General features: G+C 58.6%; 58 protein-coding genes and 2 pseudogenes (2 of these 60 running past the window's edge). 32 read left to right on the top strand and 28 right to left on the bottom strand.

The features are described 5' to 3' along the window. The 3 genes from AB4M76_RS19555 to AB4M76_RS19545 all read left to right on the top strand — a co-directional run. A protein-coding gene (locus tag AB4M76_RS19555) for a hypothetical protein (RefSeq protein WP_076695219.1) crosses the window boundary here: on the top strand, window positions 1-939 show its 3' portion. It extends 129 nt beyond the left edge of the window; 939 of the gene's 1,068 nt are visible here — the last part of the coding sequence; its start codon lies off the left edge, out of view; its stop codon occupies window positions 937-939. 297 nt (window positions 940-1,236) lie between these two features. Then, on the top strand, window positions 1,237-2,016 hold the full coding sequence (locus tag AB4M76_RS19550) for an arsenic resistance protein (protein WP_231886354.1): 780 nt from the start codon (window positions 1,237-1,239) through the stop codon (window positions 2,014-2,016). A gap of 81 nt (window positions 2,017-2,097) precedes the next feature. Beyond that, window positions 2,098-2,229: a hypothetical protein gene (locus AB4M76_RS19545; protein ID WP_264753311.1), complete on the top strand. Its 132-nt coding sequence runs from the start codon at window positions 2,098-2,100 to the stop codon at window positions 2,227-2,229. A 69-nt stretch (window positions 2,230-2,298) separates the two neighbouring features. Here the strand turns inward: AB4M76_RS19545 and AB4M76_RS19540 are convergent, their stop codons facing one another. Then, window positions 2,299-2,700, bottom strand: coding sequence for a helix-turn-helix domain-containing protein (locus AB4M76_RS19540; protein WP_037953553.1), 402 nt, complete (start codon window positions 2,698-2,700; stop codon window positions 2,299-2,301). A gap of 96 nt (window positions 2,701-2,796) precedes the next feature. Here AB4M76_RS19540 and AB4M76_RS19535 point away from each other — a divergent pair, with 96 nt between their 5' ends. The 6 genes from AB4M76_RS19535 (at window position 2,797) to AB4M76_RS19510 (ending at window position 7,768) form a co-directional block, all read left to right on the top strand. Next, window positions 2,797-3,204: a mercuric transporter MerT family protein gene (locus AB4M76_RS19535; protein WP_009824452.1), complete on the top strand. Its 408-nt coding sequence runs from the start codon at window positions 2,797-2,799 to the stop codon at window positions 3,202-3,204. A gap of 12 nt (window positions 3,205-3,216) precedes the next feature. Next, window positions 3,217-3,522, top strand: a complete 306-nt coding sequence (locus tag AB4M76_RS19530; protein ID WP_048535538.1) for a heavy-metal-associated domain-containing protein — start codon at window positions 3,217-3,219, stop codon at window positions 3,520-3,522. 37 nt (window positions 3,523-3,559) lie between these two features. Next, the gene (gene merF / locus AB4M76_RS19525) at window positions 3,560-4,000 is read left to right on the top strand and encodes a mercury resistance system transport protein MerF (protein WP_081285561.1); all 441 of its coding nucleotides are present in this window, start codon (window positions 3,560-3,562) and stop codon (window positions 3,998-4,000) included. Continuing rightward, window positions 3,984-5,333 carry an NAD(P)/FAD-dependent oxidoreductase gene (locus AB4M76_RS19520; RefSeq protein WP_050672455.1) on the top strand — a complete coding sequence of 450 codons (1,350 nt, stop codon included), beginning with the start codon at window positions 3,984-3,986 and terminating at the stop codon, window positions 5,331-5,333. Before merF ends, AB4M76_RS19520 begins: the two co-directional genes overlap by 17 nt. Before the next feature lie 58 nt (window positions 5,334-5,391). Continuing rightward, a complete protein-coding gene (merA, locus tag AB4M76_RS19515; RefSeq protein WP_050672454.1) occupies window positions 5,392-6,843 on the top strand; it encodes a mercury(II) reductase in 1,452 nt (483 codons plus the stop codon). 322 nt (window positions 6,844-7,165) lie between these two features. Continuing rightward, a complete protein-coding gene (locus AB4M76_RS19510; protein ID WP_231886352.1) occupies window positions 7,166-7,768 on the top strand; it encodes a hypothetical protein in 603 nt (200 codons plus the stop codon). A 43-nt stretch (window positions 7,769-7,811) separates the two neighbouring features. Here the strand turns inward: AB4M76_RS19510 and AB4M76_RS19505 are convergent, their stop codons facing one another. The 4 genes from AB4M76_RS19505 to AB4M76_RS19490 form a co-directional block, all read right to left on the bottom strand. Then, window positions 7,812-9,056 carry a sialidase family protein gene (locus AB4M76_RS19505; protein ID WP_050672453.1) on the bottom strand — a complete coding sequence of 415 codons (1,245 nt, stop codon included), beginning with the start codon at window positions 9,054-9,056 and terminating at the stop codon, window positions 7,812-7,814. 169 nt (window positions 9,057-9,225) lie between these two features. Then, on the bottom strand, window positions 9,226-10,065 hold the full coding sequence (locus tag AB4M76_RS19500; protein WP_368443836.1) for a multicopper oxidase family protein: 840 nt from the start codon (window positions 10,063-10,065) through the stop codon (window positions 9,226-9,228). Window positions 10,066-10,091: 26 nt separating this feature from the next. Then, a complete protein-coding gene (locus AB4M76_RS19495) occupies window positions 10,092-10,376 on the bottom strand; it encodes a multicopper oxidase domain-containing protein (RefSeq protein WP_368443835.1) in 285 nt (94 codons plus the stop codon). Between the two features lie 255 nt (window positions 10,377-10,631). Then, the gene (locus AB4M76_RS19490) at window positions 10,632-11,297 is read right to left on the bottom strand and encodes a DUF3047 domain-containing protein (protein WP_043847224.1); all 666 of its coding nucleotides are present in this window, start codon (window positions 11,295-11,297) and stop codon (window positions 10,632-10,634) included. A 459-nt stretch (window positions 11,298-11,756) separates the two neighbouring features. Between AB4M76_RS19490 and lgt the strand changes: the two are divergent. Then, window positions 11,757-12,672: pseudogene (lgt, locus tag AB4M76_RS19485) on the top strand (prolipoprotein diacylglyceryl transferase). A gap of 69 nt (window positions 12,673-12,741) precedes the next feature. Here the strand turns inward: lgt and AB4M76_RS19480 are convergent. After that, complete coding sequence (locus tag AB4M76_RS19480) at window positions 12,742-13,125, bottom strand: hypothetical protein (RefSeq protein WP_009824461.1); 384 nt, start codon at window positions 13,123-13,125, stop codon at window positions 12,742-12,744. A gap of 213 nt (window positions 13,126-13,338) precedes the next feature. Here AB4M76_RS19480 and AB4M76_RS19475 point away from each other — a divergent pair, with 213 nt between their 5' ends. Beyond that, window positions 13,339-13,905 carry a Crp/Fnr family transcriptional regulator gene (locus AB4M76_RS19475; RefSeq protein ID WP_009824462.1) on the top strand — a complete coding sequence of 189 codons (567 nt, stop codon included), beginning with the start codon at window positions 13,339-13,341 and terminating at the stop codon, window positions 13,903-13,905. Window positions 13,906-14,022: 117 nt separating this feature from the next. On the opposite strand, the gene AB4M76_RS19470 is transcribed toward AB4M76_RS19475, so the two are convergent. The 8 genes from AB4M76_RS19470 to AB4M76_RS19435 form a co-directional block, all read right to left on the bottom strand. After that, entirely contained in the window at window positions 14,023-14,895 is an 873-nt protein-coding gene (locus AB4M76_RS19470) for a cation diffusion facilitator family transporter (protein WP_368443834.1), read from the bottom strand. Window positions 14,896-14,980: 85 nt separating this feature from the next. Then, window positions 14,981-17,326, bottom strand: a complete 2,346-nt coding sequence (locus tag AB4M76_RS19465; protein ID WP_043847221.1) for a heavy metal translocating P-type ATPase — start codon at window positions 17,324-17,326, stop codon at window positions 14,981-14,983. 121 nt (window positions 17,327-17,447) lie between these two features. Continuing rightward, a complete protein-coding gene (petA, locus tag AB4M76_RS19460) occupies window positions 17,448-18,005 on the bottom strand; it encodes a ubiquinol-cytochrome c reductase iron-sulfur subunit (RefSeq protein WP_009824465.1) in 558 nt (185 codons plus the stop codon). An 87-nt stretch (window positions 18,006-18,092) separates the two neighbouring features. Continuing rightward, entirely contained in the window at window positions 18,093-18,683 is a 591-nt protein-coding gene (locus AB4M76_RS19455; RefSeq protein ID WP_227512171.1) for a TVP38/TMEM64 family protein, read from the bottom strand. Between the two features lie 73 nt (window positions 18,684-18,756). Then, window positions 18,757-18,900, bottom strand: coding sequence for a hypothetical protein (locus AB4M76_RS19450; RefSeq protein ID WP_009824469.1), 144 nt, complete (start codon window positions 18,898-18,900; stop codon window positions 18,757-18,759). Window positions 18,901-18,970: 70 nt separating this feature from the next. Further along, complete coding sequence (locus AB4M76_RS19445) at window positions 18,971-20,422, bottom strand: multicopper oxidase family protein (protein WP_043847217.1); 1,452 nt, start codon at window positions 20,420-20,422, stop codon at window positions 18,971-18,973. A 1-nt stretch (window position 20,423) separates the two neighbouring features. After that, window positions 20,424-20,891 carry a rhodanese-like domain-containing protein gene (locus AB4M76_RS19440; RefSeq protein WP_043847215.1) on the bottom strand — a complete coding sequence of 156 codons (468 nt, stop codon included), beginning with the start codon at window positions 20,889-20,891 and terminating at the stop codon, window positions 20,424-20,426. Between the two features lie 39 nt (window positions 20,892-20,930). Continuing rightward, complete coding sequence (locus AB4M76_RS19435; RefSeq protein WP_043847211.1) at window positions 20,931-21,476, bottom strand: calcium-binding protein; 546 nt, start codon at window positions 21,474-21,476, stop codon at window positions 20,931-20,933. Window positions 21,477-21,672: 196 nt separating this feature from the next. On the opposite strand from AB4M76_RS19435, the gene AB4M76_RS19430 reads away from it, so the two are divergent. Genes AB4M76_RS19430 through ccmI form a run of 4 tightly spaced genes read left to right on the top strand, consistent with a single transcriptional unit; the run spans window position 21,673 to window position 25,863 of the window. Further along, the gene (locus AB4M76_RS19430; protein ID WP_043847210.1) at window positions 21,673-23,673 is read left to right on the top strand and encodes a heme lyase CcmF/NrfE family subunit; all 2,001 of its coding nucleotides are present in this window, start codon (window positions 21,673-21,675) and stop codon (window positions 23,671-23,673) included. 2 nt (window positions 23,674-23,675) lie between these two features. Beyond that, window positions 23,676-24,242: a DsbE family thiol:disulfide interchange protein gene (locus AB4M76_RS19425; protein WP_009824474.1), complete on the top strand. Its 567-nt coding sequence runs from the start codon at window positions 23,676-23,678 to the stop codon at window positions 24,240-24,242. Continuing rightward, the gene (locus tag AB4M76_RS19420; protein ID WP_009824475.1) at window positions 24,239-24,709 is read left to right on the top strand and encodes a cytochrome c-type biogenesis protein; all 471 of its coding nucleotides are present in this window, start codon (window positions 24,239-24,241) and stop codon (window positions 24,707-24,709) included. The genes AB4M76_RS19425 and AB4M76_RS19420 overlap by 4 nt, the downstream gene beginning before the upstream one ends. Next, a complete protein-coding gene (gene ccmI, locus AB4M76_RS19415; protein ID WP_043847209.1) occupies window positions 24,706-25,863 on the top strand; it encodes a c-type cytochrome biogenesis protein CcmI in 1,158 nt (385 codons plus the stop codon). The genes AB4M76_RS19420 and ccmI overlap by 4 nt, the downstream gene beginning before the upstream one ends. Window positions 25,864-26,143: 280 nt before the next feature. Here ccmI and AB4M76_RS19410 read toward each other — a convergent pair whose 3' ends face one another. The 3 genes from AB4M76_RS19410 to AB4M76_RS19400 all read right to left on the bottom strand — a co-directional run bounded on the left by AB4M76_RS19410 (window position 26,144) and on the right by AB4M76_RS19400 (window position 27,661). After that, a complete protein-coding gene (locus AB4M76_RS19410; RefSeq protein ID WP_037953520.1) occupies window positions 26,144-26,455 on the bottom strand; it encodes a DUF2933 domain-containing protein in 312 nt (103 codons plus the stop codon). 119 nt (window positions 26,456-26,574) lie between these two features. Then, a complete protein-coding gene (locus AB4M76_RS19405) occupies window positions 26,575-27,117 on the bottom strand; it encodes a hypothetical protein (RefSeq protein WP_050672448.1) in 543 nt (180 codons plus the stop codon). A 97-nt stretch (window positions 27,118-27,214) separates the two neighbouring features. Then, window positions 27,215-27,661, bottom strand: a complete 447-nt coding sequence (locus AB4M76_RS19400) for a DUF411 domain-containing protein (RefSeq protein ID WP_043847208.1) — start codon at window positions 27,659-27,661, stop codon at window positions 27,215-27,217. Between the two features lie 125 nt (window positions 27,662-27,786). Here AB4M76_RS19400 and AB4M76_RS19395 point away from each other — a divergent pair, with 125 nt between their 5' ends. From AB4M76_RS19395 to AB4M76_RS19350, 10 genes are all read left to right on the top strand, one after another. Next, the gene (locus AB4M76_RS19395) at window positions 27,787-28,506 is read left to right on the top strand and encodes a response regulator (RefSeq protein WP_368443833.1); all 720 of its coding nucleotides are present in this window, start codon (window positions 27,787-27,789) and stop codon (window positions 28,504-28,506) included. Further along, window positions 28,503-29,945, top strand: a complete 1,443-nt coding sequence (locus AB4M76_RS19390) for an ATP-binding protein (RefSeq protein WP_050672446.1) — start codon at window positions 28,503-28,505, stop codon at window positions 29,943-29,945. The genes AB4M76_RS19395 and AB4M76_RS19390 overlap by 4 nt, the downstream gene beginning before the upstream one ends. A 17-nt stretch (window positions 29,946-29,962) precedes the next feature. Beyond that, the gene (locus tag AB4M76_RS19385) at window positions 29,963-30,556 is read left to right on the top strand and encodes a L,D-transpeptidase (protein ID WP_005619183.1); all 594 of its coding nucleotides are present in this window, start codon (window positions 29,963-29,965) and stop codon (window positions 30,554-30,556) included. Window positions 30,557-30,684: 128 nt separating this feature from the next. After that, the gene (locus AB4M76_RS19380; protein ID WP_043847205.1) at window positions 30,685-31,257 is read left to right on the top strand and encodes a L,D-transpeptidase; all 573 of its coding nucleotides are present in this window, start codon (window positions 30,685-30,687) and stop codon (window positions 31,255-31,257) included. Then, window positions 31,257-31,715, top strand: a complete 459-nt coding sequence (locus AB4M76_RS19375) for a cytochrome c (protein WP_005619178.1) — start codon at window positions 31,257-31,259, stop codon at window positions 31,713-31,715. The genes AB4M76_RS19380 and AB4M76_RS19375 overlap by 1 nt, the downstream gene beginning before the upstream one ends. A 5-nt stretch (window positions 31,716-31,720) precedes the next feature. Next, entirely contained in the window at window positions 31,721-32,320 is a 600-nt protein-coding gene (locus tag AB4M76_RS19370) for a cytochrome c (RefSeq protein WP_368443832.1), read from the top strand. Window positions 32,321-32,324: 4 nt separating this feature from the next. Beyond that, the gene (locus AB4M76_RS19365) at window positions 32,325-33,215 is read left to right on the top strand and encodes a cytochrome c (RefSeq protein WP_009824485.1); all 891 of its coding nucleotides are present in this window, start codon (window positions 32,325-32,327) and stop codon (window positions 33,213-33,215) included. Between the two features lie 16 nt (window positions 33,216-33,231). Next, window positions 33,232-34,620, top strand: a complete 1,389-nt coding sequence (locus tag AB4M76_RS19360; RefSeq protein WP_050686572.1) for a multicopper oxidase family protein — start codon at window positions 33,232-33,234, stop codon at window positions 34,618-34,620. Then, entirely contained in the window at window positions 34,617-35,111 is a 495-nt protein-coding gene (locus AB4M76_RS19355; protein WP_005619169.1) for a cytochrome c, read from the top strand. The genes AB4M76_RS19360 and AB4M76_RS19355 overlap by 4 nt, the downstream gene beginning before the upstream one ends. Beyond that, on the top strand, window positions 35,111-35,830 hold the full coding sequence (locus AB4M76_RS19350; protein ID WP_009824487.1) for a DsbA family protein: 720 nt from the start codon (window positions 35,111-35,113) through the stop codon (window positions 35,828-35,830). Before AB4M76_RS19355 ends, AB4M76_RS19350 begins: the two co-directional genes overlap by 1 nt. 8 nt (window positions 35,831-35,838) lie before the next feature. On the opposite strand, the gene AB4M76_RS19345 is transcribed toward AB4M76_RS19350, so the two are convergent. Then, the gene (locus AB4M76_RS19345; RefSeq protein ID WP_037953528.1) at window positions 35,839-36,033 is read right to left on the bottom strand and encodes a heavy-metal-associated domain-containing protein; all 195 of its coding nucleotides are present in this window, start codon (window positions 36,031-36,033) and stop codon (window positions 35,839-35,841) included. A gap of 149 nt (window positions 36,034-36,182) precedes the next feature. Between AB4M76_RS19345 and AB4M76_RS19340 the strand changes: the two genes are divergently transcribed. From AB4M76_RS19340 to AB4M76_RS19325, 4 genes and pseudogenes are all read left to right on the top strand, one after another. Beyond that, complete coding sequence (locus AB4M76_RS19340; RefSeq protein WP_368443831.1) at window positions 36,183-38,693, top strand: heavy metal translocating P-type ATPase; 2,511 nt, start codon at window positions 36,183-36,185, stop codon at window positions 38,691-38,693. Between the two features lie 9 nt (window positions 38,694-38,702). Beyond that, a complete protein-coding gene (gene cueR, locus AB4M76_RS19335; protein ID WP_009824489.1) occupies window positions 38,703-39,092 on the top strand; it encodes a Cu(I)-responsive transcriptional regulator in 390 nt (129 codons plus the stop codon). A gap of 120 nt (window positions 39,093-39,212) precedes the next feature. Continuing rightward, complete coding sequence (locus AB4M76_RS19330) at window positions 39,213-40,163, top strand: DUF305 domain-containing protein (protein WP_009824490.1); 951 nt, start codon at window positions 39,213-39,215, stop codon at window positions 40,161-40,163. Between the two features lie 20 nt (window positions 40,164-40,183). Then, window positions 40,184-40,952, top strand: a pseudogene (locus AB4M76_RS19325) (MauE/DoxX family redox-associated membrane protein). Window positions 40,953-40,954: 2 nt separating this feature from the next. Here AB4M76_RS19325 and AB4M76_RS19320 read toward each other — a convergent pair. Then, complete coding sequence (locus AB4M76_RS19320) at window positions 40,955-43,048, bottom strand: protein-disulfide reductase DsbD (RefSeq protein WP_043847195.1); 2,094 nt, start codon at window positions 43,046-43,048, stop codon at window positions 40,955-40,957. 350 nt (window positions 43,049-43,398) lie between these two features. On the opposite strand from AB4M76_RS19320, the gene AB4M76_RS19315 reads away from it, so the two are divergent. After that, entirely contained in the window at window positions 43,399-44,100 is a 702-nt protein-coding gene (locus AB4M76_RS19315; protein ID WP_067264434.1) for an IS6 family transposase, read from the top strand. Between the two features lie 669 nt (window positions 44,101-44,769). On the opposite strand, the gene AB4M76_RS19310 is transcribed toward AB4M76_RS19315, so the two are convergent. From AB4M76_RS19310 to AB4M76_RS19270, 9 genes are all read right to left on the bottom strand, one after another. Continuing rightward, window positions 44,770-46,182 (bottom strand): NADH-quinone oxidoreductase subunit N, encoded by a 1,413-nt coding sequence (locus AB4M76_RS19310; RefSeq protein WP_067265814.1) that lies wholly within the window; start codon window positions 46,180-46,182, stop codon window positions 44,770-44,772. A 3-nt stretch (window positions 46,183-46,185) separates the two neighbouring features. After that, window positions 46,186-47,673 (bottom strand): NuoM family protein, encoded by a 1,488-nt coding sequence (locus AB4M76_RS19305; protein WP_067265815.1) that lies wholly within the window; start codon window positions 47,671-47,673, stop codon window positions 46,186-46,188. Window position 47,674: 1 nt separating this feature from the next. Continuing rightward, window positions 47,675-49,585 carry an NADH-quinone oxidoreductase subunit L gene (locus tag AB4M76_RS19300; RefSeq protein WP_067265817.1) on the bottom strand — a complete coding sequence of 637 codons (1,911 nt, stop codon included), beginning with the start codon at window positions 49,583-49,585 and terminating at the stop codon, window positions 47,675-47,677. Continuing rightward, on the bottom strand, window positions 49,582-49,887 hold the full coding sequence (gene nuoK, locus AB4M76_RS19295) for an NADH-quinone oxidoreductase subunit NuoK (protein WP_067265818.1): 306 nt from the start codon (window positions 49,885-49,887) through the stop codon (window positions 49,582-49,584). Before nuoK ends, AB4M76_RS19300 begins: the two co-directional genes overlap by 4 nt. 1 nt (window position 49,888) lies before the next feature. After that, window positions 49,889-50,719: an NADH-quinone oxidoreductase subunit J gene (locus tag AB4M76_RS19290; RefSeq protein ID WP_136720718.1), complete on the bottom strand. Its 831-nt coding sequence runs from the start codon at window positions 50,717-50,719 to the stop codon at window positions 49,889-49,891. Beyond that, window positions 50,716-51,630 carry an NADH-quinone oxidoreductase subunit H gene (locus AB4M76_RS19285; RefSeq protein WP_067264328.1) on the bottom strand — a complete coding sequence of 305 codons (915 nt, stop codon included), beginning with the start codon at window positions 51,628-51,630 and terminating at the stop codon, window positions 50,716-50,718. The genes AB4M76_RS19290 and AB4M76_RS19285 overlap by 4 nt, the downstream gene beginning before the upstream one ends. Continuing rightward, window positions 51,627-52,631 carry a hypothetical protein gene (locus AB4M76_RS19280; protein ID WP_368443830.1) on the bottom strand — a complete coding sequence of 335 codons (1,005 nt, stop codon included), beginning with the start codon at window positions 52,629-52,631 and terminating at the stop codon, window positions 51,627-51,629. The genes AB4M76_RS19285 and AB4M76_RS19280 overlap by 4 nt, the downstream gene beginning before the upstream one ends. A gap of 14 nt (window positions 52,632-52,645) precedes the next feature. Then, window positions 52,646-52,987 (bottom strand): NADH-quinone oxidoreductase subunit A, encoded by a 342-nt coding sequence (locus AB4M76_RS19275; RefSeq protein ID WP_067264333.1) that lies wholly within the window; start codon window positions 52,985-52,987, stop codon window positions 52,646-52,648. A gap of 161 nt (window positions 52,988-53,148) precedes the next feature. After that, window positions 53,149-53,655, bottom strand: a complete 507-nt coding sequence (locus AB4M76_RS19270; protein ID WP_082852049.1) for a DUF305 domain-containing protein — start codon at window positions 53,653-53,655, stop codon at window positions 53,149-53,151. Between the two features lie 200 nt (window positions 53,656-53,855). Here AB4M76_RS19270 and AB4M76_RS19265 point away from each other — a divergent pair, with 200 nt between their 5' ends. Together AB4M76_RS19265 and AB4M76_RS19260 are read left to right on the top strand one after the other, a co-directional pair. Then, the gene (locus AB4M76_RS19265) at window positions 53,856-54,557 is read left to right on the top strand and encodes an IS6 family transposase (RefSeq protein WP_368443829.1); all 702 of its coding nucleotides are present in this window, start codon (window positions 53,856-53,858) and stop codon (window positions 54,555-54,557) included. Between the two features lie 1,055 nt (window positions 54,558-55,612). Next, window positions 55,613-56,187: the 5' portion of a multicopper oxidase domain-containing protein gene (locus AB4M76_RS19260; RefSeq protein WP_009827245.1), read on the top strand. The gene runs 1,411 nt beyond the window's last position; 575 of the gene's 1,986 nt are visible here — the first part of the coding sequence; it begins with the start codon at window positions 55,613-55,615; its stop codon lies beyond the right edge, outside the window.

Genomic DNA, 56,187 nt, shown 5'->3' with positions numbered 1-56,187 from the left:
CTGCCGCCCGGACCTAGGGCCGAAGTGCGTGAGACCGCTGTTCTTGACGATTGGCGACGTGCCGAGGCGGGCCATGCTGCCCGCCTTGCCCGTGTGGCCGGCCGGATCGGGGCGCTAGACGACCGTCTGAAGCGTGGCCCGGAAGGCTGGCGGCACAGGCTTGCGTTGATCGAGGCGGCAGACCTCAGCTGGTTTGCAGGCGACCGAATTGGCCCGGATCGGCTGGCGCTCTGGATATCCATGCGCTTGTCCGGCGTGCAGGACGACACCGCAGCGCTTGCGCGTGTCGGATGGGCGGTGCGGCGTCTTACAGGCGGTCCCGGCCCAGACGTGGACCTGTCCGCCTTCCTCGATCGCCGTGACCCCGAGAACATGGTGGATGAAGCCGAGCCCTTCGCGGATCGCGCGGGCGGGTGGCTTGACCTGATGGCGCAAGCCGCCGACCTGCACCCGATCACGCGTGCCTGCATGGGGTTTCACCTCTGGAGCCTCGCGGGCCTCGGACAGCAGAGCAACCGAATGGAAGCGGCGGTCACGGCGTCGCGCATTGCCGCGCATGAGGGCGAGGGGGCAATATTCGCACCCCTGGCCATGGGTGGGGCGGGGGCGCTGCGCGCCGGCGGCCCCCCGGCTGAACGTTTGGCGCGCTGGCTCGAGAAAATGGAAACGGCCTGCCTGACCGCGATGCGGCACCTCGACGATATCGAGACATGGTCGGCGCTGGCGGAAGCCGAGATGACCCCACTCTCGGGCAAGACGCCGCCAGCCCTGCGCGGAGTGCTGACCGAATGGCCCCTGGTCTCTGCCCCTATGGCCGAGGCCCTGACCGGAGCCAGCCGCGCCGCTGTCCAGCGCAACCTCGCCTGGATGGAAGCGCGGGATCTGGTCCGCGAGCTAACAGGGCAAGGACGGTTCCGAATGTGGCGCGCCACAAACTGATTGTCGAAGCGATCTGTGCGCGCCGATGTTGCGTCTATCCGCAGCACGGCTGAAACGGTGAGGAGCACCGTTTTGCAGATGCTCGAGGTCAAAGAGTTCGGCTGATCGGCTGAGACAATTCGGCTATCGCCACGTCCCCAACTACCATGAAAGCATTGTCGACTGGGTCGTGACCGGTCTGCGGGTATAAACCGGACAGACCATACAACGCTCCAAGCGACGAACGAGCCGTTGTCGCAATGGCCTGTCCAGTGATGTCTTCTTGAAAATCGCCTTCGGAAAGAGCAGGGGCAGGACATGAAGCTGCAAAATCTCGAACGCCATCAAGCCTGGATCTACCTCGCTGCCATCCTTTCCGGTCTGGTCTTGGGCTCGCTCGCCCCCGGTATCTCGGGGGTGTTCGAGGCGCTGCTTTGGCCGGTGTTGGGGCTTATGCTTTTCACTACCTTCGCTCAGATGCCGCTAGCGCACCTGCCGCGCGCGACGCGCGACCGGCGTTTCATCGGCACCATGTTGATCGGCAATTTCGTCCTGGTGCCGCTGCTGGTCTGGGGGCTGATCGCGTTCCTGCCTGACGATCCTGCGCTTCGGCTCGGGGTGCTTGTCGTGCTGCTGGTGCCCTGCACCGACTGGTTCATCACATTCACCCATCTCGGTCGCGGCGATGCGGTGCGTGCCGCGTCCGCGACACCGATCCTCCTCGCGGTTCAGTTCGCCTGTCTGCCGCTCTTCCTTTGGCTTTTTCTCGGCGAGGCATTCTTTGAGCTTCTCGCCGCCGACCGCATTGCCGCCGTCTTTGCGGCGCTTGTCCTGCTGCCGCTCACAGCGGCTTTCCTGCTGGAGCGTTGGGCAGAGGCGCGCCCGGAGCGGGCCGCGATCGTAAATCGCCTCGCCTGGCTGCCGGTTCCGCTTCTGGCTGTCGTGGTGTTCCTGATCGCGGCCTCGCAAGTCGACGCGGTACGGGATGCGCTGCCGGTTTTGGCGCAGGTGGCGGGCGCCTACGTCGCCTACCTCGTCGCCGCAGCACTTCTCGGTGCGGCGACCGGGCGGGCGGCCGGATTGTCCACTAGCGGGTGACGAACGGTCATCTTCTCGCTCTGAACCCGCAACTCCTTCGTCGTACTTCCGCTGGTGCTGGTGCTTGGACCGGAGTGGAACGTGGCGGCCGTGGTCATCGTCTTCCAGTCGCTCGTCGAGCTCTTCGGCATGGTCGCCTATCTGTGGATCGTGCCGCGCTATCTGGTCCCCGAACATGCGGCGACCACGCAGGACTCCGCGGGGAACGAATGATCGCAAACAACGGCGCTGGCACCATTGTCCGCTTGGCTGACATGCATGGGCGTCCTCAACTATGGCCCTTCAGGTCACCTCCGTCAGCGCGTCGATCACAGGGCATTCAGGGACATCGTCACCGGTGCATTGCGCCACGGTGGAAGACAGCACGCGTTCGATGCGTTTGAGATCGTCGATCTTGGCGCGGACCGAGGCGAGATGCGAATTTGCCAGACCCTGCACCTCGCCGCAGGTCTGGGCACCGCCATCGACCAAGGCGAGCAGATCGCGGACTTCGTCGAGCGTGAACCCAAGCTCGCGCGCGCGCATGATGAAGCACAAGCGCGCGACATGCCGATCATCGTAGACGCGATAGTTTTTGCTGGAGCGCGGCGGCTCGGGCATAACGCCAATGTTCTCGTAGTAGCGAATGGTCTCGAGATTGCAGCCGGTCAGCCTGGCCAGATCTCCGCGCCTGAGGACCTTCACCGATCTGTGACGATTTTTCACGTTTGACCCTCTTGAGCCTGTACCTGCTACAGACCCTAGATTGAGATCATCACTGAGGCAAGGATGATTCGAACCATGACTGAAACCACATCCGCCGACCGGCAGACGGCAATGGACGAAACAGGGGCTGCCGACAAAAAGGCATGGACGACAACCTGGCTCGGCGCGCTTGGCGCGCTGGCGATGACCTCATGCTGCATCCTGCCGCTGGTGCTGGTCAGCTTCGGCGTTACCGGCGTTTTCATTGCGCAGCTGGGCGTTCTCTACCAGTACAAATGGATCACCTTCGCGCTGAGTGCCGCCTGCATCGGCTATGGATTCTACAAGGCCTACCGTCCGATCCCGACTGAGGCCTGCGCGGATGGCACCTGCGCGCGCCCCATGAACCGGAAACTCATGCGATCCATTCTTTGGATTGCCACCGCCATCGTCACCGTCGCGATGATCTTTCCCTATCTCACCCCATACCTTCTGTCCTACTGAAAGGCCGAACCCATGAAGTCACTCCATCTTGCCCTTGCGGTCGTTGGCACTCTCGCAGCTTCCCCCGCCAGCGCCGCCGAACAGCGCATCAATATCGGGGTAGGCGAACTGACATGCCCGACCTGCTCCTACACGGTGGCGGCGGCCATGCGGGGCGTTCCCTCGGTCGAGATCATCGACTTCATGGAAGGAGAGGAATTCGGCACCGGCACCTACATCGTCGCCTTTGATGACGAGGCCGCCGATCAGGACATGATCGTCGAAGCAATCCGCGCCACCGGCTATTCGGCGGACATCGTCGAGTCCGGCGATTTCTGATCGCATTCACCGACCCGCACTCGGAGCTGGAGACAGCATGACAGACATGAACAATAACAATGAACCCACGACCCTTTTGCGGCGCGGCCTCATCGGCAGCGTATTTGCGGCGATCTGTTGCTTCACGCCGTTCCTGGTGCTGATCGTCGCCGGGGTCGGACTTTCTGCCGTTGTTGGTTGGCTCGACTACGCGCTTTTCCCGATGCTCTTCGCCTCGCTGAGTGCGGTTGCATATGCCCTGTGGCAGCAAGCCGGCAGACCAGGGCACAGTCCGAAAGCCCTTCTCATCGGCTTGGCGGTTGTTCTTTCGGCTCTGCTGTTCTGGCTGGAGTTCCGCTTTGCTCTGCGGATCTCGGTTGCCGCCGCTTTGGCGGTGGCGGGATATGCGCTCTGGCTCAGAAAATCAGGCAGTTCAGCAGTGAGCCGGATCAAGAGAAACTGGCACAAGGAAAGGAACAGGTATGACCAAGACCTATGACCTCATCGTGATCGGCGGCGGCACCGCTGGAAATGGCGTCGCCCGGATGGCCGCGGATGCAGGCTGGAGCGTCGCCAGCATCGACAGCGAACCCCATGGCGGCACCTGCGCCCTGCGCGGCTGCGACCCCAAGAAAATGCTGGTCGCGGTCACCGAGGGTGTCGAATGGGCCGAAAACATGGAAGGCAAGGGGCTGGAGGCGCAACCTTCGGTCAACTGGCCCGACATGATCGCCTTCAAGCGCAGCTTCACCGAAGCTATGCCACCGCGCATCGAAGCCGGGTTGGAAAAAGCGGGGATCGACGTCTTGCATGGGCTGGCACGGTTCACCGGCCCCAATACGATCGAGTTGAACGGCGAGACCCTGACCGCGAAGCATTTTCATATCGCCACCGGCGCGCGGCCGATGACGCTGAACATCCCAGGCGAAGAGCATCTGACCACCAGCACCGAATTCCTGGAACTGCCTGAGCGACCGAACCGCATCGCCTTTGTCGGCGGCGGCTTCATCGCCATGGAATTCGCCCATATTGTCAAGCGGGCGGGCGCGCGCGAAGTGACAGTGCTGGAGATGATGGACCGCCCCTTGGGTCCTTTCGATCCCGACTTGGTCGCAATGCTGGTTGAGGCAACCGAAGAGCTCGGCGTCGATCTCCGCACCAAGGCGAAGGTGGCGAAGATCGAAAAGCAGGGCGACGAATTCACCGTCACGGTGGAAACTCCCGACGGCACCGAAACGATCACTTGCGATCTGGTGGTGCATGGCACGGGCCGGGTGCCCAATATCGATCGCCTTAACCTTGAGGCCGCCGGCGTCGAATACTCACGCCGTGGCATCAAGGTGAGCGACGCGATGCGCACCACCAATCCGGCGATCTTCGCCGCGGGCGACTGCGCTGCCAGTGGGCCCAAGCTGACCCCGGTGTCCGCCTTCGAAGGGCGTGTGGCAGGCAAGAACCTGCTGGCTGGAGAAGACGAGCGTACCGTGGATTATCCGCCGATCCCGTCGGTAGTCTTCACCCTCCCGATGGTGGCCACCGTGGGCTTGTCGGAAGCGGTGGCTAGGGAACAGGGGCTGAAGTTCGACACCCATTTCGAAAAGACAGGGGACTGGTATTCGTCGCTGCGCGTCGGCGCGAAACATACCGGATTCAAGGTTCTTGTCGAAGAGGGCAGCGGACAGATCCTCGGCGCGCATCTGATCGGGCCGGGCTCCGAGGAGCAGATCAATCTTTTCGCCATGGCCATGGGTGCCGGGCAGACCGCCAACCAGATCAAGGCCATGATTTTCGCCTATCCGAGCTATGCCTCCGACATCGGTTCGATGGTGTGATTCAAAATTATTGATCGGGGCCGTGTCGCGATACCGATCGCAAGCTAAGGAAGAACCAATGGACCAAACTGTAACGAAAGACGATTGCTGCACTGCCAGTGAAACCCGCGATGACAACTACGATCTCATTGTCGTTGGTGCCGGCTCGGCCGGGTTTTCTGCCTCGATCACGGCAGCCGATGCCGGAAAGCGCGTGGCGCTTATCGGGCACGGCACCACCGGCGGCACCTGTGTGAATGTCGGCTGCGTGCCGTCCAAGGCGATGATCCGCGCCGCAGAGGCGGTGCATGGCGGCGCGTCGGCCGCCCGGTTCCCGGGCGTCGAGCCCTGTGATCATGCGGTGGATTGGGGTGCCGTAGTGCAAGGCACCACCGATCTGGTCGAGGAGATGCGGCACAAGAAATATATAGACCTGCTGCCCGCCTATAAAAGCGTTACCTATATCGAGGATGGCCCGGCGCGATTGGTCGAGGGTGGCGTCGCTGTTGGAGGACGGGTGATATCCGCCCCGCGCGTCCTGATCGCCACCGGCTCGCGCCCCCACCTGCCAGCGATCGAGGGGATCGACACAGTGGAGCCCCTCGATTCCACCGATCTATTGACTTTGCCTGACCGGCCCGAAAGCATCTTGGTGCTGGGCGGCGGCTATATCGGCTGCGAGCTGGCGCAAATGGCTTCAAGGCTGGGGGTGAAGGTCACGCTAGTGACCCGCTCGCGCCTCCTGCCGGGCGCCGAACCGGAGGTGGCCCAGGCGCTGACGCAAGCGCTGAAGGCCGAAGACATCGCGGTCGAGACCGGTCTTGCTTACGTCTCGGTCGCGAAAGCTGCGGGCGGCGTCAATCTGATTGTCGAACGGGGTGGCAAGACCGAGGATCTGACCGCCGAACGGCTGGTTGTGACCACCGGCCGGATCGCCAATTCCGAGAACCTTGGATTGGAAGAGCTTGGCATCGAGACCGACGCACGCGGCTCTATCAAGGTCGGTCAGGACATGGCGACCACGCGTGCCGGCGTCTGGGCCGCGGGCGATGTCACTGACCGTGACCAGTTCGTCTACATGGCGGCCTATGGTGCCAAGGTGGCGATCAACAATGCCCTTGGATTGGAGCAGATGCGCTATGACAACGCGGCGATGCCGTGGGTCGTGTTTACCGACCCGCAAGTGGCCGGCGTCGGCCTTTCGGAGGTTGAGGCCAAGGCGGCGGGGCACAAGGTCAAAACCAGTGTGATCACGCTCGACAACGTGCCCCGCGCCGTCGCTGCACGCGATACCCGCGGCGTGATTAAGCTGGTGGCCGACGCGAAGACCGACCGCCTGCTGGGCGGTCAGATCGCAGCACCGGAGGGGTCGGACACGATTCAGACACTGGCAATGGCGCTGATATTCGGCATGACCGCACGGGCGCTCGGAGAGACGATCTTTCCTTATTTGACCACGGTCGAAGGGCTGAAACTCGCCGCACAAACCTTCGACAAGGATGTAGCCAAACTCAGCTGCTGCGCGGGGTGAAAAGACGAGAAATTCCGGCGACACCGACTCATAAGCAGCGCTCATTGTGAACCAGCGCGTACAAAGCCACAAAGTGCTTGTGGCGGTCAGCATTCTCTCGGCATGGAGGCTGACGGCGGTAACGGATAATCACATATTAGAGCCAGCAGTGCACATCCCACGTTCTGTCATTAGGTTGGTTATTGTGGCGGGGTTCATAAACAGACCGATCTCATCAAGATGGAAAGTGATCGGGAGTTGCCGAGAACGTCGCTGGGTCAACAATTGGTCATTACATTAGCCCTGTCTATTTGATCGCCCGCAATACAAAGAAAGAATCGCCATGAATACAGTTGATACTGATTCTCGCACAACAGGTTCACTACCCGCATTCAACGCCCGAACTTTAGGGTTAATGTTCGTCGCAGGTTTCTTTGCGACCGTCGCGTTCGATCTGTTGGGTCAGATCATCAGCCCGGGCTTGGGCTTTTCGCGGTTGTCACCGCACGGGCTAGCGAGGAGCTTACTCGGCAGCCTTGGTCTGCCGAACGGTGATTTCGCAGGATATTTCGTACATTTTTATCTTGTTGGCCTGATTGGCTATCCCGTCGGTTGGTTGTTCGTCTTTAGACCAATTTGGCACCGTATCGCGGGGCAGACGAACTGGTTTTTGCCCTCAGCGATTTATGGGTTCGGCCTGTGGGTGTTCGCCATCGGGGGCACTACTTCTGTCGCAGATCTTCCCTTCTTTCTGAATTTCACCGGCATTGCCTGGGTAGCGCTGGTGGGTCATATGCTCGGGACCGGGATCATGAAAAAGCGTGGCACGCTACAATTTCCGGGCCAGAGACCAGTCACTATGGATGAGAAATCACCGTCATTTGCCGGTAGCCCTATTGCAGGAAATGCAATTCTTGTTGACGGTGATCGTTGGACCCACTCCTGATGTGAGCCAAGCGAAAGAACCATCAGCTTTCGTCCGGAAACCTTCAATAGGAAGCGAAAACCGTGCGTATAGTCGAACTCGGTTCCGGATCATCCGAGTTGCTGGGCTGTGTCCACGACAGGTAAACCCCTTCATTCGTTCGCGCCGTGCGCGGGAAGTTGACCGAACCTGCGCCGTTGTTTCGCGCAATCAGTTGCAGGTCCTTACACTGCTGACCGGTTGTGATCTGGCAAGCAAGGATCACCTCGCTCTCATTTGCCCATTCGACCCACGTCACGAACGCAGTCTGAGGGTCCAGCATGAGAATATCGACCCGACCGGCGGGAATCCCGAGGCTGACTTTCGCCGGATCGCCAAAATTTCTGCCACCATCGGAAGAGAACGCAACCTTGACTTCCGGCTTGTCATTTGCAGCCGTGAACCAGGCCACGGCGGCTGTTTGACCGGCGGTCGCGATGGCGGGGCCATTGACCGGGCAGCCGGAGATTTCCCAGCCGTCATTGTGGACGTTTGTTGGTTCTGACCACATGCCGCCTTGGTGTCTTACGACAGATATATCCCTGATTTCCGCATCTGTTCTGTCGCGGTATGCGACAAGGACGGTGCCATCGTCCAGCGATGCGGCGGACGTCTGGCAGCATGAACAGGTCTGCGCATCGACAAGAACATCATCGGTTCGCGTACCTTCGGGCGTGATCCGGGTTGCGCGCAACTGCATTGCATCCGGGTAGTTGCTGGCTGCGCTGGTGAAAAGCGGCTTGTCATATGCGCGTCCGTCAAGCCAGACAGACATCAAGGAACCGTCTTCGAGCGGCTGGAGCGTGACAAAACCGTGTTGGCTAACCGACCGATCATCATGTGGCGTTATCGGTGCGCTCCATGTCAGGCCCTCATCCGGCGAAAGAGAGATCTTGACGTCATAGGCATAGTCGTTTTTGGAATTTTCCCACAGCCAGTGAGCCGCAAAGGTACCGTCATCAAGCGCAACAACGGACGGAAAATCGGCCCAGTTCACGAAGAGTTCGTCGGACACGGTAACAGTGCGGGCCGCGCTCCATTCTGCGTCTTCAAGGACCGACAATTTTACCGCAAACCCGGCAGGGTGTGGTTCGGTCCAACCCAGCAGGACCCGATCATCCTGCAGTGCGAACAGGGTGGGTTCCTGCGCATTGTTCCCGACCGGTGGGTCTAGGTCGGCGAACTCCAATGGCTCGGCAAGGACCATGCCCGCCGTCATGCCCATGAACAGATGGGCCACAATCACGCCAGAATGGATTTTTGATGGCATTGCGCACCTTTCCGATTATCAGACCAGCGTCATTCACAACCTGAGCATAGGCAAATTTTGGCGAGTGCCATGTAAACTTTTGTATGACGGGCCTGTGCTTGTTGTTAAGAGCGATATCCCGTTGTGGCACAGCTTCGCGTCAACGGTTGGCGCAACCACCGCTCCGACCTCAGCTGACTTGCATCCAGGTCGCCATGCCATCAGCCTGATGGCTCAGCATATGGCAGTGCAGCATCCACGCGCCGGGATTGTCGAGTACGCACACAATCGTCATCTTCTCGCCCGGCGCTACGAGGGTCGTGTCGCGAAGGTGGGTTCGCGCACCATTCTGATCGGTTTCCCAGAAATGGTGGCCATGCAGGTGGATACCGTGCGGAAAAGCAGTGTCGTTCACCATCCGCACCTGCACTGCTTCATCACGTCTTGCCGAAATCAGCGGTTTGTTCGGCAGACCGCTCACGTCGTTGAAGGCCCAGCCCCCGAACCCGCCGTGCGCGCCGTCCCCGGCACCGCCTTGCATGAAGAGATCTGCCGTTTGCGTGATCTCTCCGGGCGCGGGCACGAGGTTCGCGGGGAGGGGAGCTATCGGCGCAGACCGGATTTGTCGCTGACCGTTCAACATAATGCCCCCCAGTTCCTCGCCACCCGAAGGCACGGTTTCTCTTAGGATCACATCACCCGTCACATCTGCGATGATGTCGATGCGCTGCGCCGGTGCGAGTTTTAGATTGCCCAGCGAAACCAGCTCGGGCAGCGGCATCCCGTCATAGGCCACACAAAAGCCCGTCAGCCCGTCGATACGTATCTCGAAAATGCGATCCGGTGTCGGATTGATCAGACGCAACCGGATGTGATCCCCCAGCCGCGCCTGCTCAGACGACAGGAAGGTGGTCATCAAGTCCCCCAGCCTACCTGCTGTTATGAAATCAGCGCGGTCGAATTCCATGTCGAACTGGCCGGTGTCATCAAGCCGAATGTCGAAGAGGATGGCCGTGATGTCCTGATCCACGTCTGGCGGGGCAGGTTCTTCGACGATCAGGGGCCGAACAGTCCGCGGGCGACCTGTTCGTAGGAAAGGTAGTGGGAGTGATACCAGTAGGTTCCGGCATCGGGAACCGGAAACCGGTACTCGTAACCCTCATTCGGGATGATGACATCCTGTGTCAGCACGTTTACGCCGTCCATCGCGTTGGGCAACCGAATGCCATGCCAGTGTACGAGGGTCCCGTCCTCCAGCCCGTTTTCCACCCGCGCCCGCAGAATATCGTTCTGGCGCTGTCTGATTTCGGGGCCGGGACAGGTGCCATTGAATCCAAGCATTGCAATGTCCCGCGACCCGATCCGGGTGAAGGCCGGGCGTCAGGGTGACAGGCACCGAAGCCGCACTCAGGGGCAGGGGGAGCGTGGCTGCGCCAAGCGCAACCATCATCTGAAGACGCTTAAGCATGGGTTTCCGTGTATTCCGTTTCTGGGGCCTGCAACCCACATCCCCCACCGTTGCGGAAGGGCGTCCCGGCGAGATATATTGATACATTGCAGATCGGCGCCCAGGTTTGGCGGAATACCGGAGAGCACCTAACGTATCTGCAGGTCCTGAATGGCCGCAAGGATCTTTCCGTCGGTATCATCGCTGTCGGCTGTCACCGCAAGACCGACCAGAACCTTTGGCATGTCCCCGAACGCACGCACGAAATCGCGATCCAGGTTCACATTCTCGGTGAAGTTGCCGGTTTGCGCCGTTTGCAGAATTTTCGATTTGAGACCCGTCGAGTAGGGGCTGTTCAGCAATGCGCCTTTCGCATGATTGCCACCCCAGACATAAACCAGCGCCCGCGTATTGGGATCACGCAGCAATTTGCGCGCCGTTGTTCGGCCAAGCGTGCTTGCGGTCTGCGGATCGACGAATATGAAGTACAAAGCAAGATTGCGATCATCGCCGCCGCGCCGTGTGAGGTCGGTTCCCTTAACACCCTGCGTGACGGACCATTCCCACATTGCTGCCTTTGCGGTGCCAAGGGCTGCGCTGACCGGACGCCAGAGAACCGAAACCGTGCCATCGGAAATCACGTCCAGCCGCCGACCTTGCAGGCCGTACTCGTTCGAAAAGAGCCGCAAGAGGCCCTGTTCTTTCCAGCTTCCATCGAATGGAATTGTCTTTCCTTGCGCATAGAGGGGCGGGGCGTTTGCAGCTAATGCAACAAAAGCGATGAAAAGTGTCGCTGCGAGGGACCGTATAAACATCTGAACTCCTTTTGCGATGCCGCTGGTCCTGCTTTGATCCCGGTTATCACCATTATGTGCCGTCATGATCCGTTGAATTGTGCCGGGCGCGCGCAACTTCAATGAACATATCCGTGATCATAGATGTGGTTGCGCAATGGTCGTTGCAGGACGCGGGAGCGAATTCAGATCATGGAGCGCGACCTTGATCGGCTGATTTCCCGCGACGGACGGATCCAGTAGGCGGCGGAGCTTCCAACCGTTACAAACAAGTACAAAACTCATGGGATACAAGCGCCTGAACACATGGACGCGGGTGCCGATGTGCGTCATCTCTGGTTCAACGGAACCGACTCCCGCACGCAAGGATGGCACATTCACCACAGCGCTTTGGGCTGGGGACAACAGGGTTGAACGCGCCAACGTCCGTTGCGGGAAACAAAATGTGGCCTTGTGTGAAACAGGCAAAGGTAACAAAGAATGCTGACTTCGATTATCCAATTTCCTGACATCGGAACAGAGATTTTTGCCGTTGATATCGGATCGTTCCGCTTTGCCCTGCGTTGGTATGCGCTGGCCTATATTGTTGGCCTCCTTATCGGCTGGCGCATCTGTGTCGCATTGGTCCGCTCTTCGTCAGTCTGGGGGGCCGGGGCGCCGCCGCTGCAACCCAAGCAACTGGAAGACCTGCTGACATGGATCATTCTGGGCGTGATCGTGGGGGGCAGGCTGGGGTTCGTGCTTTTCTATCAACCTCAGTACTATTTTCAGAACCCCGTCGAAATCTTCATGGTCTGGCAGGGTGGTATGTCATTTCATGGCGGCTTTTTCGGCGTGGTCGTGGCCACCTTGCTTTTTTGCTATCGCAACGGCGCACCCGTTCTATCAACGGCGGATCTGCTCGCTGTTGCAACACCACCGGGTCTTTTCCTCGGTCGGCTGGCCAACTTCACCAATAACGAGCTTTGGGGCCGTCCGACCGATGTGCCCTGGGCGGTGGCATTCCCCGGCGAGGCGGCCCGTCGTGGGCCTGTGTGGCCGCCATCCGTCCCAGCTTTATGAGGCTCTTCTGGAGGGTATCCTGCTTGGCTCGGTCCTGATCTTTCTGGCCTGGAAACGCGGTTGGCTGCGCTTTCCCGGAAGCCTTACTGGCCTGTTCCTGGCGGGATACGGAAGCGCAAGGTTCCTTGTCGAGTTCTTCCGGCAGCCTGATATGCAGTTCGTCACGCAGGACAACCCGATTGGACATGCGGTTCATTGGGCGGGCTATGGGCTGACAATGGGCCAACTGCTGTCGTTGCCGATGATTATCCTTGGCGCGGCCCTGATCGTATGGTCCCGCAGGCGTGTGACGGTTAATTCTGCGGATCTGGTGTCGACATCAGATTCTTTGTGAATATCCGAGCGTAGTGTTGGCGAAGTGACCATTGCGGCCTGGGTCCGCATATGAGCCTTGGGCGCGTGCTCAATGATGCGGCTTGCGTCCTTTCGCAATCATCAGATGGTGCTCTTGATGATGTACACCGATTGTCATCAGACCAAAGAAACCAAGGCCCTGTATTTGTTCACCATCGCCACCCACGATCAGTGCGACACCATCCTCCATTTCTTCTGACGCAACACTCCAGCCTGTTTCACCGGCAAGGAACGGTGCATGGGCGGGAACCATTGTGTTGATGGCCGACAGGACACGCGGGCTGCCACGCACTTCGAACCGTGCCCCGTCGGGCCGCAGAATGCGGGTGACCTCTGCCTTTCGTGTCAAAAGGTCCATATCGACCAGATGGTCCCTCAGTTTGTCGATATTGACGGCGCCCCAATCGGTTTCGGGATCGGCCTGGAGCAGCACAACTATTTCGGCCAATGCGGCGAAGGCGGACTGGCCGGTTTCCTGGGGCGTCGGACGCGTGACCCATGGATGAATGCATTTGTTGCGGCGTAACGGGTGTCGCAAGCAAGACAGCGAAGAGAACGGGTATCAGTCGCATGGACCAGCCTTTCCTGAGTGTATTCGGATTCAGCCTAGTACCTGATCGGACCCTGAAATGATGATTTGGATCATATGATGCCTGAACCCTATAATCTCATACCGCCCTCCGCCTTGCGTCCGCTGACGAGGGCCGCAGGGGATACGGTCTTTCGTCAGGGCGCGCGGACCTGCGGCCTTTATGTTGTTAAGTGCGGGCGCGTTCATCTTGAGCGTGTCGGCCCGGATGGCGAACGATTTATCATCTACCGTGCCGAGCCCGGGATGAGCCTTGCCGAAGCATCGGTGTTTTCGGATAGATACCACTGCGATGCGGTCGTGGCGGAGGCTGGGGCGTTTGTACAGATCGACAAAGCGGCGGTCTTGTCTGCCTTTGCAGATCCGGATTTTGCACGCGCCTATGCGCGGCAAGCGGCACAGCAGATACAAGCGCAACGTCAGGCGCTTGAGATCGTAGGCATCCGCCGCGCAGAAGAACGGGTCTATGCCGGTATGGTGGCGGGCCTGCTTGAAAGCTCCGTTGTCGATTTTGCCAGCGCGCTGCACCTTTCGCACGAGGCCACCTATCGGGCCTTGCGAAAGCTTGTGAATGATGGCCGGATCGCAAATCCGACCCGGGGAACGTATCATTTGCGCCCCTGAATGGATCAGCCGGACCATGCCCGGTTCGAGATAACAAAAGGTGCGGTAGCAAAGCTTGGCGGGTATTTCGCTTGCCCGATAACAATGAGAATTGCTGCCCGCGACGATGACCTGTTTTCAAAGATCGCCGTTATGCCCTGTCTTACTGCTCGCCGCTGAAAGGTCGATTGCCTCAGCGCCGCTTTCGTCGAAGCACCGTGTTTCGATCTGCAGGGTTGCGAAAAAGAACCCGAAGTCCTTACGCAGCATGTCGTAGGCGGTTTGCAGGACCTCTTCTTGATCTGCTTGCTCTGTGACACGCAGATGCGCGGAGAAGACATGCTTGCCACTTGTCAGCGCCCAGGCATGAATATGGTGAACATCGGAAACCTCGTGCAGTTCTTCAAGGGTACGTTTGATTTCAGGCAGACTCACTTCGGGAGGCGTGCCTTCCATCAAAAGATGCGCCGCTTCTTTCAGCAATCCCCAGCTCGCCCATAGCAGGACAAACCCGAACGCCATGCCAAGCAGCGGGTCGATCAGCAGAAACCCGGTGAATTCGATTGCGAGGGCGGTCACGATGATCAACAGACTGCCAACAAAGGTCTGGATGATATGCCAGAACGCTCCCTTCGTGTTCAGATCTTCCTTGCTTTGCTTCCAGATCAGCGCAAGCGAAATGAACTCCGTAAAGAGCCCCCCGGCAGCCGCAATCAGCATCGGACCCGTTGGAAGATCAATTGGCGCAGACATGCGCATGGCAGCCATCGCGATGACAACAACCGCCATGGCCAGCAAGAAGCCGCCATTCACAAGGGCGACGATGATTTCGGCGCGCGCCCAGCCAAAGCCCCGCTCTTCATCCGCCGGACGCAACGCCATACGCGCCGCGACAATGGCGACCAGCACACCGCCCACGGCCGAAAAGGTATGGAACGCGTCGGAGATGACCGCGATTGACCCTGTCCATAGGCCAATCGCCAGTTCAATCACAAAATAGATGCCGGTCAACTAGGCTGATATCGCCAGCCCCTTGCCGCCGGACGGCATATGCCCCTGATGTCCGCCTGCCATCATCTATCTCCTTAGTTTGCGACTAAAGCCGTACCCGTCGCAGCCGCAGTGCATTGCTAATGACGGAGACCGAAGACAGGCTCATCGCGGCGGCGGCGATCATCGGCGACAGAAGAAGGCCGAAAAACGGGTAGAGAATACCAGCCGCGATGGGCACACCTGCGGTATTGTAGGCGAAGGCAAAAAACAGGTTCTGCTTGATGTTTCGCACCGTTGCCTTTGCCAATCGGCGCGCACGCACGATGCCGACAAGATCACCACCCAGAAGGGTGATGCCTGCGCTTTCCACGGCAACGTCGGCACCGGTGCCCATCGCAATGCCCACATCAGCCGCCGCCAGGGCAGGGGCATCGTTCACGCCGTCTCCTGCCATGGCGATCCGGGCCCCTTCTTGTCTGAGGGAGTCCACCAATGCCTTCTTGTCTTCGGGCAAGACGCCTGCGTGGACTTCATCAATACCCAGCTTTGCGGCGACGGCTTCGGCGGTTTTCTGATTGTCACCGGTTGCCATTATGACCCTGAGACCGAGGCGATGAAGGTCATCGATGGCGTCTGCCGTGGACTCCTTGATGGGATCGGCAACAGCGACAATGCCGGCAAAAGTGCCATCTATCGCCACAAGCATTGCTGTCTTTCCAGATTCACGAAGGTCGTCCGCAGCAAATTCCGCAATCGAAGCGTCAACGTTGATCTCTGCCATCATGGCGGGATTCCCAAGTGCCACGACCTGGCCATCGACCATGCCTTTCACGCCCTTGCCAGTCACGGCTTCGAATTCCGTTGCGTTCGGAAGCGTCAGCCCCCGTGCCAGCGCACCCTCGACTATTGCTTCGGCCAGCGGATGTTCGGAGCCCCGTTCGAGGGCCGCAGCCATTGTCAGCAGGTCATTTTCAGCCTTGTCCCCCGTGGGCACCACGTCTGTCAGCTTGGGGCGCCCTTCGGTGAGTGTTCCGGTCTTGTCAACGATGACGGTATCGACACGCGCCATGCGTTCCAGTGCTTCGGCGTCTTTGATCAGAACGCCAGCCTGTGCCCCGCGGCCCGCCGCCGTTGTGATCGAAATGGGCGTCGCAAGGCCCAAGGCACAGGGGCAAGCAATGATAAGAACGGATACGGCTGCAGTAACAGCGAAGGCGAGCGCGGGATCGGGCCCTAAGAACAGCCAGACAACGAAGGATATGATCGCAATGACGACAACCGTCGGAACAAAGACGGACGATACCCGGTCCGCCAGACCCTGAATCGGCGCGCGCGACCGCTTTGCACCTGCCACCATGTCCACGATCTGGGACAGGACCGTGTCCGCACCGACCTGTGTGGCCCGGATCGCCAATGTGCCGTTCTTGTTGATCGTGCCGCCTGTGACCCGGTCGCCTTGTGTTTTCTCGACCGGCAACGGCTCTCCGGTGATCATACTTTCGTCGATAGATGAATGCCCTTCGAGGACCTCGGCATCGACGGGTATGCTGTCGCCGGGGCGTACCCGCAACCTGTCACCCTCAACAATGTGTTCGAGAGGTGCGTCATATTCCGTCCCGTCCGGCAGGATCCGCCGCGCCGTTTTTGGTGCGAGATCGAGCAATGCACGGATGGCATCACCCGTCCGTTCGCGGGCGCGCAACTCGAGCACCTGACCGACAAAGATCAGCGCAACGATCACAACCGCAGCTTCGTAATATGTCCCGACGCTTTGGCCGTTTCGATACGCTTCGGGGAAAATGCCGGGCAGGAATGTTGCGGCAAGCGAATAGATATAGGCAGCCCCGACGCCAAGCGCGATCAGGGTCCACATGTTCGGCGATATATTCCTGATCGATTCCCACCCCCTTTTGAAGAAGGGAAGAGCCGCCCAGAGAATGATCGGGGTTGCGAGGACGAATTCGATGTAGACGGCCGTCTGATGTCCGATCCATTCCCGCACAGGTAGGCCGACCAGTTCACCCATCGTCAGGATAACCAGCGGAACGGCGGCTGCCGCGCTGATCCACATGCGTGTTGTGAAATCGGACAACTCTTCTGACGGCTCGTCCGATGGAAGCATCGGTTCAAGCGCCATGCCGCAGATCGGACAGGACCCGGGCTCATCCTTCAGGATTTGCGGATGCATCGGGCAGGTCCATTGCGTACCGGCCTCGCCATGTGCTGGTGTCTTTTGGGCGTTTCCCGACGCATAGTAAAATGGGTCTTTGCCAAACTTGGTTTCGCAGTTTTCCGAGCAGAAATGAAAGACCTCTCCATCATACTCGGCACTGCGCGTGTCTTCGTCTATCTCGACGGTCATGCCGCACACCGGGTCGGTCGCTGTATCTGGGTCTGATGCGGTCGAGGTGCGCGTCATGTCGTGATGATGTTCTTGGTCCGTGGCCATCTTCTAATTCCCGTTTTCAAGACAATTGAACACATAACCCTTCCAGTTACTGGAGGGTCAAGACTCTTCCGACAACGCTGCGTATGAATTTTATGGGCCTTCGCGATGCGCGAAGCTCCTGTCAGCCCAGGGTCAGTATCATGTCTTCCGAAACGGACATCGTGGGAATATGCAGGTTCTCCGGTGCCGGACCCTTTCGAATGCGTCCTGCTGTATCATAATGGGAGCCATGACAGGGACAGAACCAACCACCAAAATCGCCGGCTCCGTCACCAAGTGGTACACATCCCAGATGCGTGCAAACGCCTATCATGACCAAGAAATTCTCATTTCCCGCCACTGCCCTGTTTGCATCGGTGGCCAGGTCATCTCCGGATATGTTGGGATTTCTGGCGACGGTATCAGGAAGGGAAAGCACATCTTCCGAACGGGCCTGCGCGATTTCCGCGTCGGTCCTGTGCCGGATGAACACCGGCTTGCCGAGAAAACTGACAGTCAATTGCGTTCCGGGTTCCACACCGGAGATATCGACGCGGATCTGGGACAGCGCGCGGACATCGGCGGATGGGTTCATCTGATTGAGCAATGGCCAGACCGCAGCCCCTACGGCAACCGCGCCCGTTCCGGCGGTGGCGTAGTACAGGAAATCCCGGCGGAGTTGTGGTGTTTGTGTATCCATAGCGATTCACGGTCGCAGCTTCCTGTGGGGGAAGGTCAATGGTAAAGTAGGCAATCACGGTTTTCATTTTTGCTGACATACTCAGACTTAGGAAGCGTTGGTTGACCGATTTGTTCGCCAGAGCGCTGCGACCAGCAACGGTGCGGCAGTCATCAATCCAAGACCGATGATGATCCACTCAGCAGTGCCGAAATCTCCCGACATGGCCTCTGCTCCGAAATGCGCGAGCAGGAAACTGGCTGGAAGAATGCCTGCCAGAGTTGCGATCAGGAACCGCCAAAGGCGCAGGCGGCTGAGACCGGCAGCGTAGCTCATTGCGTCAAACGAGATGAAGGGCAAGAGGCGAGACGCGAACACCGTCAACATCAACAGATTTTGAGAGCCCAATAACCCGAAACCGGCCTTATCCCCAAGCCAGCGCTCAACGTGGTCGCGCCCGATATAGCGGGCGATGATGAATGCCACGAGTGCACCCAGTTCCGACCCGATGGCGACATAGACAGCTCCGGCAACATGACCATACGCCGCGCCTGCCACCAGTGCGACCGGTGCACTTGGAATGGGGCTTGCCACGATCGAAACCATCATGAGCACGATGATGAGCAACGGTCCCAAAGCGCCGGCCCGCTCTATCCAGACCTCGATAGTCTCGCGGGCTATCGCCGGGCCATATCCCATTGCCCATATGGCTATCAAAAGTACGCCAAGCGCAACCACCAACCATAGCCCAACCCGATGCAGGCGCGGTTTGCTAAGCGGCATGGAGCACCAAAAGAAAGAGAGCTGCGAAGACAATTGGCCTTTGCTCGGGCAAGATGAAATGCATAGGCGCAGAGATGACGATCAACAGCCCGCCGGCGAGGGTCAGCCGCTTGATGTGCAATTCGGTTTTCATCTCAAACCTCTATCGAGGAATAGGATTCCCCTAAAGGTTCCTGTCAGCGGAGGGTAAAGGGATTTCTGCGCTAAGCAACACTGAATTGCCCCATCATGCCGCCGTCTTCGTGTTCCAGAATGTGGCAGTGATACATGTAGGGCGCAGCCGCTGAGGCAGGTTTTTCGAATTTCATCGCAAGCTCCACTTCACCATCCACCAGTACCGTATCCTTCCAACCCCTGTTCTCTGCACGCGGTGCCGTACCGTTTTCCGACAGGACCTGAAACCGGACGCCGTGAACATGGAACGGGTGCATCATCATGGCCCCACGCACAATCCAACGCTCGATGCTGTTGAGTTTGGTGGAAAAATTGAGCGTTCCCGAATCGTATGACGCGCCGTTGATCGAAAATCGGTTACCGGACCGCGAGAACATCATCCCCATGCCCATCGACATATCCAGTGACAGACGTCGGACTGGCGCGTCCTTGACCGCAAGATCAGGCAACTGCCCGTCCAGAGAGCCGGGCAGGGCGTCGATGCGAACCGGAAGGGTTGTGTCGACAGCGAAAGGCAGCACGGTGAATGGACTGCCGGAACCGCCGCCGCCCATCATTCCGCCCATGGCCGAATTAATGATATCGTCGGACTTCAAAACACTGTCCCGCCCGCTTGTGAAATCCACAAGCACTTCTGCGCGCTCTCCTGGTGCAAGGGTCAGGCGGTTCAGCGCAATCGGTCGATCCAGAAATCCGGCATCTGTCGCGATGAGATGAAGCGACCGGCTGTCAGACATGGACAGGCGGTAAACCCGCGCATTCGAGCCGTTGACGACACGGCACCGCACGATCCCCTTCGGAACCGCTGCCGACGCGCCGATTTGACCGTTCACAACCATTGTGTCGCCCTGAAACCCGTTCATGGACTGGTGCATGCCGGGATCGTATTTCAGGCGTCCGCGCCAGTTGAACTGACGGTCCTGCAATACAAGGGTCAGATCATCGACCCCGTAGGCGGATGGCAATCCACGGGCGTCATCCGCGTCATCCGTCACCTGCAGAACACCCGCCAGCCCCAGCATGACCTGCCGTGCCGTCGCGCCGTGAATGTGGCTGTGATACCAGGCCGTTGCCGGGGGCTGGTCAAGGTCCAGCACCGGCTTCCAGGTGTCTCCCGGTGCGATGGCCTGATGTGGTCCGCCATCGAACTCACCGGCAACAACCAACCCGTGCCAATGCGCCGACATCGGCTCGCCAAGCGTGTTGTGCACCTCTGCCCGTGTCTCGACCCCGGCCTGCACCCGGATCGTCGGGCCAAGGTATCCCTGGTTGTAGCCGAACGTTTCGCTGGCGGCACCGTCGTCAAAACGGGTCTCGCCCGTGCGGGCTTCCAGCTGAAAAAGCCGGGATGTCGTCGCATCGAGAAGGGGAGGATACGCGAGCCTCTTGTCCGATGCCGCGAATGCAGCCGATGGCAGGGCAAATGCAGCCCCAAAGCCTGCGGCATGGCCCAACAGTTCTCGACGGTTCAACAGTTTCACTTCAACTCAATTCCTCTGGCAGCGCCGCCAGAGCCATATCGACACTGACGACCGGATAACCGCCCGCGATCCAGCCCGGTCCGGCGGCAGAACCGAGCATGCCTTCGGATACGTCAAGAAAGCCGCTGTAGCCAGCCTGCCGAAGACTTCGCATGACGCGGCCAGACCGCCCGCCTGTCGCACAGATGAGCGCGACAGGCCGCCCTTCGGCCCGTTCCCGGGCGGCAAAAAGCCGCTCGGCGAAACGGTCCTCATGCAGGCTGATGGGCCAGGTACCGTCGGCAACGCCGGTGTCGGTCCATTCCGGTCGCGACCGAACGTCGATCATCCGGATCAGGTCCTGTTGCAGCGCATCTGCTGCCATGTCCGCCGACCAGACCTCGGCGGTCTGGGCGACAGCCGAGAAAGGTGCAACGGAACTGGCCAACATCGCAAGGCTTGCGCCGCGGCGCGTCAGAAAGAAGGCCATAATTTGCCCCCATCAAGCTGAGTGCCGCAGGCTTGACCCTTATTCGCTGTCATGATGACCTTCCATGTCCGTTCCGGTGGAAGTACCGTTCATTTTGCTCATCCGTGTACCGGCATCTTCCATCTCGTCCTGAGAGATCTGGCCGTTACCGTCCGCATCGAGATGCTGAAAGCGATCTACCATGCGCGCGCGCATTGCGTCCATATGCAAGGCTTCGAACTCGTCAAGTGTCAACGCTCCATCGGAATTCGCATCGAACTCCCGCATTTTTTCGGACATCTGCGCGGCCATTTCATGAGGCTGTCCACCGGACATCATTGTCGACATCATGTCCCGATCCATCATTCCCATCATGTTGCCCTGGCCACCCATCATAGCGGCATGCATCTTCATCATTTTTCGCATCATCGGCATCATGTCCCCGCCCATCATGCCCATCTGATTGTCGCCATCGCCCATCGCCATGCCGGACATATTCCCGCTGTCAGGCTTGCTGTCGGCAGCCCCGTCGGATTCCGCAAATGCTGTTTGCGCCATGCCAACCGCGATCACCACGCCAAGCGCAATAATTTCTTGTTTTTTCATTTCTCATTCCTTTCAGACTTACCCTAGATACATTGGCGTTATAGCGCTTTGATTAAAGGCCAAGCGCGGGCCGTTTTATAATCATTTGTCACAGCATCCTGTTACAAACGGTGACAAAGCAACCACTCACAGTTCGCCGGACGATTTGCTAGACAGACGTCGATCCAGTGAATTCATTGAAGAGGCTGATGATCCTTTGACACCTGAAATCGGTCATTTCGCGCTGGCACTGGCCTTGGCCATGGCGCTTGTTCAAAGTGTGCTGCCCATCCTCGGTGCGGGGCGCGGAAACATCCTGTGGATGCAGTCTGCCAGATGGTCCTCGTTCGGTCAGGTTTTCTTTGTCGGCATCGCGTTTCTGGCGCTGATGCAAGCCTTCGTCACAAGCGACTTCACGGTCAAGAACGTGGTGGAGAATTCCAATTCACTCAAACCGATGCTGTTCAAGGTGGCAGGCACCTGGGGCAGTCACGAAGGATCCCTGTTGCTGTGGACCCTTATCCTGACGGTGTTTGGTGCGGCGGTCGCCCTCTTCGGATCGAACATTCCTCTGTCGCTGAAGGCAAGAACGCTGTCGGTGCAGGCCTGGATCAGTGTCGGTTTCCTGACTTTCATGCTGCTGACGTCCAATCCCTTCGACCGCGTTTTCCCTCCGGCAGACGACGGTCAGGACCTCAACCCATTATTGCAGGATGTCGGTCTCGCCATGCACCCGCCGCTTCTCTACTTCGGGTATGTCGGGTTCTCGATTGTCTTTTCGTTCGCGGTTGCCGCCCTGATCGAAGGGCGGGTGGACGCGGCCTGGGCACGGTGGGTACGTCCGTGGACGCTGGCTGCCTGGATGAGCCTGACCGCAGGCATCGCGCTGGGATCCTGGTGGGCCTATTATGAGCTTGGCTGGGGCGGCTGGTGGTTCTGGGATCCCGTTGAGAACGTCAGTTTCATGCCATGGCTGATGGGCACGGCACTGCTGCATTCCGCAATCGTGACGGAGAAACGGGATGCGTTCAAAAGCTGGACAATCCTTCTGGCGATCCTGACTTTTTCCCTATCGCTCTTGGGCACGTTCATTGTCCGATCGGGCCTGCTGACCTCTGTGCATGCATTCGCGGTCGACCCGGAAAGGGGACTTTATATCCTTGGATTGCTGGCCGTTTCGATCGGCGGTTCCCTTGCTCTGTTTGCCTGGCGCGCGCCGACAATGGAGCCCGGCGGCCTGTTTAAGCCGATCAGCCGGGAAGCGGGGCTATTGGTGAACAACCTGCTGCTGGCCACGGCCACCGGCATTGTGCTGTTCGGCACCTTGTACCCGCTCTTCTACGAAGCCGCGACGGGCGGTGAAAAACTGTCGGTGGGGCCGCCCTTCTTCAATGCGTCCTTTATTCCCGTGATGCTGCCGCTCGTCTTTGCGATGGGGCTGGGGCCTTACCTGTCCTGGAAACGTGCCGATCTGGCGGGCGTTCTGCAGCGGTTGCGTTTCGTGGTCGTTCTGGCCGTGCTCGCGACATTGGTGACCTGGTATCTCGCCGAGGGCGGTCCGGTGTTGGGGTATCTGTCGCTGATGCTTGCATTCTGGCTGTTTTTCTCAACCCTGCGGGAATGGGCGATGCGCATAAAGCTGTTTGAGGCACCGTTCCCGGAATCGGTGCGCCGTGCACGCAACCTGCCCAGATCCTCTCATGGGATGACACTGGCTCATGCGGGGCTCGCGATGGCGATGTTCGGATTTATCGGCTCGACGGTCTGGAAATCCGAGGAAATCATCTTTGTCCGGCCCGGTACAGAGGTCAGCATTGGTGGGTTCGATGTCACCTTTGAGGGGGCCGAACGTGTGCGTGGGCCAAATTACTTCGCGGATCGTGGCACGCTTCGTGTGGCCCGGGAGGGGAACTATGTCACCGATCTCTTCCCGGAGCGGCGTACCTATCCGGTCGCGCAAACCACCACCACAGAGAGCGCCATCAGATCGACAATGGCCGGTGATCTCTATGCGTCCATCGCAAATCCGGCCGCCGAGGACGAGAGCACGCAAGGGGCTTGGACCCTGCGCATCCTGTATGAACCTCTGGTCAACTTTATCTGGATCGGATCGGCGATGCTTGTGCTTGGTGGGGGTCTTTCGCTGTCTGACCGGCGGTTGCGCGTCGGGGCACCCCGTCGCAAGGCGACAGCGCCCGCAGCACTTCCTGCGGAGTAGGCATGGGACGTATACTGGCATTCATTCCGCTGGCAATCGCGGCCATTTTCGGGGGGTTTTTTCTGTGGGGCTTGAACCCGGACCGGGACCCGAACAACATTCCTTCGGTTCTGATCTCGCAGCCGGCACCCGAATTCGATCTGGCCGCTGTCGACGGGTTGGAGACGCCAGGGCTTTCCCGCGCCGATCTGGTCGGGAACCCGCGACCGGTCATCGTGAACGTGTTTGCCTCGTGGTGCGTGCCCTGCCGGGCCGAACACGGGGTTCTGACCCAGATGGTCGAAAAGGACGGGCTGACGTTGTTCGGGATCAATTACAAGGACAAGCCGGAGGATGCGACTAAATGGCTTGCTGAGCTTGGCAATCCCTACGAAAGGATCGGGTCTGATCTGAGCGGCAGAGTGGGGATTGAATGGGGCCTTTCGGGCGTACCTGAAACATTCATTGTCGGCTCTGACGGGACGGTGTTGTTCAGATATGTCGGCCCCGTCGTGGGCGAAACGGCGATTTCCACATTCAGGGAAGCATTGATCCAGGCTGGCGCGTTAGCAAGGGGCCAGAACGGATGAGGTATATCGCATTTGCTTTCCTCCTGCTGCTTCCGGTGACGGCCTTGGCGGTCGAGCCAGACGAGATGTTGCAGGATCCTGTACTGGAGCAACGCGCCCGTGAAATATCACGGGAACTGCGCTGCGTTGTCTGCCAGAATCAGGACATCGACAGCTCCAACGCCGGGGTTGCGCGGGACCTGCGCATACTGGTGCGCGAAAGGCTTGTTGCCGGTGACAGCGACAAGGAGGTCATCGCGTACATCCACGCCCGGTATGGCGATTATGTCCTGATGCGCCCGCCCCTGAATCGCGCCACTCTCGCGCTCTGGATGGCGCCCTTCGTGTTTGCGCTTGTTTCGCTGCTTGTCGGCTGGACCGTCATTTCGAGAAGCCGGCGCAGGGCTGCCGCAACGGGATTTTCCGATGACGAAAAAGCGGAAATTGCGCGTTTCATTGAAGAGAACGCTTCAAAGGACGGTTCATGATCTGGTTGGTTTTCGCCCTGTTATCCGTTGTAGGTCTGCTTTTCATGGGCCTGCCGCTGCGCCATCGGTCGTCGCGGACACCCGTCCCGGCTGACGCCACGGATGCGGTCCTCATGGATCAGTTGGATGAGGTTCGGCGGGATCTTGAGCGCGGTGTCATTTCCGACACCGAGGCCACGGCGGCGGAGCAGGAGATCAAGAGACGGATCCTCGTGCAGTCGCGCCGGTCCGTTCTGTCAGATGGGAAACCGGCGGCAGGGGGCCGCTTGATGGTCGTTCTGAGCGCAGTGTTCGTGCCGGTCTTCGCTTTTGGATATTACTCCGCAATGGGCTCGCCAGAGATCCCAGGTGTCGCCTTTGCCGAACGTGCCACTGAACGGCAGGAAGCGGCGGAAATCGCCGAATTGACAGATCGTCTGTACGTCCGGCTCAGTTCAGACCCCGAAGGCGGGCCTTCGGAAGGCTGGATGCTGCTGGGGCAAACCTATTCGAAAATGGGCCGGTATGCGGATGCAGCCGATGCATATAGAGTTGTCGCACAACGACCGGAGGCCGATTCCGCCGTCTTCTCCATGTTGGCCGAGGTTCTGATCTACGCAGAGCAAGGTGTGGTGACACCTGAAGCGGACACCGCGATTGATCGGGCGTACGAACTGGATCCTTCCAATCCCGGTGCTGCCTTTTTCAAGGCAGTCTCGCTCGAGCAGAAGGGCGATGAGGCTCGGGCTCACGAAACGCTGGTGGCCCGGCTGGACGATGCGGATAGGTTTTTCCCGTGGATGGAAAGCTTTGTTGGCGAAGCCAACCGGATTGGCGCGAAGATCGGCAAGGCTCCGATCTCGCTGGCCGACTATGCCCCGAAGACCAGTGCGTCCGGCCCGACACAGGAAGACATCGAAAACGCGCAGGACATGAGTGTGGAGGAACGACAGGATTTCATCCGCTCGATGGTCGAACGGCTGGCCACGCGGCTGGAAGATGAGCCTGACGATCTTGATGGATGGATGCGGCTTGGCAATGCCTATTCGGTTCTGGGTGATACCGCGCCGGCAATCGCGGCGTTTGAACACGCTGAAATCCTGTTGTCGGAGGTGCCGGGAGATGACCCGCGCCGTCAAGCCGTGCAAAGCGCGTTGGAACGGTTGCGCCCGTAGTGGCGTGGGCGACCGTCGCTGTGCAGGTGAATGTGAGGCAGGATCAAGGTTTGGCGCTTAATCGAAAGCCCATCCGGTCCGGCCGTCGTCACAGACTATTTCGTGGGTAGTACCTTCAGACTGACCGACCAAGCGACATCCTACGGGAAGCATGACGTCGTGTGCCGCATCCCGTGTCACGGAAGGGGGCTCAAGTGGGCAAAGCTTGCCCGAGGCCGACTGGGCACAACCGCCGAGGGCCAGAATACCTGCAATCGGAATTCCGATTGTCAGCCGCGTTCTAGCGGGCGCGTACCAGTTCTCGTTCGGGAGCTTGGCCATCTTCAAATTCTGCATCCACAGTCGCCTCGTTCGCCTGTTCAACTCTTGACCCGTGACACGACTTTCCCATCATCCTGTGCATGACGACATGCGCACCAAGACAAAGTGCGAGCGGCGCAAAAAGGCCGACGTTGCCCCACAGACCCGCGATCGTGCCGCCTGCAATAAAGAATGCGGCGACTGGAAACAACATAACGGCACAACAGGCCATCATACCATACTGCATCAGTTTCGATGAACCGGTGGATTTTTGACTTTGATTGTCAGACATGTAGCTCTCCAGAATATGCTCGTGTTCTTCTGCGACATTCCAGTGAGGCAAGGTCAAGGGTACATTCGGATACAATTTGATCAGATGACAGCCTGCGGGTCGTTGACCAAGTTGGCCCGTCAGGTTGCCAGATCCAACGCATAGGACAGGAATGTGACGAGGGGGATCGGGGTCAGGCTGAACAGCAAGGCCATGCTCATTGTCCTGAACATGGTAGGCTTCGATGCCTCGCCAGAAGGTTCTGTCAGAACCACCAGAAGCGCGATGAAGGTGCCGGGCGCCAGGGCATAGAGATATACGCCCGAGATGTTCCCAAACATGAACGACCGCTCGAGCGTTGGTCCGACCACGCTCAAAGCTGTTGCACGGCTGCCGTTGAACGAGCCGAACAGATCGGCCGACATCACATAGACGGCAATGTGAACCCCAATGAATGCGACACTCCGCAGCAGGCCATCTAAAACCAGGTAAACAATCGGCCGATGCTGGTACTGCTTCAGCGCGACCGATGCGGAAACGAACCCCAAGTAATTCACGAGGAAAACGACCACAAACCCATTGGTAAAGACCTGCCGGAGGAAGCGCGAGAGCGCGGTCCCATTCGTCAGCAGCAGCGTCGCAAAACCAGGCGTTGCGAGGATGTAGACAAGCAGGAACGGCAATATGCTTGCCAAGCTCAGAACGGATACGTTCCAACAAAATCTGCCGAATGGTAAGGTCGGCGAAAAACTTTGTCGGAACGTATCGCGGGCAAACACGTCAGCCGTGGGTTGCGAAGACTTGCGTCGACCCATCCATCAGTACAAGCAGCACATCATAGGGATCACCTTGGGGGCCCATGCCGGGCGAACCCATGGGCATTCCCGGTGCTGTCAGTCCGCGCGCGACAGGTTTTTCGCTCAGCAACCGCCCGATGTCAGCCGCAGGCACGTGACCCTCGACGAAATATCCGCCCACGGACGTAGTGTGACATCCTGCCAGTTCCGGCGCGATGCCGTGTTTCTGCTTCAGAACCTGAAGCGTGTCGTAATCCACGTCCTCGACCGATGCCTTGAAACCGGCAGCGATCATCTCATTTACCCAAGCGCCGCAGCAGCCGCAGGTCGGTGTCTTTGTCACCTGCAACGTGGGTGCGGCGGTTTGCGACAAAGCAGGCCCGGCCAAGGCCAGGCTGAGTGCCGTAAGGCCAAATTCACGTCGGTTCACTTAAAACTCCTCGATGTTCTTCCTTAAATAGTTGCTCGGTATCCCGAAGTCGACTGCCCGCGCTGTTACATTTGGCTACAAACACGGGATGGGCGTCCCTTGGTGAAAATGACTATGTTGGCGGCATGAGCGATCTGCCACGCATCCTTGTCGTCGATGACCATTCAGAGATTCGGAAATCCGTCACCAGTTATCTGGAACGCAACGGCATGCGTGCTTCAGCGGCGGAAAATGCAGTTGAGATGGACGCAAGGCTGGCGGAAGCGCATTTCGATCTGATTGTCCTCGATGTGATGATGCCGGGGGAAGACGGGCTGTCCGCGTGCAGGCGATTGCGCAAGGAAGGGCATATTCCGATCCTGATGCTGACCGCATTGGGTGACGACGAAGACCGCATCGCGGGTCTGGATGGCGGGGCAGACGATTATCTCGCCAAGCCGTTTAATCCCAAGGAACTGGTGGCGCGGATCAACGCGATATTGCGTCGGACGCAGCTGATCCCAAAACCGAATGGTTTTGCGGGGAAAACGTTGAAGTTTGCACACCTAAAGCTGGATTTCGATGGCCGCACACTGATTGACCAAGGCGGTTCGCGTACGCTACTTACATCCGGTGAACTCAAACTCCTGACCATGTTCCTGCAAAGGCCAAGGACGGTCATTGGCCGCGAGGAGCTGCTCAAGTTGAGCACCGGCCGGGTCGCCGGTCCATTGGACCGAACCATCGACAATCAGGTGAGCCGGTTGCGCCGGAAGATGGAAGAGGACGTTTTGCGCCCGAAGATCATCGCGACTGTCCGGCATGGGGGGTATAGTCTTTCCTGCGATGTCGAGATTTGCGAATGAAGCTGCTTCCGCGGACGTTGCGTGCACAGATTGCCCTTCTGGTCCTCGGTGTCTTGATCCTCGCGCAAGCTCTGAGTCTTTGGTTTTTCGTTGATGAACGCTCGTTAGCCATTCAGGCCGCCATCGGTGCCGAAGCCGCCGGAAGGGCCGCAAATGTCGCACAGTTGATTGAAGGCGCACCCCCGGAATTGCATGCCCAGATCGTCCGCGCGGCAACGTCTCCGCTCGTACGGTTCGACCTTACAGACGAGCCGTCGGTTGCACACGGACAACACGATGACGGTGGAGCGGTCGAAGCGCGGATACGGGCACTGCTTCAGGAAAGCTACAGCCGGGATATCCGGGTTGAGGTTCATGAAATCGAGGGAGGTCTGCTGCCCCTTCCGAACCTGTCACCGGAAATGGCGCAAATGCACGCCGAAATGATGCAGGGCAGCCTTGCGGCCATCGAGATGGAGCTGTCCATTGCGCTGTCCGGTGGGAATTGGCTCAACATCGAGACGCGGTTCGAACGGCCGCCTCTGCAAAGGTCGCTGGCGTCCAACATATCCTTTGCACTGACTGCGGGACTTCTGCTGGTTGCAAGTTTCTGGTTTCTCCTGTCCCGACTGACCGGACCACTCAACGATCTCGCGACTGCGTCCGAACGTCTGGGTCGCGGCGCCGCCAAGGGCGATCTGCCGGTCGTAGGGCCGAAGGAAGTTCGGGATCTGACCCGATCATTCAACATCATGCAGGATCGCCTGACGCGATTTGTCAGTGACCGGACCCAGATGCTTGCAGCGCTTGCGCATGATCTGCGCTCGCCTTTGACGGCGCTTAGGGTGCGGGCCGAAATGGTGGACGACGAAGACACGCGCACGTCCTTGGTGGCGTCAAGTGAAGAGATGCAACGGATGGTCGATGCGACCCTCGATTTCGCGAAGGGCGTCGGACAGCATGAAGAGGTCCAATCGGTTGATTTGCACGATCTGATCACTGGTATGGGCTTGGACAAGGTTCAGGTGACCAGCCAAGGTCCACTCATCGTATCCGTGAAACCAAGCGCGATGGGGCGCGCGTTGAGAAACCTGATTGAGAACGCGATCCGCTACGGGAGTGAGGCCAGGGTTTCGTGGCAACGCATGGGCAGTGAGGTAGTGGTCGCCATCGACGATCAGGGGCCCGGTATTCCCGACAATCAGCTGGAGGCTGTTTTCGGACCCTATGTCAGGCTCGAGACGTCGCGATCACAGGATACCGGCGGTCATGGCCTGGGGCTGTCGATTGCGCGCAGCATCATCCTTGAGCACGGTGGTTCTATCGAACTGAAAAACCGCACTGATGGGGGTCTGCGCGCTGAAATCACGCTGCCCGTCAAACAAAGCGCCGAGTCAGCCCCGAAAGAGGAAGGCTCGCCACATATGGCGCGGGTTGTTCGTCACCTCAAACCCGACTAGTTTAGTGAGGCAAGTATATGAAACGAAGATATTTCCTGACTTCTGTTGCAGCTCTTTCGGTGAGTGGAAAAACAGCATTCGCGCATAGTGACGCAGAGCACGACCGGCGCGTCGGGCCATCTGTGGTGCCCCCGGAGCAGTTGCCGCGCCAGGTTCCGTTCACCGAGGCAGACAAACCGGGAGAAATACATGTCGATCCGAACCAGTTCGCTTTATTTTGGACTTTGCCGAACAATCGGGCAATCAGGTATACCGTCGGAATTGGCCGGGAGGGGCTCTATGAATCCGGCGAGTTCTATGTCGCGCGCAAGCAAAAGTGGCCGCGGTGGACGCCCACACCCGCCATGATAGCCAGAGATCCTGACCGATATCTTCGTTTTGCGGGCGGTGTGCCCGGTGGGCTGAACAATCCACTCGGTGCCCGCGCCTTGTATCTTTACCAGCCAGGGCGTGGGGACACCTACCTGAGAATTCACGGCACAACGGATCCGAAGACGATTGGTCGACGTGTCTCAAACGGCTGTGCAAGGCTTACCAATAATCAGATCATCGAACTCTATGAGAAGGTCCCGCTCGACACGCGTGTTGTCCTGAAACCCATCGAGGTTTGAGGCAGCAGCGCGAAGACGTGTCCGTTGGCCGGGATACATATCGTTACATAATATCAGGCCCCGGACTGTTCATGAAATGCGACCAGGCGGGTAGTCTAGTGGATAGGCAGACAACAACATGAGGCCATATGATGACCCGCAAGCAAACACGTGTAACGCGTCGAGCATTCACGGCAGGTGCCGCATCGGCAGCTTTCGCGGCCCCGTCCATCCTGCGTGCGCAGGTGGATCAAACCAGTGTCCGAAGGAATATCTCATCGTTTCGTACACACGCTTGGCAAGACCACTTTGACGCTTTGGACAAGGGTATCATCATCGCAGACACCGTTACCCGCGTGATGCAACACTGGACGGCCGATGGCGAAATGCGCATTTATCCGACATCGGTTCCCTTGTCTGACGAGCTGACAAAGCGCGGCTACACGACAGTCACGTTCAAGGACCCCGAACCTGACTGGACCCCTACACCCTCCATGCGCGAACGTGACCCGTCTTTGCCAGCCTATATGCCGCCCGGGCCGGATAACCCGTTGGGCGTCCGTGCCCTGCACCTGAGTTGGACGTACTACAGGATTCACGGCACCCATGATACGCGCAAGATCGGAAGACGCTCTTCAAGCGGGTGTATCGGTCTCTACAACGAGCAAATCATCGAGGTGTTCGAAAGGACACCGGTCGGCACGCAGGTACGATTAATCTGATGTCGAAGTCCGGCATCCTGATTGCGGCGTTTTTTGTCGTCGGTGGCGCGGTTGTGATCTGGCAGCAATTGCAGCCATCGTCTTCGATGCCCGGCCACACAATGACAACGCCTGATCTTTCGCAGACGGAAGAGGGCGCGCCGATTGCAGACGTGGTTGTGCCTGCTGAATTCTCAGCAAATGCCCAATTGGGAAAGCGTGTTTTCGATGGCGCTTGCGCCGCTTGTCACGGTGCGAATGCTGCCGGACAGAATGGCGTGGCACCGCCGCTTGTCCACAAGATCTATGAACCGAGCCATCACGGTGACGCCGCTTTTTTGCTTGCCGCGAAACAAGGTGTCAGAGCGCACCATTGGAAGTTTGGCAATATGCCGCCAGTTGAAGGCGTCACGCCCGGCGATGTGAAGATGGTTGTTGCATATGTGCGGGAACTTCAGCGCGCCAACGGGATCAATTGACAGGAATGACCAACTTGAACATGAAGATATGGATTACTGCCATTGCGATCGGGACGACCGGCGTTGCTGCCTTGGCGCATTCCGGAGCAACCGGCGTGGTGCTGGAGCGGATGCAGGGCATGTCCGCGATGGCCAAAACACTCAAGACGCTATCACCCATGATGCGGGTTCAGGTACCTTATGACGCCGATGTCGTCCGCAGGGAAGCTGGCGCGATGATCGGCCATGCCGGTGAGCAAATGACGCGACTGTTTCCTGAAGGCTCGGGTGGCGGAGTGTCCAAGGCGTTGCCGTCGGTCTGGGAAAACAGCGAAGAGTTCGCGGCCCTTGCGCAAGAGTTGAGAACAGCCGCCGAAGGATTGAAGTTGAGCGCAGGCAATGGGTTGGCCGCAGCACAGGGCAACGGTAGCGAATCAATGATGGGCGGCGCCACTGACGGGATGATGGGTGGCGGGTCCGCGCCTGCAATGGGAGGGGGCATGATGGGATCGGACCTTCCCATGACGACCGAGATGTTTGCGGACATGCCGACCGACCGTGCGTTCGCGATGGTCGCCCAGACCTGTTCGGCCTGCCACCAGAAGTTCCGCAAAGAGGACAAGTGATCAGATGCGGTGGTGGCGTTGGATCATCGGTGCGGGGGTCGTCGGCGGCATCGGCGTTGTCGCGGCAACGATAGCCTGGCCGATCGGTGCGCCAGTCTCGGACCTGACCCTGCAAGGCGATGCCCAGCGGGGGTCGTATCTGGCGCGCGCCAGTGGATGCATTGCGTGCCACACCAACTTTGAAGCTGGCGGGGCGCCATTGGCAGGAGGAGCGCCGCTCCGGACCGATTTCGGGACATTCTATCCGCCAAATCTGACCACCGATGTCGAATTCGGGATTGGCGGCTGGACAGTAGAAGAGTTTGCAAAAGCGGTAAGGCAGGGAATTTCCCCGGACGGAGACCCCTATTATCCCACCTTCACCTACCCGTTTTATGCAAACTACACGGATCAGGACATTGCCGATCTGTGGGCCGCGTTCCAGACCGTGCCAGCCGTGAATGTGCCGACCCCGTCCCATGAGGTGCCTTTTCCGTTCGATCAGCGATGGGGGATGAAACTTTGGCGGGCGGCTTTTCTGACAAAGCCTGACACCGCACCAGAGGCGGACCGAAGCGATGCTTGGAACAGGGGCAAGCTGCTGGTCAACGGGGCGGCACATTGTGCTGCCTGCCACACAACGCGGAACTTTGCAGGCGCACGCATAGTATCGAAGAGGTTTTCCGGCAACGACGCCTTGCCGGGAGGTGGCAAAGCACCTTCGATCCGGACGCGCGATCTTGTGTCCGAAGGCTGGACAACAGACGATATGGCTTATGCATTGCGATCTGGCATAACGCCGTCTGGCGACGTATTTGGTGGATCAATGGCCGAAGTCGTGCGCTATGGCACGGGCTTTCTGAGCGACGCAGACCTGAATGCGATGGCCACCTACCTGCTGGACAACAAATCATAATCTTGGGAACCCACGAATGATCACGCTCAATCGCCGCCAATTTCTGGCAACATCTGCTGCGTTCAGTGGTCTGTCGGCCAGCACTGGATTTGCGGGCACGCCATTCGCGACCCTGACAGCCCAGCAAAGCGACGTGCAGCTGCTGCCCGGCAACTATGGCAAGACATCGCTTTGGTGCTTTGACGGCGGCTCACCCGGTCCGGAGATTCGCGTGGCGCAGGGGGGGCGTGTCCAGCGCAGATTGGTCAACCGGTTTTCTCAGGGAACGTCGACGCATTGGCACGGCATCCGCATCGACAATGCGATGGATGGCGTTTCCGGCCTGACACAGGATGTGGTCCAGCCGGAGGAAACATTCGACTATGACTTTACTGTCCCGGATGCCGGGACCTATTGGTACCATGCCCATAATAGGTCGTTTGAGCAGGTGGGCAGAGGGCTTTACGGTGCACTGATCGTGGAAGAGGCCGAGCCTCTCGACATTGATCGCGAGGAAGTCCTGATCCTGGATGATTGGCTTATTGACCCCGAAACCGCGCAGATCAAAGACGACTTCGGAGCGCCTCATGATCTCAGCCACGCAGGGCGCATCGGCAACCTGCTGACGACCAATGGAACCTTCAATCTGGGCCTGAGTGCACGCAAGAACGAAAGACTGCGCTTGCGGCTGATCAATGCTGCCAATGCGCGCAATTTCCAACTGGGGCTGGAAGGCCTTGACGGTTGGGCGGTTGCTTTGGACGGCATGCCCCTGGCTGCACCCATTAAGGTGACGGAGCCGATGATCCTCGCTCCGGCTCAACGGATCGACCTGATCGTCGATGTGGTCGCGGATGTTGGTGAAACGGCTCATATTCTTCAGTTCGGCCGGGAAGAGGCCTTCAGCCAGGTTACATTCGAGGTCGTTGAGTGGGGCTCGAAAAATCGTCGAGACGCGCCTTTGGCCTTGCCGCCGAACGACCACAGGATGGTCGACTTGAGTGAAGCCACGATGCTCAGCCTGAGTATGGAAGGCGGTGCCATGGGGCGGATGAGGTCCGCTTCCCTTGGGGGCGAACTCAAGCCGATCGGCGAGATCGTCGAGGCCGGGTATTTCTGGTCGTTCAACGGCAAAGTGGACGGGATCAACGGTGATCCCCTTGCGCGGCTGGACCGCGGCCAGAATGTACGATTGAAGATCGTGAACGACACGGCGTTTCCGCACGCGATGCACCTGCATGGCATTCACTTCCACGAGGTCGCCGAAAACGGCACCCTCGGACCGCTGCGTGACACGACCCTTCTTGAACGGGGTCAGACGCGCGAGATTGCCTTTGTGGCGGACAACCCGGGCCAATGGCTGCTACATTGCCACATGCTGTCGCATGCGGCTTCGGGCATGATGACCAAGATCGTCGTTGGATGACCCCGCGATCCGTCTATCTTGCGTTGGGCGTAGTTACCGTTGCGGTGGCTACCATATTCCTGTGGACCCGGTCCGGCGGAACCGACCATACGGCGGAAAACCTCATCAACTCCTCAGCCGATGTGGCCGCGGGCGAAGTCCTCTATGCCGAAAATTGCGCCGCGTGCCATGGCGCAAATCTGGAAGGTGAAGAAAACTGGCGCAGTCCGCGTGATGACGGAAGCCTGCCCGCACCGCCGCATGATGCAAGCGGCCACACTTGGCACCACGCGGACAGCATGCTGTTCGCCTACACCAAGCTGGGGGGCGCCGAGGTTCTCGCGGCGCAAGGCGTTGACTTCAACAGCGGCATGCCCGGTTTCGGCGACCAACTGAGCGACGGGGAAATCTGGGACATCCTCGCATACATCAAGTCAACATGGCCGGAGCGTGAACGCGCCACGCAAGCCGAGCGCACGGCCCAGGATATTGCCTCACAAGGAGACGGATAATGAAAAGATTCTTGGCTACCACCGCACTGTTAATGCTTCCCATCGCTGCGACGGCAGACGGCATGGACGAAGACCGGATCAAGGAACTGGTGCTGGAAGCCATCCGCGAGAATCCGGGCATCGTGTTCGAGGCCGCGCAGTTGTTCGAACAGCAACAGCAGGCGTTGCAGGCGCAAGCCGCAGCGCAGGTTCTCGATACGGAAAAAGCCACGCTTGAAAATGATCCCAATGCGCCCGTTCTGGGCAATCCGGATGGCGATGTCACGGTTGTCGAATTCTTCGACTACAACTGCCCCTATTGCCGCCGGGTTAAACCTGAAATGGAGGCATTGCTTGCCGCTGATCCCAACGTCAGGGTCGTTTACCGGGAATGGCCCATTCTGGGGGACGGGTCGGTTTTTGCCGCCCGCGCGGCGCTGGCGTCCCGAAACCAGGGCAAATATGAAGAGTTTCATTGGGCCATGATGCAACTGAAGGAACGCGCAGAGGAAGCATCGATTCTCCGCACTGCGGAAGACATCGGCCTCGATGTTGCACAGTTGCGTAGCGACATGAACGGACCGGAAATAGAAGAACACATACAGACTTCCATGCGGCTTGCGCAATCTCTGGGGTTCAGTGGCACACCTTCATTTGTGATCGGCGACAGTCTTGCGCCGGGCCTGATCCAGGCGGACCAGATGATCGAGCTTGTCGATCAGGCACGGGCCGCCGAATAAGGACAAGCTTACGCGGCTGAAGCGTCGTAGCCAGCGTCAACGATGGCTTGCCGCACAGCGGCCTGTTCCAATGTGCTTTGGACAGTGACAAGGCGAAGGTCCAGATCGGACGTGACAACGGCTGATGGATCCTTTGCCTTGATGCCGCTTTCGATAGCGGATGTACAGTGTCCACAGCTCATTTTCGGGACGGAAAAAATCATGAAGGCCTCCATTTTTGGTACAACCTCAGACTTGGTCGTTCCATCGGGAGGAAGGTCAAGCAAATATCAGAAAAATAAATGAGATACTCTCTTGAGCTTCCAGCAACTGGAAGCCCTATATCAGGGTAAGTTCAACCGAGGAGTCTCTCATGACCGACCCCAATACGATACGTCTGTCCGTTTCCGGCATGAGCTGCGCGTCCTGTGTGGGCAGGGTTGAAAAGGCTCTCGGCGAGGTTCCAGGCCTTTCGAACGTCAGTGTCAATCTGGTGAGTGAAACGGCACAGTTTCAGACGGATGATGCAGCCACGACGGGCGCAGCGGTTGCGGCACTGTCGCAGGCCGGCTACCCGGCAAGCACGGCGCGCGTCACGCTGAACGTAGACGCCATGTCCTGCGCGTCCTGTGTCGGTCGGGTTGAACAGGCGCTTGTACGGACACCCGGCCTATTGAATGCGGCGGTCAATCTAGCAACCGAAACGGCTGTGGTAGAGTATCTTTCAGATGCCATCACCCCGGAAGAGATTGCCCGGATCAGTACGGAGGCGGGATACCCGGCCGAGATTGCGCAGAGCGATGCGCACGAGGACCGATCGGACCGCAAGGCAGAAGAAGCCGACGCGCTGGCGCGCCGTGTCATCCTTGCCGCGATCCTGACCGTTCCGGTGTTCGTTCTGGAAATGGGAAAACACACCATACCCGGCTTTGAGGGCCTGATTGAGAGCACAATCGGCATTCAAACGTCGTGGCTGATCCAATTCGCGCTTGCCACGGTGGTTCTGTTCGGACCGGGTTGGAGGTTCTTTGCGAAGGGCATTCCGGCGTTGATCAAGCGTGCTCCGGATATGAACAGCCTTGTCGCGCTGGGAACCGGGGCGGCGTGGACTTATTCCGTAGTCGCGACCTTCCTGCCACAGGTGCTGCCTGACGGTGTGCGCGCCGTCTATTTCGAAGCAGCGGCGGTTATTGTCGTTCTGATCTTGTTGGGTCGCTGGCTTGAAGCGCGGGCCAAGGGCAAGACCGGTGCAGCCATTCAGGCCCTTCTTGGTCTGCAGGCAAAGACAGCCAGGGTCCTGCGCGAGGGGCAGGCGACCGAGGTTGACATCAAGGAACTTCGGATCGGCGATCAGATCCTCGTGCGTCCCGGTGAAAGGCTGCCTGTCGATGGCGAGGTCACAGAAGGATCAAGCAACGTCGATGAAAGCATGATCACCGGTGAACCCCTCGCCGTGCCAAAGGCTGCTGGCGAACCGGTGACCGGCGGCACGGTGAACGGCACCGGGAGCCTGACCATAACGGCGACGCGGGTCGGGGCGGATACCACGCTGGCGCAGATTATCCGCATGGTCGAAGATGCTCAGGGGGCCAAGCTGCCGATCCAAGGCCTAGTGGATCGCGTGACCATGTGGTTCGTGCCTGCCGTTCTGGTTCTGGCGCTTGCGACTGTGGTTGTCTGGCTGCTGGTCGGTCCCGATCCGGCTCTGACCTTTGCGCTTGTGTCGGGTGTCTCCGTTCTGATCATTGCGTGCCCCTGCGCCATGGGGTTGGCCACGCCCACCTCGATCATGGTGGGGACAGGACGCGCTGCCGAGATGGGGGTGTTCTTCCGCAAGGGAGATGCGCTGCAACATCTGGACGACGTCGGCCTCGTTGCGCTCGACAAGACCGGGACGGTCACCCAAGGGCAACCCAGTTTGACAGACCTCATCACGGCCGACGGCTTTGACCGGGCAGAGATACTCGCCCTCATCGCATCTGTCGAGGCGCAGTCTGAGCACCCGGTGGCAGAGGCCATCGTGCAGTCCGCAAAGAGCGAAGGCCTGTCCTGGCCCGATGCGACGGAATTCCGGTCCGTGACCGGCTACGGTGTCGAGGCGCTTGTCCAGGGCCGCAAGGTTCATGTCGGTGCGGATCGCTTCATGGTGCAGCAGGGCATTGACACCAGCCCGCTGGAAGACCGCGAAAGGGCGTTGGCCGAAAAGGGACGCACCGCGCTTTATGCTGCGGTGGATGGAACCCTGGCGGCTGTGATTGCCGTGGCAGACCCGGTCAAATCCTCCAGCGCCGAAGTGATCGCAGCTCTGCATGATCGAGGGATCAAGGTCGCGATGATCACCGGAGACAAGAAGGCCACGGCAGATGCCATAGCCCGCGAGGTCGGGATCGACCACGTCATTGCAGGGGTATTACCGGATGGAAAAGTCGCCGCCCTGGACGAATTGCGGCAAGGGAACAGCAAGATCGCCTTTGTCGGGGACGGCATCAACGACGCGCCAGCACTGGCCCATGCCGATGTCGGCATCGCCATCGGAACCGGCACGGATGTCGCAATCGAAAGCGCCGACGTGGTGCTGATGTCGGGGGATCTGCGCGGCGTGGTGAATGCAATAGACGTGTCGCGCAAGACCATGCGCAACATCCGGCAGAACCTCATCTGGGCCTTTGGCTATAACGTCGCGCTGATCCCTGTGGCGGCGGGCGCGCTTTATCCAGCCTTTGGATTGCTCCTGTCGCCGGTGTTTGCCGCCGGGGCCATGGCGCTGTCCTCCGTGTCGGTTCTGACCAACGCGCTGCGGCTGCGACGGATCAAGGCGACGATGTCGGAACAGGATCCGCCCCACGACGCGGCGACGAAATTCGCAACGCAGCCCGCAGAATAGGAGACAGGTGTGAACATCGGAGAAGTATCAGAACGCGCGGGTTTGCCAGCGAAGACAATCCGCTACTACGAAGACATCGGCCTTGTCCGGCCTTTGCGCAGCGATAACGGATATCGCGCCTTTCGCGACAGCGACATCCACAAGCTCGCATTCCTGGGCCGCGCCCGGACCTTGGGGTTCTCGATAGAAGACTGCCGCACGCTGCTTGATCTCTATGAGGATGAGACACGGGAAAGCGCACAAGTAAAAGCGGTCGCACAAGAACACCTGGCGGCCATTGACGAAAAGATTGCCCAGCTCAGGTCGATGCACGATACGCTGTCACACCTCGTTGACGCCTGCCATGGCGATCACCGCCCGGATTGTCCGATTCTGAAAGATCTGGCCAAAGAGCCGTAGCGCATGATGCTTGGGGCCGACATTCTTCGGATTTTCGCACCGTAGCGTTGGAGTTTGTTGGAGCCCTCCCCCGCTGGAATGTTGTTTCTTCAGCAATTCAAGCCAAGGTGGAGGGATCAAATGTCTGAAGATACGACCGGGAAATCTAGCGGCGGGTCCCACGCCCGTTCAAGTGAAGATGCAGCACATTCGGGGGGCCATTCAGGTTCATCCTATGGCCGGTTTCTGGCGATGGTTGGCACGTCGACAGCGATCATGTTCGGCCTGATGTACATCAACTCGTACTCCTTCGAACATGTCTACTGGAGCGAAACCCGATTTTACATGACGTTCATCATGGGCGCGACGATTGCGACCGTGATGCTCCTTTTCATGTTGAACATGTACAAGAACAAGGGCGTCAACGCCGCGATCTTTCTCGGGTCTGTCGTGATGTTTGCCGGCGCGCTCTGGCTCGTGAGAAGCCAGGAGACCATTCAGGACGAAAGCTGGATGAGCGCGATGATCCCGCACCACTCCATCGCGATCATGACAAGCGAACGGGCCGAGCTGACAGATCCACGGGTCAAGGCTCTGGCTTCGGAAATCGTGACGGCGCAAAATCGCGAAATTTCCGAAATGCGTTTCCTCATAGATGACATTGAGGCAAATGGCGAAGCCGGTCCTGAATGGCCACTTGGTGAAGCGGACGGTCCGGCTGAAATGGAGGGGCTTCAAGAAGCGATTGCAACCCCGGTGATTGCCGGAATCCGTCCTGCACCGCTCAAAGCCGAAGAAATAACACGCGCACTGGGGTCCGACGGACAATGCCGTTTCATTCGCGCCGTGAACGCCGATCCCATTCTGGTCACGGACGGGGCGGGGAACGGCGTCGCCAAGATATCCGGATCGCTGGTCAACTTCACGTCGCAAGACACAGTGACGTCCGGTGGCGTCCTGTCTGCCGATGGTGGCCAATTCACGCTGGCGCCGGGTGACGCGGACGGTGAAGACGCCACCCTGCTGTTTGAATTGACGGGAGAGACGCCTCTGACTGTCGGATTTACCGGGTATTGGACCTGCAACGGTTAAAGGATTTAAAGGAACGCGTCATGACGAGAGAGGCAAAATCCACCCCGAAGACGGCGGTTTTGTACCGAATGGTGATGGAGGAGCATGTTTGTCCCTATGGGCTGAAAATCGAAGGACCTGCTTGAGCGGGAGGGGTATTCGATTGAGGACCGGCCTCTGAACACCCGCGAGGAAACGGATGCTTTCATGGAAGAACACGGTGTCGAAACGACTCCGCAGACCTTTATCGGCAATGAAAGAATTGGTGGCTATGACGCGCTGAGGGAATTTTTCGGCCAGGACGTAAAGGATGACGACGAGACGACTTATCAACCCGTCATTGCGATATTCGCGGTCGCATTCCTTATGGCGCTTGGTCTCAGTTGGGCGTTTTACGGTTCGATCCTGACGCTGCGGGCATTCGAGTGGTTCATCGCGATCTCGATGAGCTTTCTTGCTGTTCAAAAACTGCAGGACGTCGAGACGTTTTCCACGATGTTTCTGAACTACGATCTGCTTGCCCAGAAATGGGTGCGCTATGGCTATGTCTATCCCTTCGGCGAAGCACTTGCCGGTATTCTCATGGTCGCCGGTGCCTTGGTCTGGATCAGCGCGCCTGTTGCACTGTTCATCGGTACGGTCGGAGCGGCTTCAGTTTTCAAGGCCGTCTACATCGATAAGCGCGAGATCAAGTGCGCCTGCGTGGGCGGCGGTTCAAACGTGCCGCTGGGTTTCGTGTCCCTGACCGAAAACCTGATGATGATATTCATGGGCGTCTGGATGTCGGCGCGTGCGATGGGCCTCTTTTAGGCCTAACCATCCGTTTTCAAAGCGGTCACAGGGTCGCCAAGTGCAGCCCTGCTCAGCGCGTCGAGAACGGCTTCGGACGTCAGAACCTCGGACAGGATGATCCCGTCTGGCGCGTTTGGCCCGTAGACGATGTTGAACGGGATGCCAAACCTGTTGTGGCTTTCCAGATACCGGGAAATGTCAGTGCTGGGCCTAGTCCAGTCTGCCCGCATCGCAACGACATTATCACCCCGCAGTTGGTCGACCACGGGCGCACGGTCCAGCACCAGCGTCTTGTTGGCCTTGCACGTCAGGCACCAGTCTGCGGTCACGTCGACAAAGACGGTTTTTCCCTGCGACACCAGTTTCGGTATCTCGGAGCGATCGAACGCGACCCAGTCCTGGCCCACCGCTCTCGTCTGCGGCGGGATTGTCAGCGCCGTCGGCACCAGAAGGCTGAGAACAGCAACCACCACCAGCGCTGTCGGGCGCGTCAATCTGCCCGGCAAACGTATTGTTGCGAGAAGAATGAAAAGGCTCGTCATAAGCAGCACGGTCATGGCCACCCGGCCACCCGCCACCCCTATCAGTACCCAGAGCAGCCAGATCGCGGTCCCGGCCAGAAGACCGGCAAGCACCCATTTGACGACAACCATCCAACGTCCCGGCCTGGGCAACAACCGGACCAGACCAGGCTTCCCCGCCAGAACCAGATAGGGCAGGGAGAGCCCAAGCCCCAGAGCCGTGAAAACGAGAATGACATCAATCGGGCGCCCGGACAGGGCAAAGGCAACCGCTGTCCCCAAAAACGGGGCCGAGCAGGGCGTGGCCAGCACCGCCGCGAAGGCGCCTGTTGCAAAATCTCCGCCATACCCGTCGCGACCGCTTGATCTGGCCAGCCGTGACTGCAACCCGGAGGGCAATGAAACTTCGAACACCCCGAACAGATTGGCAGAGAACACGGCAAGCACCAGAAACATGACGGTCAGGAAAACAGGGCTTTGGAATTGCAGGCCCCACCCAACGGTGACGCCGACGGATTGCAGAACCAGAATGATTGCGGCGAGGGCCCACATGAACACCAGAACGCCAAGCGCCGACATCAGGAACCCATTCCGGACCTCGTGCGCTGGCTTGTTTCCATGATTGAGAACCGATGTCAGCTTGATGGACAGGACAGGCAGAACACAGGGCATGACATTCAGGATCAGACCGCCAAGAAAGGCAAAGGCCGCAATCGCCAGGATTTGCGTCAGATCCGGCAGGTTCGCCATAACCTCGAATGGTGCACCCGGGATGCGGTCTGACCAAGCGGGCTGCGCTGTCACCGCGCGTGATCCATCGGTCAAAGTCAGTTGCAGGGGCGGCGGATCCTCCCCTTGCGCGAGAAGAGGCAGCTTGGCCCAAAGGGCTGTTCCCGCATCATCGGTTCGGATGTCCGGTTTGCCAAAGGTGAATTCCGGCCCCAGTTCCGGAAAGATATCCGGCTTCACAAAGGCATTCGCACTGCGCGCCGTCACATAAAGCGCATCATCCGCGATCACCGCCGTTTCGACAATGATGTCGCTCTCTTCGGGACCAAGCGGCACCCGCTGGGCATACTCCGAAATCAGGCCCGCCGCCTTCGCGTCAATCCCGGTGCCCGCCGGAATTGTCAGTGCGAGATCGAAATCATGCGGCACACAGACAGTCGAGCACGCCAGCAATGAAACACGCGCCTGCAATGTTGCGGACTGGCCCGCAGTTTCGAGAACTGCCTGAATGGGCAGGACGACACGGGTCTTGTAGCCAAAATTCTCGATGCCGAATGCCGTGAAGCGCTCAGGCGCGGGCCAGAGCATCTGTGCGCTCACCAGATTTTCCGATCCATCCCATGAAATTTCAGGCGGCAGACCCACCTCGCCGGGCGAACGCCAATAGGCTTTCCAGCCCTCGGCCAGCTCGACATCCAGGCCAAGGGAAAGGGTTCTGGAGGTTTCCGCGACCCCATTTTCAACGGAGATGAGCCGGGCCGTGATTGTTGAATTCTCGTAGGTATCGCTCGATGCAGCAAAGCCCATGGAGGCCCAAAGGCAAGCCATGAGAAGGAAGAATAGGCGCAACGTGGTTCGCATCATCTTTTGGCTCGCTTCCACCCTTGTCCCGAGATCGAAATCCGAAGCACCTCTATGGCTGCATCTCCCGGTTGGTCAACTTTACAAACGGATACAATGTCGTTTGTGAAGCCATCCCGCTGCGAGAATAACGCGACGAAGTCCGCGTTCGTAGCAGGAAGGCCAATAGAAGCTTTTTTCTTCATTGAACATTTCAATCGCAACCGCGGCCTCCAACCTTCCAGCGCTGGAAATTGAAACCAAATGCGGATGACTTAGTTGAACGCTTAGCAATTGAGAGAAGGAAGAAGAGGTGTTGTCACATTAACGGTCCTGAGGTTGCTGGTTCATTGATCTGGGCGTAGGCGGTGTCGATGCAGACACAAAAGATCAGCTACAAACGCCACCGGTTTCCGCCTCAGATCATCGCTCATATTGTCTGGCTTTACGTCCGGTTCAACTTGAGCCTGCGCGAGGTCGAAGAGCTGATGCTGGAACGTGGCGTCGACGTTTCGTATGAGACAATCCGGCGCTGGAGCGTCAAGTTCGGCCCCCTGATCGCCCACGTTCTACAGCGACGGCTGCCGCGCCCCGGCGATGTCTGGCATCTGGACGAAGTCGTTGTGAAGATCGCGGGTCGGTCATACTGGCTCTGGCGCGCGGTCGACCAACACGGCTTTGTTCTTGAGGAAATTCTCCAATCGAGACGAGACAAGCGCGCCGCAAAGCGGCTTTTGGTCAAGCTGATGAAACGTTGGGGCTTCGTGCCAAAAAGGATCATTACGGACAAGCTGCGCTCCTATGGTGCCGCAAAGCGCGAGGTCGCGCCTGGCCTTGATCATTGGTCACACAAGGGACTCAATAACCGCGCAGAAAACAGCCACTTGCCCTTCCGAAAACGAGAGCGGGTGATGCAAGGCTTCCGATCGCCGGGTGGATTACAACGCTTCGTATCTATGAAGTCTGCAACCCGCAATAGTTTCTCTGTCCCAGCCCGCCGCCGCTCTGCGCTCACCATCCGCTACCATCGGCTCGAAGCATTCGAGGCGTGGAAATCCGCGGCACAGGCCGCTTGATCAACGAACAGCTTGCCAACTTGCAAATTCGGCGAGTTAACGTGACAACACCCCGGCGCAAGAAATAGCGGCGAAGGTGCTCCTCGATTACCGCTTCGACTTTGCTGGATATTAACATCGTCCCGGTCGGGCGGCCCCGTTTCCGCGGAGCCAGAACGCTGGTGCGCCCACCCTCTTCCGCCAACCGTTTTATCCAACGCCAGACCGTCGCCCTGCTGACACCAAGCTCCCAAACGGCGTCATTGATGCCACGTTCCAGGCTGCCAGTCCCATTGAGATATGCCTGAACAAGAGGGCGCAGCACCGCGGCCCTGCGCGCCTCTTCAGCACCAACGGCAACGGAGTCTTCGCCATCATCATTCATCGATATTTGCCGCAAATGTCTGTGAACCCTGTCTCACGTTTAAGGGCAAAAATATCAGAATTAAAGGCAAAATCTCATATTTAAGGGCAAAGCTCAGCCGTTGATTTCGTTGGATTTCCCATCTCACAATTAAGGGCTACGCGACAGTCTGCATCGACACCGCCTACGCCCAGATCGGTGAACCAGCAACCTCAGGCCCGTTAACGTGACAACACCGTAAGACCCGCTGGCCCGCCACCGATGATGAGGCAGTCCTTCATCTCGTTTATCCTATGAAATCTTGTTAAATTTGCCACATGATGCAGTTATCCCGGCAATAGCTGGCTGAGTTGAAAGGCTGTGAACGCGCTTCCAGCCAACACGGCTCCGCCGATTATGAAAATGCCCCCGATCAACACTGCCACACCACTTGGGCGATCAAGCACAGCGACCTCCTCAGGTGGCGCGTTGAAATATGCGCGGCCCATGACCCCCGCATAATAGAACAACGATGCAACGGTATTTGCGGCGGCCACCACGGCGAGCCAAGTATAGCCGCCGTCTATCGTGGTCATGAACAGGGCAAGTTTGCCCAGAAATCCGACTGTTGGCGGAATGCCCACCAAAGAGAGGAAGGAGACCACCAATACCGTCGCCACGAGCGGGCGCCGCTTGGCCAAGCCGTCGTAGTCGGCGATAGCCGTGCGCCCGCGTAGGTATGCCACGACTGCGAAGGCAGCGAGATTGCCCATCGCATAACTGGCTATGAAGACCAAAAGGGCACTCAGCGCATCTGGGCTAAGCCCCAGAACGGTGACGGCCATCAATAAGTAGCCTGCCTGTGCCACCGAGGACCAACCGATTAGCCGGCGGATATCATCTTGCCAAAAGGCGGCCAGATTGCCCAAGGTCATCGTCGCTGCGGCTAAAATCGCGATCAGCGGGCGCAGGCCAAGGAATTCGGGGGGCACAAGCTGCACGAGGCGGGCCAATGCTATGGCCGCGCCGATCTTGGGCACGACCGTCAGGAATGCGGCTGAAGGGACCGGTGCGCCTTCGGCTACATCGGGCAACCATGCATGCGCGGGTACTGCACCCAGTTTGAACGCGACACCGGTTAGGGTTAGCGCAAATCCGACGAAGAGCAGCGGAGAAAGCCCAGTGCCGAGCCTTAATGATGCGGCAATATCTGCGTATCCGGTGTTCCCCAAGAGTCCCAGCATTAAGGTGACCCCGGTAATCAGCAATGCGTTTGCCAGCGCGCCCATGAGGAAATATTTCATGCCAGCTTCGACGGACAGCGCCCAGTCGCGGTGCCACGCGGCCAGCGTGTAGCCGGTGACTGAAGACAGCAGCACCGCGATAGTGAGTTGTAACAGGTCTCCGGCACCGGCCATTGCCATAGCCCCAAGCGCACCAAGCAGGAGGATCGTGTAATATTCTCCATGGCGTGGATCGGTGCGGAACCAGCCCGGCGCCAGCAGAATACAAAAGGCCGTGCCCAGCAGGATCATCAATCGCGCCCAAAGGCTCGCTCCGTCCAGCGCCCAAGCTCCTGAAAAGGTGAACCGGGTTTCCCCCAACTGCCCCAGAACCAAAACAATGGCGACGGCAATGCCTGCGAGGGCGATGAATGCCGACCCGGCCTGCATTCGTCGGGGCGCAAAGGCCGCAAACAGCAGCGCTAACACTGCCGCCACGATGATCGCGATCTCAGGGGATACGTCGCCGATTGGCACCAGTCAGCTCCCTATTATGGCAGAGGATGCGCTGCCGATCAGATCAAGCAACCAGCGCGGATAGATGCCGATCAGAATGACCAGCGCCAAGATCGCTGCAAGAATGCTGCCTTCAAGTAAGCTGACATCGGCAAACCCCTCACGCGCTTTTGGCAGGTCACCAAAGAACACCTGTTGCAGCAACCGCAGAAAGAGTGCGGCAGTAATGAGAATGCCCAGCAGACCAATCGCAGCGATCACCGGAAAGACGGCAAAGGTGCCGACAAAGATCTGCACTTCCGCCACAAAACCGGCTAACCCCGGCAACCCCAGGCTGGCAAAAGCCGCAATCACTGCAGCGGTTGTCAAGCGAGGAGCCACTTTAGCCAGCCCGCCGTAAGCATCCATGTCATAGGTCCCACTGCGCGCCCAGAAGCCACCGGCAATCAAGAAAAGCGCGCCGGTGATTAGCCCGTGCGCTACCATTTCGACCACCGCACCGGTCAAAGCCATTTCGCGCGCACCTTCTGCGCCGTTCAACAATGCTCCTGCGGCGGCGATGCCCAAGACGGTATAGCCCATATGATTGACCGAAGTGTAGGCGATGCGCCGTTTTAGGTCGGTTTGCCCCAAGGCGACAATGGCTCCCCACAGGATAGAAGCGAGTGCCACAATCGCCAGCGGCAATGCATAATCGGCGAAGGTTTCGCGCATCATCTGAAAGGGGATCCGCACAAGCCCATAGGTCCCCATCTTCAGCAAGACGCCAGCGAGGATGGCCGACACCGGCCCCGGTGCCATGACGTGCGCAGGTGGCAACCAGGTGTGAACTGGAAACAGAGGGGCCTTGACGGCAAACCCCAGAACGAAGCCCAAAAGGATCAAACCGCCCCGCAAATCCATCCCTGCCAATGGCTGCGCAGCTATCAAGGCGCGCATGTCAAACGTGATTGGGTCAACCGTCAGCACCAGCCCGATAATTGCCAGCAAGATCGCGAGGGACCCCGCTAATGTATAGATAAAGAACTTGAGCGCCGCACCTTGGGCGTCACCATGGCCCCACCGTCCGATAAGGAAGAACATCCCGACGAGGCTGAGATCAAAGAAGACATAGAAGATCAGTAGATCAAGGACCATGAATAGGCCCAGCGACACCGACTCCAGAAACAGAAACCATGCATAGTAGGCGCGGGGACGTTCAGGGTTCTCCATCGGCCATGCGATGCAAGCGATAAAGAGGACGCCGCTCATCAACGAGAGCGCCAATGACATGCCATCCACGCCCACGCGCCAGAAGACACCGAGCGCGGGTATCCAAGGGGCCTCCGCATAGGCCTGAAAGGCAGGGGCCGCTGAGCTTGTGTCAAACTGGTACCAGACGATTAAAAGCAGCAAGAACGACAATGTCGAGGTTGCGACCGCGATGATGCGGGCAGCGGCATGGCCGAGACTGGGCAGAACGGTCAGAGCCAGGGCGCCCAGCATCGGGATTAGGATGGTGAGTGTCAGCATGTCATGCTCCTGCAGCGAGAATGGCGATCACGGCGATGACGCCGCCGATAATGTAAGCGTAATAGTGGTGGGAAAGTCCGGTTTGCAGGCGGCGAGTGTCGCGGCCTAACATACCGGTCAGGCGCGCACTGCCTTCGGGTATGCCATCAGAGATCGTCTCCCCGAAGCGGTCGCTGACCTGAGCAAGCCAGTCGCCAAATGCAGCAGTGTTGCGGATACCCTGATCAACAACACGGTTGTCCACCTCCGCGATAAAAGCCGCTCCTTTGCGGCCAATGAAAGCGACCCCACGAGGCCCCGCGTCAATGAGAGTGTCGTCAATCCAAGCCGTTGTACGGGCAAGCGCATCTAAGGGTCGCACAACGGCGATGGTGATCAACTTGGGCAGCCCGAGCCAATTTGAGGCGGCAGCAGTGGCACCGCTTGTTCCGAGCATAGGATGCTGCCGCACCAGATAGACGCCGCCCAAGACACCGGCGGCGATAAAGGTCAGCGAAAGGCCAAGCATCAAAGGGCTGCCTTTGGGGAGCGTCATGTCCAATAAGGCGGCAAGTGCCTCAGCCAGGGGCGGATACCACAGTAGGCTTGTTGCCAGTGTCAATGCGCCGAGGATACCCAGTCCGATGGTTTCCATCCTGTCAGGCACCTCGATTGACCGCTGGTCATTGCCGCGCCAGCTAAATTCCAGCAATAAGAAGCGCGTCGTATAGGCCGCGCTCAGTGCGCCGCCGAGCATCACTGCGATTGGTAGCCAATACCCAGTATGTTCAACCGCTTTAATGATCTCTTCTTTACTCCAACCACCTCCCGCAGGTGGCATCCCGGCAAGCCCGACTGCTGCTATAGCTGTAAGCCCCCCGACGATTGGCATCGATTGGCCCAGCATCATTTTATCCAAGCGGTAGCTCCCCGCAGCATCCCCTGCGAGGCCAGCCGAAAGGAAAAGCGGCGCTTTGAATGTGGCGTGGACAATCAAGTGCAGTACCGCGATCCCCGGATACCCCGCGCCGACTGCAACGAACATAAATCCGAGTTGGGCCGAAGTGGACGCCGCAAGCAGCCGTTTAGCGTGGTTCTGCAAAACCCCGGTGACGCCACCCGCCAGAGCAGTGATCAACCCGATCAAGATCGCCGCGACGCTAAACCCGGGAGCGAGGGACAAGGATGGCTCAAGACGCGCGATGATATAGGCACCGGCTGCCACCAGCGTCGCCGCATGGAGAAGCGCCGAGACCGAACTGGGGCCAGCCATCGCCCGAAACAGCCAAGGCGAGAAGGGAACCTGTCCGGCCTTTGAGGCCGCCGAAAGAAGGATTCCAAAGGCCACGATCTCCTGAGCCGTGCCTTCGAGCGTTGCAATGCCGGCATAATCGAAAGACCCCGTGGCGGAATAGAGCGCCATCGCAGCGGCAAAAAGTCCAAGATCACCGAACCGCGTCATCACGAAAGCATAAAGGCCCGAACGCGGATTTTCGATGTCGTGCCACTTGTGCGAGATCAGCGCCCAGGAACAGGCGCCAATTAGCTCCCAGCCGATAAGCAGCGTCAAAAGATCATCGGCGACGACAACCAATTCCATGCCGCCTGTGAACAGGATCATGATGCCAGTTAGCCGCCCCAGCCCACGCGCTTGTTCATGCTGTGTGGCGTGAAGGACAACAGCAAGTGCTATGGCGGGAACCATGAGAGCAACCGCCGCTGAGATCGGCGTGAGCGAGGCGGTAAGCCGGAGTGCATCCGACCAGATCAAGTACGCGGTCCATTCTTGTGTGACGGCAGCCATCGCCATGACGAAAGTCCCACCAAGCACGGCCACTGCCAACCCTCCAAGCCAGCCACGCGACCGATCACCCATCACCGCGATGATCGCGCCTGACAAAATCGGCAGAAAGGGGAGCAGCCAAAGCGTCATTCTTTCAGCGTCCCGAGCGCTTCAATCACGTCCGCTTGACGCTTGCGATAGATGGCAACAACAAGAGCAAAGCCAATTGCCAGCTCGACTGCCATCACCGCCATGATCAGGATCGCAAGCAATTGCCCCTCAGGCGCCCCCTCGAGGGTAAAGGCCCAAAACCCGACAGCCGCGAGCAGGGTGCCATTTAGCATCAACTCCAAGCCCATCATCAGCATTACAAAGGATTTCTGTGACAACGCACCGAACAGACCGATGCCAAAGAGCGCCGACGCGACAATCAATATGGCCGTCAAAGTCATATCAATGCTCCTTCTTCAGCTTGGTGCCGTGACCTTTATGCGGGTCCGGTGCTGGCTCTTGTCTGGGCTTCTTTGGATCGGCGCCTTCGGGGTCAGCGCCGGTTGTGTGTCCCACGTGACCCGTATGCTCTGCTGACAACGCCGGGTCGTCGTCGGCCATCTCGTGACCCATATGGCCAGTGCCTTGGTCGCCGTCCTTCTTGTCGGTCATCTTGTCATGACCCCCATGACCACCATGGCCGCCGTGCCCTCCGTGGCCACCGCCTTCCTCCACCTTGCGACCCGCAGGTGTCCCGCCCGGATGAAGCCCTGGGGGAATAGCACCCGCGTCCGACACGCCAAACCGGCCACGGCGGCTCGATAAGATGACAGCGCCGAGCATGGTCGCCAATAGCGTCACCCCTGCGGTCTCGAATATCAGCATCGAGCTGCCCAGCAGGTTGATGCCCAGATCACGCATGGTATCCTGACCCGGAGGCAGGGGATTATGCGGTAGGTCAGTTTCCAGCACCGCGACTGTGAGGCCGATGAAAGCTACAATGCCCGCTCCTATCGATAGACGGTATTGATGCACCATCTGCATCGGGTTCAGGCCTGCCGGGTTCATCATGAACATCACCATGAAAAGACCCATGACCATCATCTCGACCGCCATCATAAAGACCGTGGCGACGCCGATGTAATCGGCAGACATCAATAGCGCGATGGCACCGACACAGATGAACGAAACCATCAGCGCGAATGTTGCACGGATCATCGAGTCGACCTGAAAAACCCGCCAACCGCTCCAGATGGCGAGCGCCGAAAGGATATAAAAAGTAATATCCGTCATGCCAGCGCCACCAGTCCGGCCAGCAACAAGTCCAAGAAGGCAATTGGCAGCAGGACCTTCCAGATCAGCCCGAGCAACCGTGCTACGGGCATACGCGCCAGCAGATGAGACAGGGCGATGATGACAGCCATGATGGTTAGTGTTTTGAACGCGAGCCAGACAACAGCAGGAAGGACCGGGCCGAGATACCCGCCCAGAAACGCCGAGGCGGCCACGGCAGAGAAGCCAACTAACATGGACAATCTCGCCACCTGCCAACCGGCCCGGTTAGCGCCTGAATCTTCGATGGACGTGCCGCCTGCAAGATCAGCACCATCGGCGTAGTCGAGTGGCCCGCGCAGCGTAAGTGACAGTCCCAACAATATGAAGAGGGGCAGCCCAAGCGGTTGGCGGATCACATTCCATAGGTCTTCTTGCGACGTCACGATAGCGCGTAGATCAAGCGACTCTGCAGGCAGTGCGGCGGCGATCAGGACAAACATGCTTAGCAGCATGATCGGCAGCCCAATAGCGACGTAGCGATAGGCCCCGATCAGGGCGAGTGGGGAATTGGGTGACCAGCCGTGCAAAAACACAAGCACAACCACGAGGGACTCGCACGCCCCCCACAGCACCACACTGGTTTCGAGGCCAATCACTGCAGACTGTGGCCCGAGCGGTACGACAGCGAGACCAATCGCACCGAGCGTCAGAAAACCCGAGATGGACAGGAACCAGTTCATTCTGTCTGGCGCCTCGGTCGAAATTCGTTGCCGAGACACTTCCGCCGCGGCGGCATAGAGCGGAGTTAGCAAACTGCCCCCAGTGCGTCCGGCCAGCCATCGGTAGAACAACGTGTCCAGAACCGCAGCGATAAGCATGCCGACGGTCATGAATACGAGCATTATCATCAGGGTGAGGGCGACGCTCATGACATGTGCCCTGCATGGACGCCGTGATCCATGCCGCCCGCCATGGCACCGGGCTCAGGATTAGAGGTATTGGCGCAGATGGCGCGCAGCGATGCGTTGTCAAAGCTGTTCAAAACCAGCATGGCTTCGTGCCATTCCAGACCGATCAATAGATCATCAAGGCCTGTTTGCTGGACGTGCAGGTTGAAGATGGGTTCTGAAGTGCCGATCAGCAGGTCAAAGCGCGTGCGTACGTCCGATCCGTCATGAGTGCGGCCCAACCCTTCGGGGATTGCTGCCCGCGCGCCCGATAAGCGGATCAGCCGTTTAAGGGTCGCATTGCCGATGTTGGTGGCGCGTAACATCCGTTCAGCCAGGGCTGGCAGTCCCAGAAGATTGAGTAGAACCCAACCGCGTTTTTCTTGGGTTTCGAACGGCGGATGCGCAACCGCAACTTTCTGTATCATGTCACCTTGGAGAGTGAGGGTCAGGACGAGCCCGGGCGGGAGCATGGGGAGAAAAGGACCGAAATCTGCGGTGTAGGCATCAAGCTCCAGCCCATCCCGCAGATCGGCGGCTGTCATTGCCATCGTCCTTCCGTAAGGCGTGCCGCCCATCATGCCTTTACCGCCCTGACCATGTGGACCAATCCCGCGCCACTCGTTTGGCGGGGCATCTGGCAAAATGTCGGGTTCGGTCTTAAGGTTGCCAGCCAGCAGATCTCTGTGAATTACCCTTAGAAAAGCGCCAATGGTCGCTATTTCTTCTACTCTCGTAGCGCCTGGCAACTCATTCCGTGAATGCCAGAGAACGCTGGCGCGGGGGTGCGGCAACTGGTCATGCAGGCGGTGTAGTGGAGGTATAAGAGCCTCTGGTATCGTGCCTACAACCAACAAAACCGCTGCGGCTCGCGGCGTCTCAACAACGCGCAATCCGGGGGTTTTAACCAGCACGCTCGCAGCATCGGCAGGGGCACCCTCGCCAAAGGCTACAAACACCGGCACTTCGGCCAGCTCTGCCATTCTTGCAAGCCAGCTCATTCCCACCGAAAAATACCCTCCCGCCAGCCATAGACGATCCCGACCGATAGAATGACCAAGAACATGCCCATCTCTGCCAGCGCCTTGGGGCCTTCCTCTACGAAAACCACGGCCCAAGGATACATGAACATCATTTCCATCTCGAAGGCGACGAACAGCAGCGTCATAGTGTAGTATCGGACGTGGAAACGTTGCCATGCATGGGTCTCAGGATCACTGCCCCCGAGTATAGGGCGCTTCTGAGGATAGGTGCTCGGACCCGTACCGCTTGCGCGCAATGCTGCGGTGAACAGCATTGAGAATGCAAAGATCAAAATGATGGCGATCAATGTCGTCATGAATCTGGTATCCCTTATGCCCAAGCAAGGTTACCTATCGGCGCGAACTATAAAAGCCTTCTTACCGCTGGACCCTTGCACATTTTCTGAGGCGTGCTGGCCCAGTGGATGTGACATCAAACAGTAGGCCAGATCACAGGAAGGCTATCTTGCTGGCAAAATCAGCCCTTTCCACCGTACCAGCTATGGCGCCAGTCGATCATTTTGCCGATCTCTTGGGCCTGAGTATCGATAATGCTCCTCGAAAGCTTCTTGATGTCGTTGTTGGAGCTCTGTTTCAGAGCGACCGCTGCCATTTCAATTGCAGAGGCATGGTGCGGCAGTTGTGAATCAATGAATGCTTTGTCGAAGGGTGCCTTTTTTGCGAGTTCTTCTGGGCTGTCCATCCCGAGCATGCTGCGCTCACGGGGATGGGTCTCTGTCGCGACTTCATCAGGGCCATCAAGGTCTTCGATTATGCCATCAAGCGTTTCGATTTCTTTCTTCTGATCTTCGATCATGGTCTTTGCGAACTGGACGAGTTCGCTGTGCTCGCCTTTTTCCACCGCAACCTCGGCCATTGATACCGCCATCGCATGATGGGCAGACATCATATTGACGAACCGGAGATCGGAATATTCTCCATTGTGAACCAAATTTGCAGTCGCTTGGCGCTGTGACGTCATCATCGTTCTCCTTCTGTTAGTGTTGCAAACGCGGAATAGCCGCTATGGTTCCGGCCGAATAAGTTGCGCCACGGGAAGAGGCCTACCTTTCCACGTCAGCTTTTCGCTGAAGTATGTGCTTCTTAACCAAAGGTCTGAAAGGGTGTTGTCACATTAACGGTCCTGAGGTTGCTGGTTCATTGATCTGGGCGTAGGCGGTGTCGATGCAGACACAAAAGATCAGCTACAAACGCCACCGGTTTCCGCCTCAGATCATCGCTCATATTGTCTGGCTTTACGTCCGGTTCAACTTGAGCCTGCGCGAGGTCGAAGAGCTGATGCTGGAACGTGGCGTCGACGTTTCGTATGAGACAATCCGGCGCTGGTGCGTCAAGTTCGGCCCCCTGATCGCCCACGTTCTACAGCGACGGCAGCCGCGCCCCGGCGATGTCTGGCATCTGGACGAAGTCGTTGTGAAGATCGCGGGTCGGTCATACTGGCTCTGGCGCGCGGTCGACCAACACGGCTTTGTTCTTGAGGAAATTCTCCAATCGAGACGAGACAAGCGCGCCGCAAAGCGGCTTTTGGTCAAGCTGATGAAACGTTGGGGCTTCGTGCCAAAAAGGATCATTACGGACAAGCTGCGCTCCTATGGTGCCGCAAAGCGCGAGGTCGCGCCTGGCCTTGATCATTGGTCACACAAGGGACTCAATAACCGCGCAGAAAACAGCCACTTGCCCTTCCGAAAACGAGAGCGGGTGATGCAAGGCTTCCGATCGCCGGGTGGATTACAACGCTTCGTATCTATGAAGTCTGCAACCCGCAATAGTTTCTCTGTCCCAGCCCGCCGCCGCTCTGCGCTCACCATCCGCTACCATCGGCTCGAAGCATTCGAGGCGTGGAAATCCGCGGCACAGGCCGCTTGATCAACGAACAGCTTGCCAACTTGCAAATTCGGCGAGTTAACGTGACAACACCCTGAATCGATATCGTCGCGGATCAGGTGATGTGATCGAGCGGCGACTAATGTTACTGTATGGCCCTTGCGCGCTAACTCCCGGGCGAAATAGTGATGCCGTCCGCCCATACCGGTGCCTGTGGTTGAACCGTAATGGTTGATTATCACTATTCGGGTCATATTGAGCACCTTGCTGTCTTTAAACTAGGAAAAGTTGCAGCGTTCGCAGCGCTGTGGAGTTCTACGGCTTGGTATGAGTTCCGTCCCAAACACTTGCATTTAGCGGATATTCCGAATGAACTGGCTTACAAGGGCGAAGCTTGGAAAGGCTGTAGCCTCAGAGCGCACAGCGAGAGTTTTTGCAATCCGCTGCATTAATAAATCTCAGAAAAACACAAGCATGTCTGATTGGCACACGATCTCGCTTTCTGACGCTGCACGCAGGTTATTTCAGGGATGTATTGCTGCAGCGAGTAAAGTCCTCCGAACCAGGTCCGCGATAGCCTCTATCAACGTCTGATCGCTATCTCCAGATGAGTTGTTGATCAATTCTTGGATGAGCCTGTCTTTCGCCGATCATCTCTGGAAACCGGGCATAGCAAGCGAAAGATGATCTACATCAAGCGCGTTCGCGAACCTTCGGGCAACTGCGTAGGCGCCCCTTCGCCCTTCCCGAACCAAAGCATATCACATCAGCAACCACCCACCCTACCGACGGTCAGCACACCCTAACCCCATATGTAACCATATGTATTCTTCATCCTTTGCAGGCGTTCCGGCTATAAAACCTCCAGTTCCACGGAGGGCACGTGAATCATGGATCCGACAAATTCAGAACTCGAAACAGGCCCCGCGCTGACCCTCGCAAGTTGCAAGGCAGAACCGCGCGTAAACGCCCCCCGGCACGTGCCGTGTTCGAAGCGAACTGTGCCGAGCCGGGTGCGACTGACCTCCAAAACGCCGTCGAACCCTTGAGCACGCGCGCTGCGGCACCTTTCAGACAGACTAATACAAGGAAAACGAATGCAATTCTTCAATAGAAAGCAGCTGGCCCTCTGGGATACGGCGCTCAGTACCTCTGAAGAGCTGGCGAAGGGGTTGTCGCGGCGTCAGTTCGGCTTGGCTGCGGCTGCGGCTTTTGCGATGCCCAAAGCGTTGAGCGCGCATGGCTCCACGCAGGTGACCTCTCAGGGAACCTACAATATCACAGTCGACCCGGTGCGCATCAACACGGGCGATTTTCAGAAGATGGGCGTGGGCTACAACCGCAGCCAGATTCCGACGATCCTGCGCTTCAAGGAAGGTGAGGAGGTTACGATAAACGTGACCAACAACCTCAGCGAAAGCACCTCGATCCACTGGCATGGACTTATCGTGCCCTTCCGTCAGGACGGCGTTCCGGGGATCAGCTTCAACGGCATCGCCCCCGGTCAGACCTTTACCTATCGCTTCCCGATCCAGCAGGCCGGGACCTATTGGTTCCACAGCCATTCAGGCCTTCAGGAGCCGGATGGCGCCTACGGTGCGATCGTGATCGAGCCGCGCGGCAGGGAACGCATACCAGCGCACCGCGACTATGTCGTTCAGCTGGCCGACAA

It is taken from the genome of Sulfitobacter sp. PS-8MA (assembly GCF_040933935.1).
Classification (GTDB): Bacteria; Pseudomonadota; Alphaproteobacteria; order Rhodobacterales; family Rhodobacteraceae; genus Sulfitobacter.
Note: the sequence above shows the minus strand (reverse complement) of the source record. Positions and strands in the feature narration are given on the sequence as shown.

Excerpts from the sequence above, each read along its gene's own strand:
- AB4M76_RS19455 (WP_227512171.1), bottom strand. The coding sequence starts at position 18,683 with ATGGGATATGGCCCGGCGATAGCCCGCGAGACTATCGAGGTCTGGATA.
- AB4M76_RS19385 (WP_005619183.1), top strand. The coding sequence starts at position 29,963 with ATGAAACGAAGATATTTCCTGACTTCTGTTGCAGCTCTTTCGGTGAGT.
- AB4M76_RS19465 (WP_043847221.1), bottom strand. The coding sequence starts at position 17,326 with ATGGCCACGGACCAAGAACATCATCACGACATGACGCGCACCTCGACC.
- AB4M76_RS19275 (WP_067264333.1), bottom strand. The coding sequence starts at position 52,987 with ATGACGACATTGATCGCCATCATTTTGATCTTTGCATTCTCAATGCTG.
- AB4M76_RS19280 (WP_368443830.1), bottom strand. The coding sequence starts at position 52,631 with ATGGCAGAGCTGGCCGAAGTGCCGGTGTTTGTAGCCTTTGGCGAGGGT.
- AB4M76_RS19505 (WP_050672453.1), bottom strand. The coding sequence starts at position 9,056 with ATGCCATCAAAAATCCATTCTGGCGTGATTGTGGCCCATCTGTTCATG.
- AB4M76_RS19315 (WP_067264434.1), top strand. The coding sequence starts at position 43,399 with ATGCAGACACAAAAGATCAGCTACAAACGCCACCGGTTTCCGCCTCAG.
- AB4M76_RS19380 (WP_043847205.1), top strand. The coding sequence starts at position 30,685 with ATGATGACCCGCAAGCAAACACGTGTAACGCGTCGAGCATTCACGGCA.
- AB4M76_RS19510 (WP_231886352.1), top strand. The coding sequence starts at position 7,166 with ATGAATACAGTTGATACTGATTCTCGCACAACAGGTTCACTACCCGCA.
- AB4M76_RS19300 (WP_067265817.1), bottom strand. The coding sequence starts at position 49,585 with ATGACGCTTTGGCTGCTCCCCTTTCTGCCGATTTTGTCAGGCGCGATC.
- AB4M76_RS19270 (WP_082852049.1), bottom strand. The coding sequence starts at position 53,655 with ATGATGACGTCACAGCGCCAAGCGACTGCAAATTTGGTTCACAATGGA.
- AB4M76_RS19495 (WP_368443835.1), bottom strand. The coding sequence starts at position 10,376 with ATGCTTGGATTCAATGGCACCTGTCCCGGCCCCGAAATCAGACAGCGC.
- merA (WP_050672454.1), top strand. The coding sequence starts at position 5,392 with ATGGACCAAACTGTAACGAAAGACGATTGCTGCACTGCCAGTGAAACC.
- AB4M76_RS19265 (WP_368443829.1), top strand. The coding sequence starts at position 53,856 with ATGCAGACACAAAAGATCAGCTACAAACGCCACCGGTTTCCGCCTCAG.
- AB4M76_RS19360 (WP_050686572.1), top strand. The coding sequence starts at position 33,232 with ATGATCACGCTCAATCGCCGCCAATTTCTGGCAACATCTGCTGCGTTC.
- AB4M76_RS19365 (WP_009824485.1), top strand. The coding sequence starts at position 32,325 with ATGCGGTGGTGGCGTTGGATCATCGGTGCGGGGGTCGTCGGCGGCATC.
- ccmI (WP_043847209.1), top strand. The coding sequence starts at position 24,706 with ATGATCTGGTTGGTTTTCGCCCTGTTATCCGTTGTAGGTCTGCTTTTC.
- AB4M76_RS19285 (WP_067264328.1), bottom strand. The coding sequence starts at position 51,630 with ATGAGCGTCGCCCTCACCCTGATGATAATGCTCGTATTCATGACCGTC.
- merF (WP_081285561.1), top strand. The coding sequence starts at position 3,560 with ATGACAGACATGAACAATAACAATGAACCCACGACCCTTTTGCGGCGC.
- AB4M76_RS19330 (WP_009824490.1), top strand. The coding sequence starts at position 39,213 with ATGTCTGAAGATACGACCGGGAAATCTAGCGGCGGGTCCCACGCCCGT.
- AB4M76_RS19425 (WP_009824474.1), top strand. The coding sequence starts at position 23,676 with ATGGGACGTATACTGGCATTCATTCCGCTGGCAATCGCGGCCATTTTC.
- AB4M76_RS19350 (WP_009824487.1), top strand. The coding sequence starts at position 35,111 with ATGAAAAGATTCTTGGCTACCACCGCACTGTTAATGCTTCCCATCGCT.
- AB4M76_RS19395 (WP_368443833.1), top strand. The coding sequence starts at position 27,787 with ATGAGCGATCTGCCACGCATCCTTGTCGTCGATGACCATTCAGAGATT.
- AB4M76_RS19305 (WP_067265815.1), bottom strand. The coding sequence starts at position 47,673 with ATGCTGACACTCACCATCCTAATCCCGATGCTGGGCGCCCTGGCTCTG.
- AB4M76_RS19420 (WP_009824475.1), top strand. The coding sequence starts at position 24,239 with ATGAGGTATATCGCATTTGCTTTCCTCCTGCTGCTTCCGGTGACGGCC.
- AB4M76_RS19530 (WP_048535538.1), top strand. The coding sequence starts at position 3,217 with ATGAAGTCACTCCATCTTGCCCTTGCGGTCGTTGGCACTCTCGCAGCT.
- AB4M76_RS19320 (WP_043847195.1), bottom strand. The coding sequence starts at position 43,048 with ATGATGCGAACCACGTTGCGCCTATTCTTCCTTCTCATGGCTTGCCTT.
- AB4M76_RS19520 (WP_050672455.1), top strand. The coding sequence starts at position 3,984 with ATGACCAAGACCTATGACCTCATCGTGATCGGCGGCGGCACCGCTGGA.
- AB4M76_RS19490 (WP_043847224.1), bottom strand. The coding sequence starts at position 11,297 with ATGTTTATACGGTCCCTCGCAGCGACACTTTTCATCGCTTTTGTTGCA.
- AB4M76_RS19435 (WP_043847211.1), bottom strand. The coding sequence starts at position 21,476 with ATGAAAAAACAAGAAATTATTGCGCTTGGCGTGGTGATCGCGGTTGGC.
- AB4M76_RS19340 (WP_368443831.1), top strand. The coding sequence starts at position 36,183 with ATGACCGACCCCAATACGATACGTCTGTCCGTTTCCGGCATGAGCTGC.
- AB4M76_RS19390 (WP_050672446.1), top strand. The coding sequence starts at position 28,503 with ATGAAGCTGCTTCCGCGGACGTTGCGTGCACAGATTGCCCTTCTGGTC.
- nuoK (WP_067265818.1), bottom strand. The coding sequence starts at position 49,887 with ATGACTTTGACGGCCATATTGATTGTCGCGTCGGCGCTCTTTGGCATC.
- AB4M76_RS19370 (WP_368443832.1), top strand. The coding sequence starts at position 31,721 with ATGACCAACTTGAACATGAAGATATGGATTACTGCCATTGCGATCGGG.
- AB4M76_RS19550 (WP_231886354.1), top strand. The coding sequence starts at position 1,237 with ATGAAGCTGCAAAATCTCGAACGCCATCAAGCCTGGATCTACCTCGCT.
- AB4M76_RS19440 (WP_043847215.1), bottom strand. The coding sequence starts at position 20,891 with ATGGCCTTCTTTCTGACGCGCCGCGGCGCAAGCCTTGCGATGTTGGCC.
- AB4M76_RS19410 (WP_037953520.1), bottom strand. The coding sequence starts at position 26,455 with ATGTCTGACAATCAAAGTCAAAAATCCACCGGTTCATCGAAACTGATG.
- AB4M76_RS19355 (WP_005619169.1), top strand. The coding sequence starts at position 34,617 with ATGACCCCGCGATCCGTCTATCTTGCGTTGGGCGTAGTTACCGTTGCG.
- petA (WP_009824465.1), bottom strand. The coding sequence starts at position 18,005 with ATGGATACACAAACACCACAACTCCGCCGGGATTTCCTGTACTACGCC.
- AB4M76_RS19345 (WP_037953528.1), bottom strand. The coding sequence starts at position 36,033 with ATGATTTTTTCCGTCCCGAAAATGAGCTGTGGACACTGTACATCCGCT.
- AB4M76_RS19535 (WP_009824452.1), top strand. The coding sequence starts at position 2,797 with ATGACTGAAACCACATCCGCCGACCGGCAGACGGCAATGGACGAAACA.
- AB4M76_RS19450 (WP_009824469.1), bottom strand. The coding sequence starts at position 18,900 with ATGAAAACCGAATTGCACATCAAGCGGCTGACCCTCGCCGGCGGGCTG.
- AB4M76_RS19475 (WP_009824462.1), top strand. The coding sequence starts at position 13,339 with ATGATGCCTGAACCCTATAATCTCATACCGCCCTCCGCCTTGCGTCCG.
- AB4M76_RS19290 (WP_136720718.1), bottom strand. The coding sequence starts at position 50,719 with ATGACGGATATTACTTTTTATATCCTTTCGGCGCTCGCCATCTGGAGC.
- AB4M76_RS19375 (WP_005619178.1), top strand. The coding sequence starts at position 31,257 with ATGTCGAAGTCCGGCATCCTGATTGCGGCGTTTTTTGTCGTCGGTGGC.